Origin of the sequence: Paenarthrobacter aromaticivorans (assembly GCF_019038615.1) — a bacterium.
GTDB classification, from domain to species: Bacteria; Actinomycetota; Actinomycetes; order Actinomycetales; family Micrococcaceae; genus Arthrobacter; species Arthrobacter aromaticivorans.
In genome coordinates, this window is the sequence record NZ_JAHOPC010000001.1 from 1 (window position 1) to 56,353 (window position 56,353).

Consider the following 56,353-nt stretch of genomic DNA (forward strand, 5'->3'; position numbering starts at 1 on the left):
ACCATGACATGCGCCAGATGGTCATATCCGGTATTAGACCCAGTTTCCCAGGCTTATCCCAGAGTCAAGGGCAGGTTACTCACGTGTTACTCACCCGTTCGCCACTAATCCCCCCAGCAAGCTAGGGATCATCGTTCGACTTGCATGTGTTAAGCACGCCGCCAGCGTTCATCCTGAGCCAGGATCAAACTCTCCGTTGAAAACAAAAAATCAAACAGACACAACCACACCCACCGGAAATAACGGCAAGAACGCGGCTGCACAAAATTCGAAACCAGCTGAAAACCAGACCACCACACACGGGGGTGCGCAACGGCCCGGCCATAATTTCAACCAATCAAAAAACAATCGGCATCAACAAACTTGGCACACTATTGAGTTCTCAAACAACAGGTCACTATTCCAGAGCAGTACCAACCAAAACCCAAAGGGCCTCAGAATCGCTCCGGAGCAACTTTTCAAACTTACCGGCTGGATCTCTCGGAGTCAAATCGGCAAGCTTGACTTGATTTTTCCTTGCGGTTTCTTGTCAGCTTGGCGATCTCCACTCGGGGACCAGCGCGGGTACTAACTATACCCCTACTCCGCCGAGATGGCAAAGCCACTCAGAGAGGGCTCCGTGGGTATCTCAACGACACACCCAGACGGAGTCAGGGAGGGCCCGAAGCACTCCGCTCCGGCCCCTCCCTGCTCTTGAAGAAGTACTCGGGTCTTCAATCACAACCCGGCTCGTTGAAGAACTACTCGGCCAACGTGAACCACGACGCGCCAAGCGGCGGCAGTGTCACCGTCAATGCCGCCGGCTGGCCATCAGTCCCCGGCGAGTCAGCCTTCAGTGTTCCAGCGTTGATGACGCCTGAGCCACCGTAGGTCTCGGCATCGGTGTTGAGGACCTCAACCCACTCCCCTGCTTCCGGTACGCCCAGAATGTAATCGTTGTGCGGGCCACCGGAGAAGTTGACTGCGCACACCAACGGCTTGCCATCGTGGTCCCAGCGAATGAAGGTCAGCACGTTGTGGTCGGCGTCTCCACCGTTGATCCACTGGAAGCCGCCGGGTTCGTTGTCGCGTACATGCAGTGCAGGCGTTGACGCGTAGAGGCCGTTAAGGTCCCGGACCAGGAGCTGGAGTCCACGGTGGGCCGGGATGTCCGCCAGGAACCAGTCGAGTCCGTACTGCTCCGACCATTCGGCTTCCTGGCCGAATTCGGTACCCATGAAAATGAGCTGCTTACCGGGGTGTGCCCACTGGTAGGCGAAGAAGGCGCGGAGGTTGGCCAGTTGCTGCCAACGGTCACCGGGCATCTTGCGAAGCATTGATCCCTTGCCGTGCACTACTTCGTCATGGCTGATGGGCAGGAGGAAGTTCTCCGAGAAGGCGTAGACCATGGAGAACGTGATGGTGCCATGGTGCCAGCGGCGGTTGATGGGGTCTTCGGAGATGTATTTCAGGGAGTCGTGCATCCACCCCATGTTCCATTTGAGGCCAAAGCCGAGCCCGCCATGATTGGTGGGTGCCGTGACACCTGGGAACGCGGTGGATTCCTCAGCGATGGTGACGGCCCCGGGGTGCGTCTTGTAGACGGTCGCGTTGACCTCCTGCATGAAGGAAATTGCTTCGAGGTTCTCGCGGCCGCCGAACTTATTGGGTTGCCACTGTCCTTCCTCGCGCGAGTAGTCCAGGTAGATCATGGAGGCCACGGCGTCTACGCGGAGTCCGTCAATGTGGAATTCTTCGAGCCAATACAGTGCGTTGGCCACCAGGAAGTTCCGCACCTCGGTACGTCCGAAGTCGAAGATCAGGGTGCCCCAGTCCGGGTGTTCGCCCAGATTGGGATCCGAGTGCTCGTACAGAGCCTCGCCGTCAAAACGTGCCAGCGCCCAGGAGTCCTTGGGGAAGTGCGCCGGGACCCAGTCCAGCAGGACACCGATGCCTGCCTGGTGCAGGGAGTCCACGAGGAAACGGAACTCGTCCGGGTGCCCGAACCTGGATGTGGGCGCAAAGTAGGACGTGACCTGGTAGCCCCAGGAACCACCGAAGGGGTGTTCTGCCACGGGCATGAATTCCACGTGGGTGAAACCAAGCCATTTGACGTAGTCAACAAGTTCCTTGGCCAGTTCCTTATATCCCAGGCCAAGGCGCCAGGACCCGAGGTGAACTTCATAGACGCTCATGGGCGAGTTGTGCGGGTCCTTCTGGGCACGCGCGGCCATCCACTCCGCGTCCTTGAACCGGTAGCTGGAGTCGACAACACGCGAGGCCGTGAGCGGCGGAACTTCCGTACCAAAGGCCAACGGGTCCGCCTTCTCAACCCAGTGGCCACCGCGGGTAAGGATCTCGAATTTGTAGCACGCCCCTGCTACAACCCCAGGAATGAAGACTTCCCAGACACCGGACGAGCCGAGGGATCGCATAGCGTGGCTACGGCCATCCCAGCCGTTGAAATCACCCTTGACCCGCACCGCTTGGGCATTCGGGGCCCAGACAGCAAAGGAAACACCGTCCACGTCACTCAGCGAAGAACGGTAATGCTGGACGTGGGCGCCAAGGACGTCCCAGAGACGCTCGTGCCGGCCTTCGCCGATCAGGTGCAGATCCACCTCACCCACGGTAGGCAGGTAGTGGTAGGGGTCATCAATGGTGACGGGTTCGGCGTCGTACACCACTTCCAAACGGTAGTCCGGCACGTGGCCGTGTTGCAGCGGATCCAGGACAGCGGCCCAAATGCCGTTGGCCTCGTGTTCCATGGCAGTGCGTCCGGCCTCCGTCACCACCGTTACCGACTTGGCGAGGTGCTTCACGGTCCGGATAGTGACGTGGCCGTGATCGTCCAGGTGGGCGCCGAGCACGGAGTGTGGTGCGTGGTGGGCTCCAGCTGCCACGCGGGCCAAGGTCTCGGAGTCCACATGCAGGGGAACTCGGGGCCGTTCGGTGCGTGCAGAGCCTGTCATTTCATTACCTTCCGCTGTAGCTGCGGCGTGCTTGCCGCGGCTCGTGTTGTCGAGGATTTGCCGTGATGCGTTGACCGGAATGGACAGCCAGTCCGGCCGGTTCCGCAACTCATAGACCACCTCATATAAGGCCTTGTCCAGCCACAATGCCACAAACAGCGGCGAGCGGCGGTCAATGGTTCCCGGCATGACTTCGCTGTACCCCGCCAGGAACGCGGTGGAGCAGTCATCCGCCCATGTCGCGGGGACCTTGGCTTCCGCGTTCTCACGGACGGCGGCTCCTGCCGCGTAATCGAAGGAGCGGAGCATTCCCACAACGTCCCGCAAGGGGAGATCGGGAGTGTTGCGCTCACTAATGGTCCGGAGGGGCTCGCCTTCGAAGTCCAGGATGGCCCACCGGCCCGGTGCCCCATTCTTTCCGGGAACCTTGAGGATCTGGCCAAGGTGGAGGTCGCCGTGGACGCGCTGCAGCTGGCCCACATCGCGGGGATGGAGCGTGGCTAGCAGTTCTTCGAGGTTGCCCTCATAGGGCCCGACGGCGGACGCCGCTTCTGCCCATGACTGGCGGACACGCCGGGCCAGGGTCCCAATGATGTCGGCGCCCTGCGTCTGGCCATCCAGCGTGCCGAAAGTTTCCGCGAGCCTTGCGTGGACCGTCGCGGTTGCAGCACCGAGTTCGTGGGCCTCTTGGGTGAAATCGGCACCGGCGGCAGCGGCCTCGACAGCCAGCCTCCATGCATCCAGTCCCCCCAGCAGGAATTCATGGGCCACCGTGAGCTCGCCAGTGGCCGAGCCGCCTGGGCCCTGACCATCCCAGGAGCCGGTGATCCAACCCAACGTTGCGGGGACCTCGGTTGTCCCTGCTGCCGTCAGCGCAGCGCCCAACTCCACCTCGGGGTTCCTGCCGGCTGCCAACACACGGAAGATCTTCACGATTGCCGTTGAACCGCCGTCGTCAATGATGACGGACGTGTTGGACTGCTCGCCGGACAGTACGCGGACTGAGGTGGGTCCTTCCGGAAGGGCCACACGGCCCCTGGTGAGGTGTCCCGCGGCGAGGCCGTCATCCACGGTGTCCTCCCGGCGCATGAGATCCAGCCACGCCGTGATGAACTCGGTGTCGTACACGGCGTCGTAAACCAGTCGCAGTCCCAGTTCCGGATCCGTGATCTCCCCGAGCAAGGCTGCGGGAGCGTCCGGCAACGGCTGGCTTCTGAAGCTCAACGGCACCTGGACGACGTCGGTCCGCGGACCGCCGTCGGCCGTCCGGTACGTCACGGCGAGCAGTTCAACCTGCAATCCGGCGATACCTTCCGGGTATGGGAGTTTAAAACCGCCGACACGCTCCAGCGTAAAGTCGGGGCTCTTCACCGGGAACCAGCGTTTGGTGGGAAGCCAGCTCCGGAGAAGACTTTCGATCGAGGGGTTAAGTGTTCCCTTTTTCATCTCATCCTTTGGTCGACACCACGGGAATCGCCTGGGTAAATGGCGATGAGGGGTTGGAAAACGCCGAGCGCAGCCGCAGCCAGTAGAAGTTGTGGCTACCCAGCATGACTGTCAGTTGGCCGTTGTCCCCAACGGCCGGAAATGTTTGGCCACCGAAAATGTCCCGGAAGCCCCTGCCGGCATATTCCGGCAGATCCAGGATCGCGGCCACCGGGTGCTGCGAAAGGTTGAAGACGCACAGTATGGTTTCCGCGTCCTCGCCTTCAGGGTTGCCCGCCGGCAGTTCCCGGACATAGGCCAGAACTACCTCGTTGTCCGCTTCGATGTGGCGGAAACTTCCCAGGCCGAACACGGGGTGGTTCTTGCGCACGCTGAGGATCTGCCGGGTCCATCGCAGCAGGGAGCCTGAGTGCGCGGCCTCTGCTTCAACGTTGGCCATGCTGTAGTTGTAGACCAGGGACTGGATCACCGGCAGGTACAGCTTGCCGGGGTCCGCGCCTGAGAAACCCGCGTTCCTGTCCGGGTTCCATTGCATGGGGGTGCGGACGGCATCGCGGTCATCAAGCCAAATGTTGTCCCCCATGCCGATTTCGTCCCCGTAATAGAGGAAAGGGCTACCTGGCAGGGAGAGCAACAGCGCATTAATGAGCTCAATCTCGGCGCGGGAATTGTCCAGCAGCGGAGCCAGCCTCCGCCGGATACCAATGTTGGCGCGCATCCTGGGGTCCGGTGCGTACCAGCCAAGCATGGCGGCGCGGTCGTCCGCGCTGACCATCTCCAGCGTGAGTTCGTCGTGATTCCTCAGGAAGGTCCCCCACTGGGCACCCTTGGGAATCTCCGGAGTCTCCCGCAGGGTCTGGATGATCGGAGCTGCCTTCTGGTCCCGCAGGGCATAGTAGAGCCGGGGCATGATCGGGAAGTGGAAGGCCATGTGGCATTCCGGGGCTTCCTCGGTGCCGAAGTACTCCACCACCTCATGAGGTGGCTGGTTCGCCTCGGCGATGATCACGCGTCCGGGGTAGTTGGCATCCACCATCCGGCGCAGGTCTTGCAGGAAGGCGTGGGTCGCGGGCAGGTTCTCGCAGTTGGTGCCTTCCTCCTCGAAGAGGTACGGAACGGCGTCGGCGCGGAAGCCATCGATTCCCTGGTCGAGCCAGAACCGGATGACGTCATAGAGTGCCTCAATGACTTTGGGATTCTCAAAGTTCAGGTCCGGTTGGTGGCTGAAGAAGCGATGCCAGAAGAATTGGCGCCGGATGGGATCGAAGGTCCAGTTGGATTCCTCCGTGTCCACAAAGATGATGCGCGCATCCTGGTATTTCTCGTCCGTATCGCTCCAGACATAAAAATCGCCGTAAGGGCCCGTGGGGTCCTTCCGTGATTCCTGGAACCACGGGTGCTGGTCCGAGGTGTGGTTCAGCGGGAGGTCGATGATCACCCGGACGCCGCGGGCGTGCGCCTCCGCCACAAGGCGCTTGAAGTCGCTGATGGTGCCAAACTCGTCCAGCACCGAGGTGTAGTCGGCGATGTCATAGCCGCCGTCACGCAACGGGGAATGGAAGAACGGCGGCAACCAGAGGCAGTCAACGCCCAGCCATTGAAGGTAGTCCAGCTTCTCGATCAAGCCGTGGAAGTCACCGGAGCCATCCCCGTTGGCATCCGCAAAGGCCCGCACCAGTACTTCGTAGAAGACTGCCTTGCGGTACCAGTGCGGATCATGCTGGAGACCGGGGGCATTCAGCTCGAAGGTGTTCTTCGGAGTGAAGTACTGGCTCGGGTTTTGCGGAGAAAAACTCACTAAGGCTGCCTCCGGATGCTCAGGATGTGTGCTGGCTCCACGTGTGCGTCGAGCCTGACGTAGTTATGTTCACCCCACCACCAGCTTTGCCCGCTGATCAGGTCATCCACCAGGAACCGGCCGTCCTCGTTGAAGTCCGCAGGGTCCAGCTGCAGTGCCGCCAGGTCCAGGGAAACCGTGCTTTCGCGGGCGCTGTGCGGATCCACGTTAACAACGATGATCAACGTGTCCTTGGTGCCGTCCGGCAACGTCTTGTGCTTGGAGTAGACGATCGTTGCGTCATCGGTGCTGCTGTGCAGCGTAAGGTTCTGCAGGTCGCCCAGGGCAAGGTGGTCCTTGCGGATGGTGTTCAACCGAGTGATGTACGGAGCCAACGTACGGCCGGACGCGGCAGCGCCTTCCCAGTCCCTGGCCTTGTACTCGTACTTTTCGTTGTCGATGTACTCTTCTGCCCCCGGCCGTGCCACGTGTTCGTACAGCTCATAACCGGCGTACATGCCCCAGAGCGGGCTTGCCGTAGCGGCAAGGACAGCCCGGATGCGGAAGGCCGCGGGGCCGCCGTACTGGAGGTACTCCGTGAGGATGTCAGGGGTATTCACAAAGAAGTTGGGCCGGAAGAAAGCCGCGCTCTCGTGGCTGACCTCATGGAAATACTGCTCCAGTTCGGTCTTGGTGTTCCGCCACGTGAAGTAGGTGTACGACTGCTGGAACCCTGCCCTGCCCAATGCATGCATCATGGGTGGACGAGTGAAAGCCTCCGCCAGGAAAACTACCTCGGGATTCTTTTTGTTGATCTTTCCAATCAACCATTCCCAGAACCACACGGGCTTTGTATGCGGATTGTCCACGCGGAATATCTTCACGCCATGGCTGATCCACAACTGCACCACCCTGAGGATTTCCTTGGAAAGGCCCGCAGGATCGTTATCGAAGTTCAGGGGATATATATCCTGGTATTTCTTTGGCGGATTTTCGGCATAGGCGATGGACCCATCCACACGGGTGGTGAACCATTCCGGGTTGGACGTTACCCACGGGTGGTCAGGGGCTGCCTGCAACGCCAGGTCCAGTGCAACTTCGAGCCCCAACTCCCGGGCGTGGGCAACAAAAGCGTCAAAATCTTCAAAAGTGCCCAAATCCGGGTGGATGGCATCGTGGCCACCGTCCTTGGAACCAATAGCCCACGGCGAGCCCGGATCCTGCGGGCCTGGTGTCAGCGTGTTGTTGCGGCCTTTGCGGTGCTGGAAACCGATCGGGTGGATCGGGGGCAGGTAGATGACATCGAAGCCCATCTCCGCAACCGCCTCCAGGCGCTTGGCTGCGGTGCGGAAGTTGCCCGAAGTCCAGATACCCGTGGCGTGATCCAACACCGCGCCCTCGGAGCGGGGGAAAAACTCGTACCAGGAACCGCGGCCGGCGAGGTCCCGTTCCACCTGGAGCGGGAACGGCTCGGAAACGGTCACCAGCTCACGTATCGGAACGCGTCCGACGGCGGCCAGCACCTCCGGGCTGAAACCGGCACCAAGGCGCTCCTCGGCAGATTTGGTGGTGTCGGCAAGGACGACAGACGCAGCACGCAAGGTGCGCTTCTCCGCAGCGGTGCGACCGGCGTCGTCCTCGGCTGCCTCAGAAAGCAGGGCGGCGCCCTCGGCGAGCATCAACTCGACGTCAATGCCGGCGCCCACTTTCACTTCAGCGTTGTGGTGCCATGTTCCGTAGCGGTCATGCCAAGCCTCAATGACGAACGACCACGCGCCTGTGCCGGAGGGAGACAGCAAACCCTCCCAGCGGTCCAAGCCTTTCCAGCGCTCATCCTTGGCCGGTGCCATGCGGACCCGCTGGCGCTCCTTGCCCTTGGGATCGAGCAGGACGGCAGAGACGCCGAGCTGATCATGTCCTTCACGAAAGACGGTCGCGCCGATGGCGAGATCCTCACCCGGAAGGGCCTTCGCGGGGAAGCGGCCACCCTCAACCACCGGCTGGACAGCCGTGATGGGGAACCGGCCGAAGCGCAGTCCGGCGGTGATGTCCGTTTTCGTCTTGGATTTCAAAGCGGTCATGGTTCGCGAGGTATTCGTCACAACCACGACGTTAGCGACAAAAATCCAAGAATGCTAAGCACACGAGCCATCTTCGCGACTCAAGATGACTTTTACCTAAAAGAAACCCAAACCAGTTCCGACTGCCATGTGAGTCCGTTAGTGTGGCGCTCGTGAAGGCAATTCGAAGATTTACAGTCCGTACCGTCCTCCCTGAGCCCATCCGGCCGTTGGCCCGTTTGGCGACCAACTTGCGCTGGTCCTGGCACCGGCCCACCAGGGAACTTTTTGCGAGCCTTAACCCGGCTCTTTGGGAGGCCGCGCAGCATGACCCCATCGCCCTCCTGGGGTCCATCAGCAGGGAGCAGCTGCAGGACCTGGCCAACAACGGCGAAGTCGTTAACCGGGTACAGGAAGCAGCAGCCGATCTGGACCGTTACCTCAGTGAGCCGCGCTGGTACCAGGGCCTGGGTGAAGAAGCCCCGGCTTGCATCGCCTACTTCTCGCCGGAATTCGGCATTACCGAGGTTCTTCCCCAGTACTCCGGTGGCCTGGGCATCCTTGCCGGTGACCACCTCAAAGCCGCATCGGACCTCGGTGTCCCGTTGATCGGCGTCGGGCTCCTTTACCAGGCCGGCTACTTCAAGCAGTCCCTGTCCCGTGACGCCTGGCAGCAGGAAACGTATCCGGTGCTGGACCCGGACGGGCTGCCGTTGACGCTTCTGCGCCAGCCCTCCAAGGACGGCGTTCCCGGCAAACCGGTGCACATTTCGCTTCCGCTTCCCAACGGCCGCGAGCTTCACGCGCATGTGTGGCGTGCCGACGTCGGACGCGTTCCGCTGCTGCTGCTGGACTCCAACGTCCCCTCCAACGACGAAGCCGCGCGCGGCATCACCGACCGCCTGTACGGCGGTGGCGGCGATCACCGCCTCCAGCAGGAACTGCTGCTGGGCATGGGCGGCGTCAAAGCCCTGCGCGTCTACCAGGAACTGACGGGTACGCCCGCGCCGGAGGTCTTCCACACGAACGAAGGCCATGCAGGATTCCTGGGAATCGAACGCATCCAGGAAGCGATGTCTGACCCCAATGATCCCCTCACCTGGGACGAAGCCCTCGCAGCTGGACGTGCATCCACCGTCTTCACCACGCACACCCCCGTACCGGCAGGCATCGACCGTTTCGAGGCCCTCCAGATCAAGCACTTCTTCGAAGCCGGGCTCGCCCCCGCGGTGCCCGTGGACCGCATCCTGGAACTCGGCCGGGAAAACTACGACGGCGGTAACCCCTCCGTCTTCAACATGGCTGTCATGGGCCTGCGCCTCGCGCAGCGTGCCAACGGGGTAGCCAAGCTGCACGGCGTGGTTTCGCGGGAAATGTTCTCCGGTCTCTGGCCAGGATTCGACCACTCCGAAATCCCCATCACGTCCGTGACCAACGGCGTGCACGTTCCAACCTGGGTGGACCCAAAGATATCCTCCTTGGCACGGCAGCAGTTCGGTGCAGAAGCCGAAGCCCTGGGCCGTTGGGACCTCGCCTACAACGTCAGTGACGAGGACGTCTGGGGGCTCCGCAGGGAACTGCGCACCCAGCTCGTGGACGACGTCCGCCGCCGCTTGCGCGCCTCCTGGAAAACACGCGGTGCCGCCGACGCCGGGCTTGGCTGGACGGACAGCGTACTGGATCCGGACGTGCTGACCATCGGCTTCGCCCGAAGGGTGCCCACATACAAGCGGCTCACGCTCATGCTGCGCGACCCCGCGCGTCTGAAGGCCCTCCTGCTGAACCCCAAACACCCCATCCAGCTGGTCATCGCAGGCAAATCGCACCCGGCAGACGACGCCGGGAAGAAAATGATCCAGGACCTGGTCCGGTTCACCGACGACCCCGAGGTACGCCACCGGATCGTGTTCCTCCCGAACTACGACATCGCCATGGCCCGCACCCTCTTCCCCGGATGCGACGTCTGGCTCAACAACCCCCTGCGGCCACTGGAAGCCTGCGGCACATCCGGGATGAAGGCAGCCATCAACGGCTCGCTCAACCTCTCCGTCCTGGACGGCTGGTGGGACGAAATGTACGACGGCGAAAACGGGTGGGCGATCCCCACAGCCAACAACGGCGCATCCGCCGATGAACGCGACGACATTGAAGCTTCCGCACTCTACGAGCTGCTGGAAACCCAGGTGGCACCGCGCTTCTACGGGACCACCGTGGCCCAAGGCGCCGGCGCAGCAGGACCCTCCGAATCCAGCCGCGAGACCGTGCCCACCCACTGGGTGTCCATGATCAAGCACACCCTGGCAAACCTGGGCCCGGCAGTCTCAGCCGAACGCATGCTCCACGACTACGTCAACAACCTGTACTGCCCCGCAGCAGTAGCCGGGCGCCGGGCCACCGCCGAATCATTCAAGGAAGCCAAGGAACTCGCGGCCTGGACCTCCAAGGTCCGCAGCGCCTGGCCTGAGGTCGTAGTGGAACACGTCGACTCGGTTGGCGTGTCCGAAGAACCCCAGGTCGGCGACACCCTGCAGGTCAACGCGTACGTGGCCCTTCACAACCTGACCCCCGACGACGTCTCCGTGGAGGTCGCGTTCGGTCGTGCCGAGGAATCCGATGAGCTTGAGGACATCGTCGTAGCGGAACTGGACTCCCTGGAGAACCTCGGCGGCGGGCGCCACCTCTTCCACGGCGACCTCGTCATCAACCGTTCAGGATCCTTCGGCTACACCGTCCGCGTGTTCCCGAAGCACTCAGCGCTGGCTTCCAAAGCAGAACTGGGATTGATCGCGAACGCGTAAACCCAACCACACGACATCCGCCGGATGTCAGTCATCCTCCGCGTGCTGCTCCTTCGTCGCTTTGACGCACGCTTCCGGATAACTGACATCCGGCGTTTTGTTTGGACTCCTTAGCGGATGGCTTATGCAGTTCAGTTTTCGAAAACCGCGATCACTGCGAGGTCGCGGCCTGCATAGCGCTCGGCGTCTTGGAGGATTTCGCAGACCACGCCGAAGGAGCGGTCGGTTCGGTAGGCCGCTGGGACTTGCCAGATCATCGTGACAGGAGTGCCGTCGTCGTCGGACAGGGCATCAGCGAAGTCATGCAGGGAGTCATTGAGGGCGTCCAGATTCACGCCGTAGTACTCAGGGAAGTCCAGGACCTGGCCAAAGACCTCCAGGACGCCCGATTTCGTTGTTGCCGGCGGGACGAGGACGGTCCTGCGCCCGGCGTCTGCCACCTGGTCCTGAAGTTCTTCGATGGTCCAGGTGTCTGCGGAATAGATCTTCATGGGCTCCTACTTGCCTTCGACGATGAACTTGAACGAATCGTAATGGTCAGCGGTGTAGTACTTGGCCGTGTCCTTGCCAACAATGATCCGGCGGGCGCCGCGGTCCGACTCGCCAGGCGTAGGGACCGTGTATTCCTTGTAGAATCCGCTGGACTTCTTGGGCAGGAGTCCCTCGAAGTTACCGAAATTCACGCCGTCCCTGTCATAGGGATAAGGCCCGCCTTTCGCAATCAGGGCAAGCGTCCGTTGCGCTTCCCTGGGAAGCTGCGAGGCGTTGATCGTGGGCAGCGCAGAGGGGTTTGCCACGGACGGCGGGGTTGACGCGGAGCCAGGCTCCGCCGTCGTGGTTTGGGTGCTTGACGTTTCCTGGGTGGCGGTCAGCGGGCCGCCAACCATTGTGACCACAAGCGCGACGACGGCAATCACCAGGGCTGCGAAGGCCAGCAGCTTGCTGCTGCTCCGTTTCATGCGGGGAACTCCTAGGTGCGGTAAATGTTGATGGTGTTGGCCTGCAGGATATCCCGCTCGCCCGACGCCACCAGCGCACCCTTCCTGCGTTCATGCAGCACCGAGGTTGTGAACCGGAGTTCGAACATACGCTTGCCGATCCCCGTTTCACTGAGGATCTCGGGGAGCACCATCTTCACGTCCTGGTTGCTGCCGTTCACCACGATCAAGCCACGGATTTCGCTGTCCTCATGACCCATCAGGAGCTGAATGGAGCGCGCGTTGGGATCATTCCAACGCGCGGGCGTCATGCGCTTTCCCTTGTCGTCGAACCATTGCAGGCTGGAATCATTCGCGTGGGCGGGGAAGCTCTCGGGCTGATGGCGCAGGAACCACCGGCGAAGCCTGACAAGCTCCCTGGTGGTTTGGAACATTGCGTTGGCTTCCTGGGTCCTGCTCCAGTCCAGCCACGCCGTCGGGTTGTCCTGGCAATAGGCGTTGTTGTTGCCCTGCTGGGTCCGGCCCAGCTCATCGCCGGCGGTGATCATGGGGACGCCGAAGGACAACAATAGAGTGGCCATGAGGTTCCGAATGGACAGCGCGCGGGCCGCCACGATTTCCTCGTTCTCGCTGCGGCCTTCAAAACCATGGTTGTAGCTGCGGTTATCTCCATGGCCATCGCGGTTCTGCTCACCGTTGGCCTCGTTGTGCTTTCGGTCGTAGCTCACCAGGTCCTTGAGCGTGAAGCCGTCGTGTGCCGTGATGAAATTGACCGAGGCCAAGCGCGTGCGGCCGGACGGCGCGAACAGGCTCGCCGAACCCGCCATCAGCTCAGCCAGCGACGCGACTGAGCCGCCTTGGCCGCCGGCCTCAATCGCGGCACGGTCTGACAGCCAGAAGCGCCGGACGCCGTCGCGGAAATGATCGTTCCAATCAGACCATCCCTGCGGGAACCGCCCTGTCTGCCAACCGCCGTAACCCACGTCCCAAGGCTCGGCTATGAGCTTGACCTCTGACAGGACCGGATCCTCGGCAATGGCCCGCAGGAAGGGATGGTTGGGATCAAATTGGTTGCCGGCGTCCCGGCATAATGTCACGGCGAGGTCGAAGCGGAAGCCGTCCACGTGGAAGTCATTCACCCAATACCTCAGGGAATCCAAGGCAAGGTCCACCACCACGGGATCACTGAAATCCAGGGTGTTGCCGCACCCGGTGGTATCCAGATACCTTCCATGCGCATCGTGCCGGTAGTAGCGCTTCTCCGCGAGGCCGCGGAAACTCAGCGCAGGCCCGTCCGGTCCCGCTTCCGCGGTGTGGTTGTAGACCACGTCCAGGATGACCTCGATGCCAGCGGCGTGGAGCAGCTTAATCATGCCCTTGAGCTCGTCCTGCACAGCGTGGGGACCGGCGTTCCGCGCAGCCTCAGTGGCGTAGTCGGAGTGCGGGGCAAAGAAGGCCGCGGTGTTGTATCCCCAGTAGTTCGTCATGCCCAGATCCTGGAGGTGTGACTCGTCCAGGTGGAAGTGGATGGGCAGGAGTTCCACCGCAGTGATTCCAAGCTCAGTTAGATGCTGGATCATCACTGGGTGTGCCATCCCGGCATAGGTGCCGCGGAGGTGTTCCGGAATGTCCGGGTGAAGCATCGTCTGACCACGGACGTGGGCTTCGTAGATTACGGACGTACGCATCGGAGTCCGCGGCGGCGCGTCATCGCCCCAGTCGAAATCCGTTGCCATGTGGACGCTCGTTAGGAATTCGCCCCGCTGATCCACTGCGCGAGCATAGGGATCCAGCAACAGGGACTGTTCGCCGTCGTCCTCAATATCCACTGCCGGTACTGACATCGGCAGCCCGCCCTCAGGGGGAGCAGCGCGGAAACCGTACCGTGTGCCTGGCGGCATGCCGCTGACGATGCCAAAGTGCACACCATCCTCCAGATTGGGAAGGGTGTGAACCCGCCAACCATCCCCCGGGGCCTGGTAGGCGATTTCAACGCGTTCCAAGTCCGGAGCAAACACTGCAACGTTGACGTTGTCTGTCTGCTGGGTGACGTCATCAAAGAAGTCGGGCTGGGGCTTGCTCAGTCCGATGGGCCTGGGGCGCGAAGCATCCAGGGCGGCTGCTGGGTCCAAAATAGGCATAACCATTGCTTGCAAGTTTAGTTCCATACCTGATGAGTGCTGAGTCGACCGCACGTGTGACGGCGCGCACCACGTCAAATTTCCGGCAAGCACCGGCCGCGGCCGTCGTTCCGGGCCGCTCACGTGCTGGAACGCTTCAGCCCGGGCAACAGCACACTTGTATCGGCTCCCCCGAATGTGTCGCTGCGGCTGTGTGTTGGCGACAGCCTTGCCATACTGGGACTGACAGAACTGGAGGTTCAATCGTGCGCGTTGCACTCGCTCAAGTCATCACTGGCCGGGACCTGGCCGACAATCTGCGGCTTCTGGAAGAGTACGCCCGCCGTGCCAAGGAGGGCGGCGCAGAGCTTGTCGTTTTTCCCGAAGCAATGATGCGCGCGTTCGGTAACTCCCTCCTGGACATCGCCGAACCCCTCGATGGCCCTTGGGCGGGCCGGGTGCGCGAGCTCGCCGAGGAACTTCAGTTGGTGATCGTGGCTGGCATGTTCACGCCTGGCTCTGCTTCGGATTCCGGTGGGGGCCGCGTGCGCAACACTCTTCTTGCCACCGGACCCGGCGTGGAGACCAGCTACGACAAAATACACCTCTTTGACGCGTTCGGATTCGCAGAGTCGGACACGGTTGAGGCGGGAACAGACCCAGTGACGTTCGACGTCGGCGGCGTCACCTTTGGCCTGGCCACCTGCTACGACATCCGTTTCCCCGCATTGTTCACAGCCAACGCGTTGCGCGGAGCCGTGGTAAATATCGTGGCTGCATCGTGGGGAGCCGGACCGGGCAAGGCCGATCAATGGCAGCTCCTTTCCCGCGCCCGCGCGGTGGATACCACCACGTTCGTGCTTGCCTGCGGCCAAGGAGATCCTGCTACCCAGGGCATCGAAGCGAAAGGCACCGCGCCCACGGGCGTCGGGTACTCCGCCGTCGTGTCCCCCTTCGGGCAGGTCCTGGAAGCCCTCGACGGCGAACCCGGCCTCCTCTTCGCCGACCTCGACCCCGCCGTGGTGGAAGAAGCCCGCCAAAAGCTCCCGGTCCTGGCCAACCGCCGCGACTTCTGATCTTCTCTCACATCCTGCGGGTTTCGGGCGGATGTTCTCGCACATCATGTGGGTTTCGGGCCGATCTTCTCTCACATCCTGCGGGTTTCGGGCGGATCTTCTCTCACATCCCCTCCCAAAGCGCACCGGACCGCTCGAGCCGGAGCCGCCGTCGTCGTCATTCCAGAGAACAGCAAACGCTCCCCCACCAGCATGAAGTGAGAGAGCGTTTGCCGAAAACAGTCAGGATATGAGAAAGCATCGGCCAAAAACCGCCGGGAAGTGAAAGAGCATCCAAGGGCGCCGCTGGCGCCATCCGGAAGCGTGCGTCAAAGCGACGGAGGAGCAGCACACGGAGGATGGCGCTTGCGGCGCCTTACTGAGGATTACGCGGAACGCTGCCTCGACACTTCGTACAGCGAGATACCCACGGCCATGGATGCGTTGAGCGATTCCATGGCGGAGTCGATGGGAATCGAGACGATCTGGTCGCAGTTTTCGCGCACGAGCCGGCTAAGGCCCTTGCCTTCGGACCCGACCACGATGCAGACCGGCTCGGTCGCTACGGTGAGGTCGGGCAGCGAGACGTCGCCGTCGCCATCAAGTCCGAGGACGTAGATGCCCATGTTCTTGAACTGCTTGAGCGCGTTGTTCAGGTTGGACGCGCGGGCCACGGGTACGCGGACCGCTGCGCCGGCACTGGTCTTCCATGCCGATGCCGTGACGCCGACGGACCGGCGCTCGGGGACGATGACACCGTGGCCGCTGAACGCGGAGACGGAACGGATGATCGCACCGAGGTTGCGGGGATCGGTGATGCCGTCGAGTGCAACGAAGATCGGGGCGTTGGAGATATGCCCCTTCTTCCACTTGGCGATGGTGGTCTCTGCGAGGTCGTAGGCGTCCTCGTACTCGTACGGCGGGATCTGCAGCACCAGGCCCTGGTGAACGGCGTCCTCGGTCATGCGGTCCAGTTCGGGCTTGCCGGTTTCCAGAAGCGGGATGCCGCGTTCGGCTGCCAGTTTGAGGGACTCCTTGACGCGGTCGTCCATTTCGATGCGGATGGCAACGTGGAGGGCCTTGGCAGGGATGCCGGCGCGCAGCGCTTCCACAACCGAGTTGCGGCCGGTGACCAGCTCTTCAGTTGCGCGACCCTTGGGGCCGGAGCGAGCACCGGTACCCGGGCGTGCTGGACCGCGCTTGGCGGCCGAACGCTCCGAGAGCTGCTTGTTCTTGTATGCCTTGTGGTAGGTCCGGTCCTCGGCCTTAGGGGTGGGCCCCTTGCCTTCGAGGGCCTTGCGACCGTGGCCTCCGGTACCCGTGGAGGGGCCCTTCTTGCTCTTGCGGATTGCACCCGGGCGACCGTGGTTGGCCATTCTGTCCACCTTGCTTGAAATTAATGAGTCTGCATTCCAGTCTACTGACCCAATGCAATTCGGCGGCGGCGGCGGTTTGTCAGTCGCGTTTCAGGCTCCAGGTAGCGCCGTCCGCACCATCTTCGACGACGACTCCGGCGGCCGAGAGTGTGTCGCGGATGGCGTCGGACGCGGCCCAGTCCTTGTTGGCCCTGGCCGCGGCACGAGCCTCAAGCTGCGCTTCCACGAGGACCTCCAGGGCGGCGTGTTCGCGGCTTTGCACGGCCTCGGGGCGCTTCACGGAATCCAGGCCAAGGACATTCGTCATGGCGTGGACGCTGGAGAGAGCGTCTTTTACGGCGTCCAGATCACCGGCAGCCAAGGCGGTGTTGCCGGCCCGAACGGTCTCATGCAGAACGCCGAGCGCTTGCGGGACGTTGAGGTCATCGTCCATAGCGGCCACGAAGGCGGCCGGCATCGCAGCCTGCGCACCCTCGGTATAGCTCTTCGGCTCAGTGGCTTGCTGCCCCACCTTCGCGGCGGCCTTGGCTATGAAGCCATCAATGCGTTCGACGGCGGCGGCTGCTTCCTGCAGCGACGTAGGCCGATAGTCCAACACAGAACGGTAGTGGGCCTGCCCAAGGTAATAACGGACAACCCGGGGCGAGGCCAAATCAAGCATTTCGGCGGGACTCACCGTGTTACCGATCGACTTGGACATTTTTTCCCCCTCGTACGTGACCATGCCGTTGTGCATCCAGAAATTGGCGAATTCGTCCCCTGCAGCCTGGGACTGTGCCATCTCGTTTTCGTGGTGCGGGAACCGAAGGTCCAATCCCCCACCATGGATGTCGAATCGAGTACCCAGGTATTTAGTGACCATGGCGGAGCATTCCAGGTGCCACCCTGGACGTCCGGCTCCCCAAGGGGATTCCCATTTGGCGGTGACGGGTTCGCCGTCTTTGTAACCCTTCCACAGCGCGAAGTCGCGCGGATCCCGCTTGCCGCGGGGGTCGGCGTCGGGAGCGCCCTGCATGTCATCGATGTTCTGGCGCGTCAGCGAACCGTACTTGCTCCAGGAGCGGACATCGAAGTAGACATCTCCGGAGTCATCCAGCGCGGGATAGGCATGCCCGCGGTCGATCAGGCGCTGGATCAGGGCGTGCATTTCCGGGATGTGCCCGGTGGCGCGGGGCTCGTACGTCGGCCGCTGGACGCCGAGGGATTCGTAGGCGTTCTCGAATTCCTGCTCGTAGCGGTAAGCCAAGGCCCACCACTCCTCGTCTTTCCGCGCCGTCGGCTCGTCAGCCCAGTCCGGGCCAAAGGATTGCTCGGACTTGGCGAGGATTTTGTCATCGATGTCCGTGACGTTGCGCACCACCGTGACGCGGAGGCCACGGAACTCTAGCCAGCGCGTCAGTTGGTCAAACGCGATTGCGGACCTGACGTGCCCCACATGCGGCATCCCCTGAACAGTAGCCCCGCAGTAGTACACGCTGGCCTTGCCCTGTTCGAGGGGAACGAAGTCGCGGACTTCGGCGGAGGCGGTGTCATAGAAGCGCAGGGTCACCGCTCCAGATTAGCCGATGACGCGGCATGACTTGCCTACTTGCAGTATTCGCCGATTTTGTTGAAGTGCACGGTCAACTGCTGTTGCTGTTCCTGGGTGGTTGCCCCGAGCGAGGAAGCGGCGGCTTTGTCCATGATGGCGGCCATCTCCTTGATGGGATCGCCAATTTCCGGAGCCAGCTTGTCCGCGATCTCGTGATAGTGGGCAGCGATCTGCTTGGACTGCTGCTGTTGATTGCCATCGGGCTTGAAGGTGTCGTTGTTGAGGAACTCGCAACTGGCCTTCACATCCATCTTCGGCGTCGCTGCACAGCCACCGAGCAGGAGGGCCGCAGCCACACTCGCGGACAGCAGCACGGCGGAACGCACGACGCCGGAATGCACCTTAGTCATTCAGCCCGCCTTCAGTGGAACCCGGCTCGGTTGCGCCGGGCGCAGGGTAAACGAGGGCGGTGGCAACCGCAGAAATTCCTTCGCCTCGGCCAGTGAATCCCAAGCCATCGCTGGTGGTGGCCGTGACGCTGACGGGTGCGTTCGCGGCTTCACTCAGCACCCTTTGGGATTCTTCGCGGCGGGGTCCGAACTTGGGCCGGTTGGCTACGAACTGGACGGCGACATTGCCGATCTCGAACCCTGCGGCCCTGACAATCCGTGCGGCCTCACCGAGGAGCTTTACCCCGGAGGCGCCGGCGAATTCGGGACGGTCTGTGCCGAAGTGGGTACCAAGGTCACCGATACCACAGGCGGAAAACAGGGCATCGGCAGCTGCATGGGCGACGCAATCGCCGTCGGAATGTCCGGACAGCCCTCGTTCGCCTTCCCAAAAGAGGCCACCCAACCAAAGCGGCTGGGGATCGTCCTTCGGCGCGAACGCATGCACGTCGACGCCGATCCCTGTACGGGGCAGGACCAGGTGGGTGGGACGGCTTGCAGCTTGCTGAGACGCCATCAGCCTTCCACCCAGCGCATTCCGAGCGGGCCCTCGAGGAGGCCTTCAGCGATGATGAGATCCAGCGGAGTGGTGATCTTCAGCGACTGGCTGGCCCCGCGGACGGCGTGGACCGGAACGCCCAGAAGCTCAACCAGCATGGCGTCATCGGTGACTGCGGCGGCCTGTTTGTCATCAAAGAGCTCGGCGGCGTCGTGCGCGCGGCGCAACGTGGCGAGCTCGAAACCCTGTGGAGTCTGGACTGCCCTGAGCTGTTCCCGGGGCGCTGTCCCCGTGACAATTTCCGGGGCGATGGCAGAATCCGAAGCGCCGGTCTGGGCCACAGTCTTGATGGTGTCCACCACGGGCATGGCTGGAATGACGGCCTTGGCGCCGGAAGCCAAAGCGTCGGCGACGCGCTGGAACACGCGCTCGGGGGTGAGGGCACGGGCGGCATCATGTACGAGCACGGCTTCGGTGCCGTCCTCCAAAGCAGCCAGAGCGGCGCGGACGGAATCCGCACGGGTGGACCCGCCGTCGACGACTGTCACTTCCGGGCCACCGTCCACCAGTTCAACAGTGAAGTCAGCAATCAGTTGGCGGAGTTCCGCATCCCCCTTGGGTAGGGCAACGCAGATCTGGCGCGCGACGTCGGCAGCGACGACGCCACGCAGTGCGTGCATCAGGATGGTTTCGCCACCCAGCGGAACTTTGGCCTTTGGCATGCCGTAACCGAGGCGTTCGCCCGAACCGGCAGCAACCACGATCACCGCCGTAACAGCGCGCTTGGAAGGAATACTCATGGTGACAAGAGTACTTTGTGGCAAAAAGAAACCCGGCGGCGCTTTCGCACCACCGGGGATCAATTCTTAGGAAGCCAAGACCTCGTCAAGAACGCTTGCTGCCTTCTCTTCGTCTGTCTTCTCAGCCAGGGCCAGTTCTGAAATCAGAATCTGCCGCGCCTTGGCCAGCATGCGCTTCTCACCTGCGGAAAGGCCGCGATCGTGATCACGACGCCAAAGATCGCGAACGACCTCCGCCACCTTGATGACATCGCCCGAAGCAAGCTTCTCCAGGTTTGCCTTGTAACGACGCGACCAGTTGGTAGGCTCTTCCGTGAACTCGGCGCGGAGAACGTCAAATACGTGCTCCAAGCCTTCTTTGCCCACTACGTCCCGGACCCCAACAAGGTCAACGTTCTCTGCTGGAACTTCAATGGTCAGATCACCCTGAGCCACCTTGAGCTTGAGATACATCTTCTCTTCGCCCTTGATGGTGCGCATCTTGATTTCCTCAATTTTTGCTGCACCGTGGTGAGGGTAAACTACTGTCTCGCCGACCTCAAAAACCATGTGGACTTTCCCCTTTCCCGCAGACTAGTCTATCACGATTAAGGCATACGACTGGCACCCGACGGCCCGTCCTGCCGCGCCAATAAAGGGAAATAGGCCCCAAACGAGCTCGCGATACCCCTTGACGTGGGCCCGGAAAGATGCTTCAGCGAGGCAAGTTGCGCGTCGGACCTTCCCCGTCGCGTACGCCATAAAGCCTTCTCGAATCCTTGTTTCGGCTGGTTTGCCGATAGGCTATGGCTGAAAAGTTTCCAATGACTCTTGAGGAGTAGGTGTCGTGCGCAATTCTGCGATGAACACTGTCCAGCGCGGCAAGCTGGCAATTGCGGCGGCTGCAATCGGCGTCGGTCTTCTGTCCGTTACCGGCTGCGGCTTCGTCAACGCCCAGCAGACTTCCCACCAGTATTCAGCATCGGACGGGGTCAGAGCAGATCTCGGCCAGCTGGAGCTGCGCAACATGCTGATAGTCGCTTCCGGCGAGAACCAGCCCGGCCGCGTGATCGGCGCGGTGTTCAACAAGTCCAACTCGGATGCAACACTGACCATCAGTGGTGCAAACGGTTCCCAGACTGAGATTCCCGTTAAGGCAAACTCAGAGACGTACCTGAACAAAGAGGCTGACGCTGCGGTCCTTAGCACCGCTGGCACCAAGCCCGGCGGACTGAGCCCGGTAACCATTCGGAGTGGTTCTGATTCCGCTACCCTCAACGTTCCCGTAGTTGACGGCACGCTCCCGGAGTACAAGGAGTACCTGCCCTCTTCGAGCGCCACGCCGACGTCCACGGCAACCTCGACTGCCACGCCGACGGCCACCGAATCCGCAGCAGCCAGCCACTAGCGGGCGCGCTTCAAGTAAGACAACAAAGGAAGGGTTCCGCTGCGGCGGAACCCTTCCTTCGTCATTGTGGCTGATTGAAGCTTTACGGCTCGAACTTGTACCCCAGCCCACGCACGGTAACCAGGTACCTAGGAACCGACGGATCCGGCTCAATCTTGCTACGCAGGCGCTTTACGTGGACATCAAGCGTCTTGGTATCACCCACGTAGTCCGAACCCCACACGCGGTCAATCAGCTGGCCCCGGGTGAGCACACGTCCGGAATTGCGCAGCAGCATTTCAAGGAGTTCAAATTCCTTCAACGGCAGTGATACCTGCTCGCCGTTCACGCTCACCACGTGGCGTTCGATATCCATCCGGACCGGTCCGGCCTGCACGGTTGAGGTGATCAGCTCTTCAGGCTCACCCTGCCTGCGGAGCACTGCGCGCACACGCGCCACGAGTTCGCGGGAGGAGTACGGCTTGGTGACGTAATCGTCGGCACCCAGCTCCAAGCCAACCACTTTGTCGATCTCCGAGTCCTTGGCGGTCAACATGATGACCGGCACGCTGGAACGCTGGCGCAGTTGACGGCACACTTCCGTCCCCGGTGTTCCGGGCAGCTGGAGGTCCAGCAGGACGAGGTCGGCACCATTCCGGTCGAATTCCACCAAGGCGTCAGTGCCGTTATCCACTACCTCGACGTCGAAACCCTCTTTGCCCAAAAGGTAGGACAGGGGGTCGCTGAAGGACTCCTCGTCCTCCACTATCAAAATCCTGCTCAAGCGCTGGCTCCTTGCTCCTGGGCGCCGCCGGCGCCCACTTGTTTATTCGCGTGTTGCGGTTAATTCGCGTGATGCGGTTGCTGGGTGGTGTGCGGGCTTTCGACGGCGGCAACACCCGTCGCTGGTAGCTCCGCGGACCCGGCAGTGGATGCAGCATGACTCGGGAGGCCGGCGTCGTCGTCCTGGCCTTCCATCTCGGGCAACCGGATGGTGAACGTTGAGCCTTGACCAGGCTGGGACCACACAGTGACCTCGCCACCATGGTTGGACACAACGTGCTTGACGATGCTGAGGCCCAGGCCAGTGCCACCGGTATGCCGGGAGCGTGCAGCGTCCACCCGGTAGAAACGTTCGAAGACCCGTTCCTGGTCCTCCGGGGTCAGGCCCTCGCCCTGGTCCGTGACTGAGATAGCGACCACGCCCTCCCGGGTCCGGACTCCGACGCCTACCCGGGTGTTCTCCGGCGAGTAGCGGATGGCGTTGTCGATCAGGTTGCGAAGGGCGGTGACCAGCAGGTCCCTGTCACCGAACACCAGGGAGTCTGAATGGCCACCCACAACAATCTGGATGTTCTTGCTCTCTGCCGGGAGCTGCGAGCGGTCCACTGCCTCAGTAATCACAGTGTTGATGTCCACCGCGTGGCCTTGCTGGGCAACATTTGCGCCCTGAAGCCGGGAAAGCTCAATGATGTCCTGGACCAACGCTGCGAGGCGTCCGGATTCCTTATGCATGCGTTTGGCGAAGCGACGCACGGCTTCTTCGTCGTCAGGCGAGGCTTCCAATGCCTCGGCCAGGAGCGAAATTGCGCCCACCGGCGTCTTGAGTTCGTGGGAAACGTTGGCCACGAAGTCATTGCGGATCTCCTCGGTGCGGGTGATCTCGGTACGGTCGTCGGCGAGCAGCAGGATGTACTCCCAGCCGAGCATTGCTGCCCGCACCTGGACCACGATGGTGCCCTTGCCGAGAGGCCCCCGGGGAAGTTCGTACTGTTCCTCCAGAATCACGCCATCGCGGCGGACCTTTGCGGTCATGTCCAGGAGCTGCTTGTGAACCACGGTGTGGCCACGAACCAGGCCGTAGGCGTACGCTGCCGGACTCGCGCGGACCACGCCATCGATCGCATCGACCACCACAAATGCGCGCCCGACGACGGCAAGCACCTCCGCTGCACCTTCCGGAAGCAGGGGTTCGGTAACATCCAGGTCCACGATCCTGCGCTGCCGTTCGCTGATCCTGAAAGCGAGCATGCCAAAGACGCCCAGTGACAGGCCAACCAAGCCTGCAACGACACCTATAAGCAACGGATCCACGTGTCCAGCTTATGCTCTGGAATCACGCCAAAGTGTTGATCCGATGCCAAACGGGGGCGGTTCAACTAACGTTCATCTAAAGGTGCGCAACCGTTCACTGGCTCCTGACACAGTTACTGGTTGGACTCCCAATAGTTTTTGAAATCCGCACCCAGCATGGGACAGGATTTCCAAGGAAAGGACGCCTTAGTGCGCAAGGTTTTTCAGGAGGAGCTCACCCAGGTCGGTGACGACCTCGTCGAGATTTCCAAACTGGTTCACGAAGCAATCACGAAGGCCACTACGGCCTTCGAAGGCGCCGACGTCGATCTTGCCCAGGACGTCATCGCGGCAGACGCACGCATCGACTTCCTGCAGAACAGCCTCGACGAACGGGCCATCGACATCTTGGCTTTGCAAGGCCCCGTTGCCAGCGATCTGCGCATGATTGTTGGTTCGCTCCGTATGAGCGCATCGCTGGAGCGCATGGGTGACCTCGCCCGCCATGTGGCGCAGCTGGCCCGCCTCCGCTACCCCGCGACCGTCATCCCGACGTCCCTGACCCAGACCTTCAAGGCGATGGCGCAGCACGACATCGACATCACGGCCAAGGTCACCGAACTCCTCGAGACCCGCAACCTTGAGGTCGCGCGCGACATCCTCAAGATCAACATCGCCGTGGACGATCTCCACCTCAGCGTCTTCAAGGCGATCGCCTCCCCCGGCTGGAACGAGACTGCTTCCACCACGGTGGATGTGGCCCTGGCCAGCCGCTACTTCGAGCGCTTCGCTGACCACGGCGTCTCCGTGGCCCGCAAGGTCACATACCTCGTCACGGGCGAATGGCAGCCTGAGGGCTTCTAGCGGGTCCCCGCATAACCAACGACGGCGGCCGGTCACCTGAGAGGTGACCGGCCGCCGTCGTCAATTAAGACCGCTTACTAGCTGGTGCCGCGGGCGGGCTGCGTCTAAGGGAGGAACGACCGAGCAGCCGCCGCGGCAGTAGCGGAGAACTTACTTCTTACCCTGGTTCGCTACAGCCAGAATCGCATCTGCTGCTGCCTCGGGGTCCAGGTACGTGCCGCCCGGGTTGATCGGCTGGAAGTCTTCATCCAGTTCGTAGACCAGCGGGATGCCCGTGGGGATGTTCAGTCCTGCAATGGCGTCATCGCTGATGCCATCAAGGTGCTTGACCAGGGCGCGCAGGGAGTTGCCGTGCGCGGTCACCAGGACGGTCTTGCCGGCCTTGAGGTCTTCCTTGATGTCCGATTCCCAGTACGGGAGGAGGCGGATAAGGACGTCCTTGAGGCACTCAGTGCGCGGGAGGGCGTCGCCGAGGTCCTTGTAGCGGACGTCGTGCGCCTGCGAGAATTCGCTGTCATCGGACAGGGGCGGCGGCGGGGTGTCGTAGCTGCGGCGCCATTCCATGAACTGCTCTTCGCCGAATTCGGCGAGGGTCTGGGCTTTGTCCTTGCCCTGCAGCGCACCGTAGTGGCGCTCGTTGAGGCGCCAGTCGCGCTTGACCGGGATCCAGCCGCGGTCGGCCTTGTCCAAGGCCATGTTGGCGGTGTTGATGGCGCGCTTCAGGAGCGAGGTGTACAGGATGTCCGGGAGGATGTTGTTCTCAACCAGGAGTTCCCCACCGCGCACTGCTTCCGCGCGGCCTTGGTCGTTCAGGTCTACGTCCACCCAACCGGTGAACAGGTTCTTGGCGTTCCAGTCGCTGTGGCCGTGGCGCAGCAGAATCAGCTTGTAAGTCATGGTTTTCATCCTAGCCGAGGGGTCCTGTGCCTTGCCGGGCGTTACGTTTCTCAACGCGGGGTCATTTACGGCCCATAAAGCGGCTCCGCATGGGCCGTAAGTGACCCCGGGTTGCAGGATAAAGTGGGGGCCGTGGTGCAAAAAGCGGAACGGGTCAGTACTTCCCGAAGTCGAAGTGGGAAACCTGTTGGCAACGTCACCCGCGGCACAACCAATCCGAACCGTATGCGTCGCTTGGATCGGTGGCTCGCCGGGCCGCAGGCGTGGCGGCTGCGCGCCGCCGTCGACCCTTTGGTTGTAGACCTGGGCTATGGCGCCTCGCCAGCCACCGCCGTCGAACTTTTTGAACGGCTCCAGGCCGTCCGTTCGGATGTGCGCGTCTGCGGGATCGAAATTGAGCCTGACCGGGTTCGTACGGCCAAGGCGCTGGAACGCCCCGGGCTCAGCTTCCACGTAGGTGGCTTCGAAGTGCCCGTTCCCGGGGACCCCGTACTTGTGCGGGCCTTTAACGTTCTCCGCCAGTATGAGGAGGCGGACGTGGCCGGGATCTGGGGCCTGGTTCAGTCCCGCTTGGCTCCGGGCGGCCTGTTCATCGATGGCACCTGCGATGAGATCGGCCGATGCGTCACGTGGGTGGCCTTGGACCGGGACCGCCCCCTGAGCCTTAGTTTCTCGGTGCGGTTCGGCAGTTTTGAGCTGCCCTCGGAAGTGGCCGAGCGGCTGCCCAAGGCCCTTATCCACCGGAATGTGCCAGGCGAACCCATCCATGCATTCCTGCGGGCCATGGACAAGGCATGGCTGGAGGTCGCGCCGCTGGCATCGTTCGGCAACCGGCAGCGTTGGACGGGAATGTGCCGCTTACTGCGCGACGCCGGGTGGCCGCTTCAGGATGGTCCGTCGCGGTGGCGCCTGGGTGAAGTTACGGTGGCGTGGGACGCGGTGGCGCCGAAGTAGCGTTCTTTACCCACGCATTTTTCTACCAGGGTCCGTAGGGACCGACGTTGCGGTTGCCGCCGCTGCCTGCTTCGCGGACTGCTGGACGGACGTCCGCAAGGTATACGCAGGACGCGGTCACTGCAGCAATGCCGAACAGGCCCAGACCGCTACCACCGCTCAAGAGGGTCAATGCGCCGATGGCAAAAGCGACGCCGGTGAGGGCCAACCAGAACGTCTTGGTGCGCTTGGAGGCGGCAACAAACAGCGTCGGCCGGTGGCGCAGGCAATCCACAAAAGCCCACAGTTCAAGAACAACGGCCACCAAGCCAAGGATGAAGTAGACCGCGTTGGTGACAATCGCGATCAAGAATTTTCCGTCCACGCCCCTTAGCCTAACCGTCCAGCGACTTCAGTGCTTGCTCGAGATCGGACCAGAGGTCTTCCACATTCTCGATACCCACGCTCAAACGAACCAGGTTCTCCGGGACACTAACCGGTTCAGCCGTGTGCCGGCGTCGACGTTCGATCAGGGACTCAACGCCGCCCAAAGATGTTGCCGGGAGCCAGAGCTGAAGCGCACGGACCACTTCGTCGGCGGCCTGGGCGCCAGTGCGGGCTTCGTCTCCGGCGATTTGGATGCAAAGGATGGAACCAAACCCCTTCATCTGGTCCTTGGCGCGCTCATGCCCCGGATCCGAGGGGAGGCCCGGATAACGGATGGACTCTACCCTCGGATGAGTGCTGAGGCGCTCGGCGAGCACTGCCGCGGACGCCTGCGAACGCTCGATCCGCAAGGCGAGGGTGCGCAGTCCGCGCAGCGCAAGCCATGCCTCGAACGGGCCGGCGATGCCGCCGTGGATGATGCGATGGTGGAGGAGCGTGGCCCGCAGTTCCGCGTTGGAGGTCACCAAGGCGCCCAGGACGACGTCGGAATGGCCCGCCAGGTATTTGGTCACGGAGTGAAGCACGACGTCGGAGCCCAGGCTAAGCGGCTGCTGCACCAACGGCGTGGAGAAAGTATTGTCTGTGACCACGATCGCGCCCACAGCGTGGGCGGCGTCGGTAAGCGCCCGAACATCGGCAATGCCAAGCATGGGGTTGGTGGGGCTTTCCAGCCAGAGCATGTCCGCGGCTTTGCCATCTTCCGGACTGATCACGGCCTTCACGGCCTCCGTGTCCGTAATGTCCACGATTCGTAGGTCCAGGAAGCCCTTCTCAGCAAGTTCCGTCGCCATGACCAACGAGCCCGAGTAGCTATGAGACGGCATGACAACAACGCCACCGGCAGGTACCAAAGAGAGGGCCGAGCTGGCGGCAGCGAGCCCGGATGCGTACAGCAAGCCGGGCAGCGTCGCGCCTTCCAGCTTGCCCAGGGCGTCCTCGAACGGGTCCCAGGTGGGGTTGGCGTAGCGACCATAGCCGCGATCGCCGTCGCCAAGAGAACCAGTTCCAAAATATGTGGAGGACAGGACGATGGGCGGATTCACCGGCTCATCATGTTTACGCTCGGGGCGGCCCGCAGCCACCACAACGGTTTCCGGGGACAAATCGGCAGCACGCTGATCGGAAAGGCTCATGGTTTCAGGGTAGTCGTGGGCGAGCCTGTGGATGAAAGCCGTTACGGTTTGCGCCTGATCGGTAGGCTAGACAGGTGAGTATTCAGAGCCCCGGTCTTTTCATCGCGTTCGAAGGTGGCGATGGAGCCGGCAAGTCCACCCAGGCTGCCCGGCTCTGCGACGCCCTCGAATCGCGGGGCCTGTCCGTGGTGCGCACCCGCGAACCCGGCGGGACGCCCATTGGAGAAAAGCTGCGCTCCCTTGTCCTGGACCATGGCCACGGCACCATCGATGCCCGCACAGAGGCGCTGATGTTCGCGGCGGCCCGGGCAGCGCACGCCAGCCAAGTGATCCGCCCGGCGCTTGCAGCCGGTCGTGTGGTCATCACGGACCGCTACATTGACTCGTCCGTTGCCTATCAAGGTGCTGGCCGCGGGCTTGGGGCAGAGGGGGTTTTGTCCCTCAACGAATGGGCCACGGAAGGCCTGCATCCGGACCTGACTGTACTGCTCGACGTCGAGCCCTCCGACGGCCGCGAACGTCGCACCGCCGGCGCGGCTGCGGAGGACCGTTTGGAATCGGAACCGGACGCGTTCCACTCCACAATCCGCCGTGCCTTCCTTGACCTCGCTGCGGCGGCTCCCACAAGTTATTTGGTGCTCCCAGCCAAAGCCGAAATTGGGACGCTGGCCGCGCAGATCCTCGAACGGGTGGAATCCCTGCTGGTTGAGCGTGGGCTGGGCGAGCGTGTTTCCGGGAACCACCTATGAGTGTTTGGGACGACCTCCAAGGCCAGTCGCCGGTCGTTGCCCAGCTCAAGCAGGCAGCGCAGGGCGAAACCGGCCTCACTCATGCCTGGCTCTTCACCGGCCCTCCGGGATCGGGCCGTTCCAACGCTGCCAAGGCTTTCGCTGCCGCGCTGAACTGCGAGCAGGACGACGTCACTTTGCGTGGCTGCGGGGAGTGCGCCGCGTGCCACACGATCCTCGGCGAGACCCATTCGGATGTGACATTCGTACGGACCGAAAAAGTCACCATCACCATCGACGAAGCCCGCGAACTCGTCTCAAAGGCTGGCGACCGTCCCGCCACTGGCCGTTGGCGGATCATCATCGTTGAGGACGCGGACCGCATGGCGGAACGAACCACCAACGTCCTGTTGAAGGCGATCGAAGAACCGACTCCGCGTACCATCTGGATGCTGTGCGCCCCATCGCCGGCAGACGTACTGGTTACCATCCGATCGCGCTGCCGTCCCGTCAGCCTGCGGCTTCCGCCAGCCTCCGACGTCGCCGCACTGCTGGTAAGGCGTGACGGCATCGATCCTGAACTCGCGGACCGGGCTGCCCGTGCTGCGCAAAGCCACATCGGGATTGCCCGCCGGCTCGCCCGGGACGCGGACGCCCGCGAACGCCGTCTCGAAACGGTTCGCATCCCCTTGGGACTCCGGGGGGTTACGGCAGCGGTGATGATGGCCGAGAAGCTCGTCAAGATTGCCACCGATGAAGCCAACAGCTCCAATGATGAACGCGACGCGGCCGAGAAAATTGCGCTCCTGGCAAGCCTTGGCGCACCAGAGTCGGGCACGCTGCCACCGTCCATGCGGAGCCAGGTGAGGCAGCTTGAGGACGACCAAAAACGCCGTGCCAAGCGCTCCATCACGGACTCGCTGGACCGCACGCTGACCGATCTGTTGTCCTTCTACCGGGATGTCCTGATCATCCAATTGGGGAACGCCGTGGAGCTGGTCAACGTTGAGCTCAAGAGCGATCTTGAAGAATACGCCGCCCGCTCCACCCCGGAAGCGACCCTCGCCCGGATGGACGCGATCAACAAGGCCCGTGTCCGTATTACCACCACCAACGTGGCGCCGCTGTTGGCGGTCGAGTCCATGGCGACCAGCCTCATCCAGCAATAGGAGAATCCATGAAGTCCGCACCTCGCCGGCCCGCCGGTACCCCTATAAGGGACCGGTCTGTCCAGCCTGCTGCGGGCAGGAGTGCCAGGCGGCGCGGGTTCGCGGCCCTCTGCTTGGCCCTTGCCTCCCTGCTGGTGCTCAGTGCCTGCTCGTTGCCCTTCCTGCCGACACCTACGGCGAAGCCAAGCACCAGCACTGTTGACCCGTCCATTGCGGCCTCGGCGCCTAAAGGCCTCGAAAAGTACTACTCACAGGCCGTGAAATGGAGCTCGTGCGAGGACGGGTTCCAGTGTGCTGAGGTCAAGGTTCCCCTGGACTATGGCAAACCGGACTCCGCCGACATCACGCTGTCCGCCATCAAATTGCCCAGCACGGGCACCAAGAAGGGTTCCATCCTGGTCAATCCGGGAGGTCCGGGCGGCTCCGGCGTCGATTTCGTCAAGGATGCGGGAAACACGCACTTCACCGAGAAGCTCCGCGCCAACTACGACATGGTGGGCTTCGACCCCCGCGGCGTCAAGCGGTCCGCTCCGGTCACCTGCCTGTCTGATGCAGAACGCGACGCCGCTCGCGAGAAAGTATTCCGGAAGGACACGGACCAAGGCCTGGCTGCCGCCTTGGCCTTCAACAAGTCCCTGGCTGAGAAGTGCGTCGAGAAGACCGGACCCGTGCTGGAGCACATCGATACCGTCAGTGCTGCCAAAGACCTGGACGTCCTGCGCGCCGTCGTCAATGATGCCAAGCTCAATTACCTGGGCTATTCCTACGGTACTTTCCTGGGTTCCACCTACGCCTCGCTGTTCCCTGAGAACGTCGGGCACCTAGTCCTGGACGGTGCCGTGGACCCGTCCATCAGCAACGAGGAACTGACTGCGGGGCAGGCAAAAGCGTTTGAAAAGGCCCTCCGCACGTACGTCGACGACTGCCTTCGTCAAAAGGGGTGCCCCCTGAGTGGTTCCGTTGACAACGGAGTCCAGGAAATCAGGGATCTCATCAACGCAGTGGACCAGAACCCCCAAACAGCCAAGGACGGGAGGCTGGTGACCGGGACCGAGTTTGTCAACGGGCTCTTCCTCCCGCTCTATGACAACCAAAGCTGGCCCGCATTGACCCAGGCCCTGGACAGTGCCTTCTCCGGCGACGTGTCCCAGATGATGCGCATCGCCGATCTCGGGGCGGACCGCGAAGCCAACGGTACGTACAGTTCAAACTCGGCATTCGCGTTCCAGGCCATCAACTGCCTCGACTACCCAATGGTCAGCGATACCGCCGGAATGAGGGCTGAGGAAGTTCGCCTCAAGCAGGAATCTCCAACATTCGGCGCATTCTTCGCCTACGGCGGGGTGACCTGCAAGGACTGGCCGTACAAGAACACCCGCACGCCGGCCCCTGTGGACTACACCGGCTCCGCCCCCATCGTCGTCATCGGTACCACCGGCGACCCGGCCACCCCCCTGGAGTGGGCACAGTCGCTGCGCAAACAGCTGGAAAATGCTGCCCTGGTCACCTGGGAAGGTGAGGGGCACACAGCCTATGGCCGCTCGAACTCATGCGTCAGCACCGCCGTCGACGATTACTTTGTGGACGGCAAGCTGCCGCAGGACGGACTCCAGTGCTAAGTCTCCCGTGACGTGACGGGCCTGGATTCGTGTTTCTCCAGCAGGAGCGGGAGTTGCTTGATGGAATCCACGACGACGGTAGCACCCGCTGCGCGCAGCGTCGCCTCGGAGTGGGAGCCTGTGAGGACGCCGGCAATCAGGGATGCACCCGAGCGGACGCCTGAGAGCATGTCTGAGCTGGTATCTCCAATCACGGCCACCTCCCGCACGTCATCGAGGTCCAAGGCGAGCAACGCCGTCAGGATCATGTCCGGGTAGGGCCGGCCGCGGCCCGCATCTGCCGGACATAAACTAAGGTCCGCCAGCCCCATCCACCCCAGTGACTCGAGCACCATGTTCTGCGTATGGCGGCCGAAGCCCGTGGCAAGGCACACCTGGATGCCGGACTCCCGCATCCAGATAATGGCATCCTCCGCGCCAGGGATAGCCCGGATACCAGAGTCCTCGATCAACTCGTCATAAGCCCTCTCGAAGACCTTGTTTGCGCTCTCTGCCACCGCGGCGTCGCCGAAGAGGTCCCCAAAGACCGCCATTTTCGAGAAGCCCATGGTGTCACGCGCATAACCGAGCATGCTCTCGAAGCGCCTGCTGCCCGGTTTCACGCCGTGCTCCACCAACGCGCGGGACAGAGCCCGCTCCGTGCGGCCATCGTCGGTAATCGTGGTACCCACCATGTCCACCACGGCCAGCCGTAGCCGGTGGGGAGTGTTGTTCGTATCCCTGGTTATTGCGTCCTCGGTCATTGCGCGGCTCCTTCGGCTGGTTTTCGTGGCTCCATGTAACCGCCACCGTTGATTTCCCAGCTTCCGGCCGCCTGGAAAAGGCCGCCTGAACCCGGCCCGACATGCAGGTGAACATCCCCGCAACGGCCACCACTGCCCTCGTTTTGACCCGGGCGCGGTGCCTCTATTACAGTTATGTCTTGCGTGATCGCCCGGGAAACCGGCGATGAACGCGGTGCTTCCTTAGCTCAGTCGGTAGAGCGTTTCACTCGTAATGAAAAGGTCATCAGTTCGATTCTGATAGGAAGCTCGGTAGAGAACCCCTGGAAATCAAGGATTTCCAGGGGTTCTCTGTTTTTCTGACTAAAGCGATTACGTGTGCCTGCGTCCGAATTCCGGGCCTCTACTGTTTGCTGCTTCTCGCACGGTTGTTTGACTTGGCGCGGACGTGCATCCGTTCGCCCTGTCCGCCGAAGACGCTGAGGACTTCTGCGGGCTGGTCTCCGGTGCTGCCGAACCAATGAGGGACGTGCGTGTCGAACTCCGCCACTTCCCCGGGTTCGAGGATCAGGTCATGGTCGCCGAGAACAAGACGCATGCGTCCTGAGAGGACATAAAGCCATTCGTATCCTTCATGCGTCTTGGGTTCGGGGTGGATCTTCGTGGTGGGGATGACGATCTTCGCGGCCTGCATGCCACCAGGCTGGCGCGTAAGCGGAATGACGGTCCGCCCGTTCGAGCCGGCGGCTTTGAGGCGGACACGGGGGTCTCCGACGTCGGGGGCGCCGACAAGGTCATCCAGTGGCACGCGGTACGCCTGAGCGAGGGGCAGCAGCAGTTCCAGGCTGGGGCGCCGCTGCCCTGTCTCCAGCCGCGACAAAGTACTTTTCGAAATTCCGGTAGCGGCAGCGAGAGCTGTCAACGTAACGCCGCGCTGGGTGCGCAGTCGTTTCAGCCGTGGTCCAACCTGCTCAAGGGCGGCCGCGATCGCTGGTACTGAGTCGGTCACAGGGCTATCCAACGCTTAATTCCCAGAAACGCCTAATTCCCGGAAACAGCAACGTTTGTTGTCGCAGCGCAGGATGCCGGACAGCCTTGAGCCATGACTGAATTTGACGTAGTGATAGTGGGCGGCGGAGCGGCCGGACTCTCGGCGGCCCTGGTGTTGTCACGGGCCCGCCGGAAAGTCCTCCTAGTGGACTCCGGCGCCCCCCGGAACGCGCCGGCCCCGCACATGCACGGCTTCCTGTCCCGTGATGGTATGCCGCCGGCCGGGCTGCTCGAAGTGGGCAGGGACGAAGTGAAAGGTTACGGGGGCGAGATCCGTGCCGGTGACGTGACCGAGCTGGTGCCGTCGGGCGGATCGGGGTTCTGGGTTCTGCTCTCGGACGGCCAGCGGGTTTCGGCGCGCCGCCTGCTGATCGCCACCGGCCTGCGTGACGAACTGCCGGACATTCCCGGTCTTGCGGCCCGATGGGCCCGGGACGTCCTGCATTGCCCGTACTGCCACGGCTTCGAGGTCCGCGACCGACAGCTTGGCGTGCTCGGCGGTTCTGCTGAATCCGTTCGGTATGTGCAGACTGTGCGGCAGTGGACGACGGACGTCGTGTTCTTCACCCCGCCCGGATCCCTAACACCGCTGCAGCGCTCCGAGCTCGTGGCCCGCGCGATCGGGATCGTCGAAGGCACCGTGAAGCAAGTCCTCGTCGAGAACGACCAGCTCAGCGGAGTGGAAATGGACGACGGACGGATTATTCGCCGGCAGGCCCTGTTCGTCCCTCCCCGCTTCGTCCCTTACAACGACCTCCTAGCCAGGATCGGCTGCGAAATGGATGATTCCGGGTGGGTGGTCCGCGACGGCACAGGGCTCACCACCATTCCCGGGGTATGGGTTGCAGGTAATGTAGCGAACCCCCGCGCCCAAGTCATAACCGCAGCAGGCGAAGGATCCACTTCAGCAATAGCCATCAACGCCGACCTGATAGAAGAGGACACCCGAAATGCTGTCCGCGCCTTCAGCCTGGGCTACTGATCCAAACCCCATCACCAGATGCCCAATGAATACCAAAGGAGCCTTCATGTCCGATCAAGCAACAACCCAGCGCCCCACCCAGACCCCGCCGCCAACCCAACATCAGCTCGCCCTCATGATCTGGCTGGCGGTGTTTCCCACACTGACCGTCATCAACCTCGTAGTCGGCGACTGGCTAGTAACCCTGCATCCCGTACTGCGCACCTTCCTTCTGGCTACCGTTGCCGTGCCGATCGTGATCTATGGACTGATGCCGCACCTCCACCGGCTTCGCGCCATCCTGCTGGCCCGTCTGGTCCGCAACTGAACCCGGGGCCATCACTGCGCACTGTCATGGGAGGGTCCGCCGTGCCTGAAACATCGGGCGAGCGCCCCCGGATTCTGGCGCGCGGGATGGATGTTGGTTCTCCGCGTCATCTTCTTTCCCCGTCATCGTAGCGTTCTGCTTCCTCGGCGGCGGTACATTCGAAATCAAGGACCGGCTCATCCCGGTCGACGCCCTCGCAACCGGATTCTGACAGGATTGCCATGGAGAACAAGAAAATCTTCGCCCGGCCGGGCGGATCGCCTTATGATCCGAACCCGGTCAACGTCCGCCAGTTCGAGGAGCAGTATGGGCCCGGAGGTGTCCCCGGAGGATACTCGATGGCGGCCGTCACGCCGCTCCAGGACCCGACAACCATCAGGGGGGCGGCCTGCTTCCTTACGCTCCTAAGCGGTGGGATGCTTGCCCTGGGCGTCTACTGCCTCACCCTTCCTGACGAAGTGGGGACGGGTATCTGGAGCATAATCCTTGGGCTCGCCTCCTCCGTCATGGTCTGGTGGGCTTTCGTTATCGCCAGCCGCCGACGGCGGTGGTTGCAGGCGCAGAAGGCCCGGCAGGCCTGGAGCGCCGAATAGTGAACGAGCTCATCGGGATTGGCGTGGGACTCGGATGCGTACTGGTGATCATGGCAGTGGTGTTCGGATTGAACACCGTCTGGCAACGCAGGCACCGCCGGACCAGGCCGCCGCGGCACCAAGGAGAGCCCCAGTCTCAGCGGGGCCGGGTTTACAAATACCCGCCGCCCACCAACCATAACAAGGATCAGTCGAGCGGCTGGCCCTGATTGCATGCTCCGCGAGAAGTGCAAGGATCCAGCGCTGAGCCTTCACCGGCCGGGCCGGACGACGCGCGCCGCACTGATGAGACCTCCCTCGAGATGGCCCGCATCAGGGAACGAAGCCCATCCAGGCCGTGTGGCGCCTGCCGGGCGCCGTAGCCTTTGCTGACTCATGTGTCATCAGGACCGGGGCATTCCCTCGGCAACGGCGAGCGGCAACACATGAACCGGCACCTGTTGGTGCCACTGGGTTGCGCGCTCGTAGGCGTTGGCGATCGCCAGGACTGTGGCATCGGCGTGTTGCTGTCCCATGATGTGCAGACCGACAGGTTGGCCGTTGGCAAAGCCGCAGGGCACACTGACCGCCGGCATCCCAGTGAGGTTGGCCGCCGAGAGCATCCGCAACGCAGCCGCAAGGGAATCCTCGCCCGGGGATGCTGTGAGTTCAGAAGACATGGAGCTGGCAAAAGGGGCGATCGCCGGCAGGGTGGGCGAAACCAGTGCCTGGACCCGGGCCTGCGCCATGACCCTTGGTATAAACGACCGGAGGTAATGCCTTACCTGCCAAGCCAGCTCAATATCTCCCTCCGAGGCCAACGCTCCCGTTTCAATCATGATTCGGGTGGCGGGCAAGTATCGCTCAGCGGAGGTTCCTAGCCGCGCGCGGTGATGGACTACCGCTTCGGAGAGTGAAATCGCAACACTGGCATGCAGTGCGAGATCAAGTTCGGGAAGCGGGAGCTCCACGATCTCGAACCCAAGGTCCGCGAGTACGCGCAGCGCCTTTTCCACAGCCTCCACGACGCCGTCCGCGACTCCCCATTGTGTCCAAATGGCGCGATCAACCCCAAGTCTTGCAGGCCCGGAGAGTTTCCGGATTTGCGCCGACACGGGTCCTCCGAGCAAGGAAATCCCCTTCGGCTCCGCCATCCCATCAAGAAGCGCCGCGCAGTCTTCAACGCTCCGGGCAATGGGGCCCACGTGGTCCATGGTGTGGGACACGTGAACGACCCCTGAAGAAGACACGACGCCGTAGCTTGGCTTCAGCCCTACCAAACCGTTGATGGCAGCCGGGTTCCGTACCGAGCCGCCTGTATCGGTGCCCAAAGCGCCGGGAATCGATCCAACGGCCACCGCTACGCCCGATCCAACGCTGGAGCCTCCCGCGTATCGGTCAGGGCTCCATGGGTTTCGTGACGGCGGTGTCCCCTGCCCGAATGCGAACTCGTGTGTTTGAAGCTTTCCAAGGATCACGGCACCATTGGCCCGGAGCTGGCGTACGGCTCCGGCGTCTTCTTCCGCGATAATCCCGCGAAGACTCTCTGAGCCCCCTTCGGTTGGCATGCCTCGGACATTGATGACGTCTTTCACTCCCAGAGGGATGCCGTGGAGGGCGCCCGCGAACTGACCCTTCGCTGCCAGCTCGTCGGCGGTGCGGGCCGCTTCCCGCCCCGCGCTCTCATCCACATGCGCCCAGGCGTGAGCGTACCCCTCTGTGGCCTGGAGGCGATCCAACACGGAGTCGAGCAGTTCAACTGCCGAAAGCTCCCGTCGTCGAAGGAGGCCCGCCGCCTCGGCGATGCCCATTTTCCATTCTTGGTTCACTGCGGCACCTCCTGCCCTGCTGTGGTTTTCTGTTCGTCGACGCGTAGTTGCTGTTCAAAGTCAGCCTTCAGTGAATCCATCCCTGCGCGAAAGTCGCGATACGCTTTTTCCAGCGCGGGCAGGTCCTGCTGCGCAATCGCATCGCCCACTAATCCACGGATGACAGTGAGTTGTTCCCTGTTCAAAGGTGGGACCCTATTCAATGGTGGGACTCCGTCCACGTTTTCGCTCATCGATGCGCCTTTGGCGTGAGTTTCCCATCGCGGACCACACAGACGCCGTCCACCAGGACCAGCCGCACATCGCGGAGTTCATCGGCACTGGCCACAACCACGTCCGCCATGCGACCGGCCTCAAGCCGCCCACGTCCGGGCGCGATGCCGGGAATGAGGTCGGCCGGGGCCGAGGTAGCCATGGCAACGGCGCCTGCCAACGGGCGGTGTCCACGCACGGCTATGTCTTGAATGGCCGAGATCAACTCATCATGGTCTCCGTCATGCCCATAATCCGTGCCGATGACCGAGATCAGTTCTGGTTCCCGAAGCAGGATGTCCCAGTGCTCGCGTGTCTTCACGGTGTGCCGGCGGTGGAGGAGATCGAACACGGATGCCTCGGCGGGCCACCCCATCTTCCTTCCCAGAACAGCCAGCTCGCGGGCCTCATCGGGAGTATGGGACGGATGGTTTGCGTGCGCGGCTATGACTGTCGCCCCACTCCCGTCAAGCTCAAGCATCATCTGACGCAGAACCTTGGCGGTCGCGGACGCGCTGTGGACAATTGCCGGCACGCCGAACGTTGACGCTGCCCGAATGCCTTCCCTGATCCCTTCGATAGCCGGAACAAAGGATGGCATGACCGAGTCCGTCACGAGTTTCGCAAGCTGGGTTGCAGTGAAGGCCTCAGTAAGCCCGGCCTCCTTGGCAGCTTCCGCCAAGGCATTTACGTTGAATGCCGCGACATCGATGAACCGGCCCAACACCGCTTCTTTGATGCGCCGGGCCTGGTCGATGGTGATGCGGATCCCGGAGGCCTTGTGGATGGCAGCCGGTATGTAGACCAGATCCTGGCCTCCTCCACCGAGCGTTTGGCCGCCGCCCAGTTCTCCAATGGCGACAGCACCGTCGTCGAGCATCTGTTCGACGCTCAGTTCCCGGGAGACGGCAGTGAGACCGTGCCCGTCAGCCATGGCAGCCGCTTGCACGCAGTGCGGCAGATGGGTGGTGGCGCCCCGGACGTGCACCGAGTGCCGGCGGTCGGCTTCGCGCACTTCGTCCATGGAAGCGAAACCACACAGGTTAAGGACCGTCGTGGTGCCCGACAGGAGATGCCTGTCCAAGTTGCCCATCCAACGCTCCTCGGGCAGCGCCGGTGCTGCGCTCGGGAACAACGGGCCGGGCGTCACTCCGTGGGTGTGCACGTTGATGAGGCCGGGCATGACGACGCACCCGGAAGCATCAATGACCTCTCCAGCGAAACTCAGGGTCATGTCCCAGTGGTCGAGCACATCTGCGATGCGGCCATCCCGAACCACGACCGCTCCGGCGGGCAGGACGGTTTCGCCGGAGCCCGTAACAACGGTGCCTCCGCGAATGAGCGTAGACATTCGCGCCCCTCTCGGCTAGTTTCATCATATCGAAGTTTGCTTCACTATAGCCGCAACGATGCGGCGTCGGAACCCCCGGACGGAGAACGATGGTGGCAAGGGCAGGGACGGAGCGGGATTTCATCGGGTACGGCGAAACCCCGCCTGATTTCCGCTGGCCGGGCGGTGCGCGAGTGGCAGTTTCCTTGGTGATCAACGTCGAGGAAGGCGCGGAGCGCAGCATCGCCCGAGGCGACGGTGCCAATGACCTCGGAGCCCATTGGATCCCCGCCAGTGCGTCGGCCGCCCGGAACCTGACGCTGGAATCCGCCTTCGAATACGGCTCGCGCGCAGGCATTTGGCGCTTGTTGCGGCTCCTCAGGAAACACGACGTCCGGGCCACAGCCTTCTGCTGCGCGGCGGCGCTGCAACTCAATCCTCCTGTTGCCGCGGCCCTGGTGCGCGACGGGCATGAAATAGCCGATCATGGTCACCAGTGGGACACGCACACCGACCTCGACGACGACGCAGAGGCCCGCCTCATCCGCACCTCCCGCGACGCGATCGAGGCGAGCACGGGACACTCCCCCACCAGCTGGTATTCCCGGGATGGACTCAAACCGGGGACGCGCACAGTGCTCGCCGGGAACGGATTCTCGTACGAGTCGAACAGCTTCAATGACGACCTGCCGCATCGGGGATCCGGATCCTCCAACCCGGATCTCCCCGTGCTGCCCTACGCCGGCGACACCAATGATTCCGGCCTCTTCAAGCAATTTCCCACTGCCGCAGCATTCGGAAACCACCTGATCGCCGCCCTTGAGCTGCTCGCTGATGATCCCCGCGGCGGCCCTTCAGTTATGAGCGTCGGGCTGCACCCCAGGCTGATCGGAAGGCCTGCGTATATTGGCGCGCTCGACCACTTCATTGCCCATGCGCGCAAGAACGGGGCGTGGATTGCCACGCGCGAAGAGATTGTGAACGCCTGGATTCAGATCACGACGCCGGAGCAGCCGACGGCGGCCGGCTCAGCGTAGGCGTAGGCGTAGGGCCACCTTATGGGCGGACGGGAAGAGTGAATGCCCGGCCGACAATACGATGCCGGCTGCTAATTGGCGGCGAGCAGCGCTCCCCATCCTTGGATTGGACGAGCGACGCCGGCTATGCGGAGGATGTGCCACAGCGTGGCAATCGCACTGTCCACCACAGGAATGCCGAACTCCTGTTCCAAGCCAGCCACCAAGTAGCCGGAACGCAGGTTGGTGCCAACGCACACCACTGCGTCAACGGCGTTCCCGAATGCGGGGCGAATCATGGCCTCGATCTCGCGGGCTCCCAAAAGGGCTATCTGCGGATTCGTCATCGACGCCTCCGGAACCGACATGGTCTGCACATCGACTCCGTGGTTGGCATACTCCTGCCTAATCCGGTGGGCGATGTCATGGGGACCAGGAAAAACGAGCCCGATTCGAGTGGCTGACAAGACCTTCACGGCCTCTACGACAGCCACGGACGCGGTGGTCGCCGGCGCGCCGCAGACGGCCTCCAGCTCGGCGCAAAGACCCCTATCGCGAGTGATTCCCGTCCAGGACCCTGACGTGCCGTGGAACGCGATGGCCTGCAGATGAGCGTCGTTCAACAAAGCCGGCGCCTCACCGAGAACGCCTAGATCCACGGCGTCATCGAGGCTTGGCGGCAAGCGGAACCGGCTGTAGTGGACTCCCAGGTCCGGCTGACCCGCCAGTATCGCGGCGGTGAGGGTTTCCGCATTCGAGTTGCTCGACGGGACAAGAATCCCCAGCCGCGTCGCCGGTCCGGGAACGCCCACGCCTAGTGGGCCTTGCCTAGGGACGGCGGTGTTGAGATTGCAAGCATCACGGCGGCCGAGTTCGTTTTGTTGCTCCACCAGTGCGGCAAGGAAGCATCATAGGTGAGGCTGTCTCCGGCCTCCAGCACGAAGTCCTGACCCCCAATGGTTGCCACCAGGTTGCCTGCTTGGAGGATGACGCACTCTTCGCCTTCGTGCGAGTGCGGAACGTGTGCGCCCTCAAAGTTCGCCGGAATGGTCATGCTGATGACACCCAGCTTCCGCTCCGAATCGGGGACGATGAGTTCCATGATGATCCCCTGCGACGGGATTTCGATGCGGCGCCGGTCTGCGCGCCGAACCAACATATGGTCCTGGCCCTCGTTGGGGTCAGTGAACATGCTGGCCAACGGCAGGTCAAGGGAGTTCGCAAGGCGAAGGAGGGTGGCAAAGGACGGATTGCCGATGCCGCGCTCGATCTGGCTGATGAGACCGGCGCTAACACCTGCGCGTTCAGCAAGCTCTTCCACGGTAAACCGGCCGAGACGCTGCTGTTTGATCATGACCCCGAGATGTGAAATCCAGAAGTCGCGTTCTTGTGGCTCGGCTACTTCGGTGCTTGCCGTTTCGGTGCTTTCCACGCCGACTCCTTCACTAGCCCTCGGATTTCCGTCAGTATATCGAAGATGATTTCGAGTGGGCATCTTTTTTGGTGCTGCAAATTCGACGGGCGCGCCGCCCGGGCCATTGGCGCTCATGCGGCACGCGAACCGGCATAGTTTGTCAGAAGCGAGGCGACTTCCTTCTCCCAATAGACCGCACAGCGATCGGCACCGCGGTCGAATACGCTTGCCGCCTTGGTCAAACCGGGGGCCGGTAGTCCGATACTGCTGCCTGCGCCTGATACCACGTCAACTACCCGCTGCGTGGCTTCCTGCAAGGCTTCGGGCCGCTCATCTCCGTGCCGTAGGAGGTCTGCTGCCAGGTCGGTGGGTCCCACCCAGCCGCCGCCAAAAGCATCACTGTAAACGAATTCTTTGACCCGCTCCACGGCTTCTGCCGTCTCGAACAACACTGTGAGCAGAGGAGATAACGAATAATCCATGCCAAAGGCCGAAGCGGGCGTGACCTGTCGCGGACGGGATCCCCCGGGGGCATATCGGGTGGCTTCAAATGCACGTTCAAGCTGGTCTACTGTCCGCACTTGAGGCAGCACAATCTCTTCAACGCCGGTATTGGCGAAGGCCAGGAGCGTGTTGGGGTCCAAGTCAGGCACCCGCACCGCAACCTTCACGCCGGAGCCTGCCAGCCGCTGGACCACATCGCCGCAGTCCCGGATTGTGATCCCGGTTTGCTCTGCATCGAGGACCACGAAATCCACTCCGGTACGGGCGAGCAGGGCAAGCAACGTCGGGGTGGGATCTGCAGTGATGATGCCAACGCTGCGCCCAACGGCGGCAGCCGGTTCCTTGATCATGGGGATTCTTTCTGAGAATGGAGGAAATGGAACAGCGCAGGGCACCCGGGCGCAGGGGAAGTTATTCGTCCGGAACGAACTGCCAGTCGGCAGGTTTGCTGACTCCGACGATGAGCTCCACGTGCTCCTTGCCATCGTTGGTGATCCCGTGTGTGGTGCCACGCGGGATGTAGATAGCGTCGCCTGGTTTTGCCCGGTATGTGGTGTCTCCGAGGTGGACGATCGGCGTTCCACCCAGGACCACATAGAACTCGGATGCGTCCGGGTGGTGGTGGCACAAGTGGTGTTGGCCCGGCAGGATCCTTCCCCAGCTGACGCAGAGGTCATCAGACCCGCTAAGGTCCCTGGAGATGAGTGTACTGACCAGTCCTTGGTCACGCTGTCCGTTGAGCCCCACCTTATCCAAGGCCGTGAAGCCTTGCTCATGGACGTTGTGCACCAGTCGATCAAGTCTGACTGGGGCTGTGCCCGCCTCGCCCGGACGCATCACGCCGCACCTTCGAATGCTGCTTGGGCCTTGATGCCTTCGGACTGTACAGGCGGGTGCTCCTTCCACCACCGCGCGATTTCCTCACGCGTAGCGAACCAGACGCCGGTTTGGGCAAGGGCGTATTCAAGGAACCGGCGCACTCCGTGGGCAACGCTGGGCCTCCCACCGATGCGCAAATGCAGCCCTACCGACATCATTTTCGGTACCGTCTCGCCTTCGATGAGAAGGCAATCGAGGGTGTCCTTCAAAACGTTGAAGAAGTCTTCCCCGGTACCCAGGCTGCCGTTACCCCAGAAGCGAGCATCGTTAGTGTCTCCGGAGTAAGGCACCACCAAGTGGGGGTGCGAGCCCGCCTGGACGTAATACGGAAGGTCGTCGGCGTAGGAATTCGAGTCGTAGAGCACGCCCTCCTCGGCCAGAATCGTCCGCGTGTTCTCAGTGATGCCTTCCCGCACATACCAGCCGACCGGCCTCACACCGGAAACTGCCTCGACGGCGGCCAAGGACTTGCGGATCTCCCTGCGTTCTTCGTCCGGTTCCATTCCCACGGTTCCGCGCCACTTGTATCCGTGGGCGCAGATCTCGTGCCCGTCCCGCACAATCGCACGGGCCGCCTCAGGATTCCGCTCCAGTGCTGCTCCACAAGCCATGACCGTGGCCTGCAGGTTGTATTCCCGGAGCATCCCAAGGTAGCGCCAGATGCCTACACGGCTGCCGTACTCAAAGAAGGACTCCTTCATGAGACTCCGCCGCGACGGGTCGGCTGACCAGCCGCCAAAGATCGAGACATCCTCGTCGAGTTCGTCACCGGCCTCAATGGAGCTCTCGGCGCCTTCCTCATAGTTCAACACCAAGGAGACAGCCACTTTGGCGCCATGCGGCCAAGTGACAACAGGAGGGTTCTCCCCATATCCAATCAGGTCCCGCATTGTCTCTCTCCTTGCTGTTGGTTGGCATCCATCGCAGCATCCTTCTCGGATTCCTGCTGACCCCGGATCACTGGAATGGCTAGTACGTTTCTCTGGCAATCGCGGCATGCATTTTCATTATATTGATGAGTCTTCACTTTACAATCGTGACCCTTCATAAACTTTCCGGTGCGCCGCCAGAGACGTCTTGAGCATGCTGTCGACGTCGTCAATGACGTTTCCATGCGCGGGGGCGATCAGCCGGGCCGGGTGGCTCGCCAAAGTGTCTTCGATTGCCTGGAAGGCTAAGCTGACGTCGACAAATTTGGTCCAGTACAGTGCACGGCCCGTCCCGTACGCCGCCTGTTCGACGGAAGGGGGTGCCGGCATTTCACTGGAGAGCAACCGGCACTGCCCTGGCAAATGCACGGGCTCATCGTCCTCATCCGGCGCCGGAATGTCATGGATGTAGGAGAAGCCGTCGGAAACGAACATGATCCTGGCACCGGAGTCATACCCCCAGAGCGTATTCTCCAGGTCCCGGATGTAGGCCGGAAGGAACCGGAATTCCCTGCCGCCCAAGTCCAAAGACTCTCCGGCAGCCTTGGCCATGAGGCGGTCCGCATACTCGGGAAAATGCAGTGCATAATCGCGGACGTCACCCACTACCACTGCCGACGGGTAACGGGCCAGAAGGAACGGAAGGTTTCCTGCGTGCGGGATTTCCGGATGCGTCGGGAAGACGTAGTCGAGCGTCCGTCCTCCGAGAGCACGCTCCAGCTGTGCCAGCACAGTGCCCCGGTGGGCCGGATCCCCCGTGTCCACCAGAATGGAAGCTTTCGATCCGATCACAAGGTAGGAAGACACGTGGTAGTGGACTTCCTGGCCTTCGGCACTGGCTGACAGGCATCCGCCGAGCCAGTATGCACCTTCACCAATGACGCGGCCAGTAGCGGTCTCCCCGCCCGGAATATTGAAACTCATTGAATGCCCACCCTCCTGATCGCAGCGGCAAGGGCCTCGGCCGCAGCAAGGGATTCCGCTCGGCCAACAATGGGCTCGCCATAGCTGGGCCCGATGGCATTGACGTGTAGCCGGCCAACGATTTCTTCAACGTCCCGCGCAATGTCATGCGTATCAGCCATGGCAAACCACCGGAACTTATGGAGGCCTGCACTGGCATTCGACGCGCCATAAGAGCCGTGGGTGAAGGAATCCGAGGTCAACAGTGCCCCACATTCGGGGTCGAAGATCCACAAGGTCGGCAGGAGCCGCATCAGGGGCGAGACAAACTGCAGTGTCAGGCCGTCCATGACCTCAACATCAAGTGATGTCCCCGGGGTGACCATGATGCGCCGCGGGACAGCTGTGGTCCTTGGCACGGTGATGCCGCCGGTGTACCAGACAGATTCGACGTCGAACCGGGCCTCGATCGCCGGAAGGTTCAGGCAGCATTCCATTTCCGTTCGCGTCAGTACGACGGCGAGCCGTTCGCCTGGTTCAAGAAGGGCGTCCAGTTGCCGAATGATTTCCGCCTCGTGAAGCCGGATGCCGGTGTCCACCAGCACTGAACCTTTGCTTCCCTTGATGAGGTAGCAATTGACGGGCTGGGTGACGTGCACGCCAGGCGGACACCAACTGACATGCTCGTCCAGGAGGATGTCAGCTCCCAGACGGTGAACGCGGCTACCGATGAGGCTATGGGCGTCGTTGGCGACGACTGCCGCTTGGGCTGTGTGTGACTTCAACGCCTTCTCCTCTCTCAGTCCCCGGAGGATGGCCTAGGCGGCCTTGGCCGAGTCCCAAACCGCAATGGCCTCATCCAAGCTGCAGACATCGTGGCGGGCCTTCATCACCGTCAATGCGGCGTCATGGACCACGGTGTCGTACGCGCCCACTGCGTCCTCCAGCAAGACCGCATAGAAGTCGTTGTGGACGGCATCACGCAGCGTCGCCTCGACGCATCCACCGGTTGAAACTCCCACGAGTGCCACGGATTCGATGCCCTGGCTGCGCAGGAGGAGCGCCAATTCAGTGCCCACAAACGCGCTGGGCCGGCGCTTGGTAATAACTACCTCCCCCTCCTCAGGCCGGCACTCTGCGCAGAACTCCGTGGCCGGATCGCCCTTGAGGCTGAGCCTGCCCAGGTCAATGGGCCGGCCATTGGCAGCCGTGTACAAAGCCCGCAACCAGGCGGGAGGTGAGCTGGCGCCGTCGGGCAGGTTTTCCACGCGGATGTGGAAGATCGGCACGCCATTCTTCCGGGCTGATTCGATGGCCCGTCCGCAGCGCTTCGCGACCGCCGGCATCATGCTGAGGTCGTGGCCGGAGTCACCAATTGCGCCACCGGCATACACTGCGCCTTCCTGCATGTCGATCACCACAAGGGCCGTCGTGGCCGGATCGAGCAATTCCTGAAGGGTATCGCGGACCTGCTTGCCGCAGATTTCAATCATGGGGGACTTCCTTCTGTGAGGTGGTGCCGGCCGGGTTCGACGACGATCGGCCGGCACCATGTGAGGCTGCGTGGACGCTAGCGGCCGAGCGAGTTGAAGTAGATCTGGCCGTTGGTCAGGGGCACTGCCCCCGACAACCCGGTCTTGGTGACCAGCACGCCCTTCGTTTCAACGAGCGAGAGGATCGCGGCGCCGTCATCTACCAGCCCGGCCATCTTCTTGAGAAGGTCGGTGCGCTTGTCCGCCTGGTTGTCCGGCGTCGCGGCGAGTTCCGCGCGGGCCTTGTCGAATTCCGGGTTGGACCATCCCGTGCTGTTGCTCGGGGCCCCGGTTCCGTAGAACGCGTAGCTGTAGAAGGCAGGATCTGCGATCACAATCGGCTCGGAGTACAACACTGCCTGGTAACGGCCTTCGATCAGTGCCGTGGAGAAGTCGGTGGAGCTGGCGACGTTCTGCAACTGGACGTCAATGCCCACCTCCTTGAGCATGGACTGGATCAGGACAGCAGACTTTGCGGCCACGGGACCCGGACGGGTGGCGCTGTAGCTCAGGGTCAGTGGGAAGCCATTACCATAGCCGGCCTCCGTCAGCAGTTTCTTAGCCTGGTCCTTGTCGAACTTATAGATGGCCGAATCTTCCACCATGGGGAAGATGGATCCTGCCGGTTCGCCGAAGCCAGCGTAGGCACCTTTCACCAAAGCCTCACGGTCGATGGCCATGGACAAGGCGTGGCGAACCTTGGGGTCAGCCAGCGGACCTGTCTTGGTATTGATCATCATGGTGTCGCGGGTTTGGCTGGGGCAGTTCAGGACAGTCACGCCCGGGGCCTTTTCCAGGGACTTGTACTGGTCGTAGTCGAAGCCGTTGGCCACCTGCACTTCGCCGGTCTCCACGAGCTGGCTGCGCGTTGCGGTACTTTGGACAGCTTTGACGACCACACGCTTCACAGATCCACGCGTGCCCTCCCATTTGGGATCCGCCGTCACTGTCAACGAGGCGCCCGGCGTGAATTCTTCGAGCTTCCAGCCGCTGTAGTCGGCGAGGTTTTTCGAAAGCCAGGCATTCGCCGTCGGATCGTCAGCAGTGGCGTGCTTCTTCGCCTCGGTGCTGTCGTGGATGTAGAACAGGTTGTTCTGCAGGGATTCTTCGGTGTAGGACGTCAGGCCAGTGGTGTTCAACTGGATGGTCTGGTCGTCAATCACCTTGACCAGATCGTCCACATTGAACCCGCTGCTCTTCAGCGTGCCCTTCATGACGGGTTGCCGCTTCATGCCGATATCCAGACTCCATCGGACGTCTTCGGCCGATAGAGTGTTGCCGAACTGGCTGGTGAGTTTGCGGAGTTTGACCACGACGCCGGCCCCGTCCGGGCTCGGCTGGGCGCTTTCGGCCAGGCGGCCGGTAACCTCCGTGGACGGCTCAGGGCAGGTCTTGCCATCGCTGGCTGCGGATTTGTACTCGAGTAATTGCGAACCGAGGCCGCTGAGGACGACGTGAGAGGCACTGCCTCCCCAGGGCGCCGGCGTCAGGCTGTCCGGGAGGGCTCCAACAGCAACAACAACGTTGTCGATTGATTGGCTGGCTGCCGGCTGCGGGGTGGACCCGCCGCAGGCGACAAGGGACGTGGTGAGGGCGACAGCAGCGCCCCCGGTGAGCAAACGCAGACTTTTCATGGTGTGACTCCGTTTATTGGGGGGAAGCTACGACTGTGCGGTCTCGTAGCGGTAGGCCCGCTTGTGGCCAGCCCTGATAATGGGCTCCACGTCGCGGATGTTGCTGATGAAATTGCCGTGGGTTGGGGCCACGGATTTAACGCCAATTTCATCAATAAGATGAAGAACGCGATCGTAGACTGCGTCCGCGTCGTTGGCGAAGCGGGCCCAATAGAGTGCGCTGCCGGTGAAGAACGCAGCATTCTCGACGGCGATGGGCACCGAAAGTTCGCTGGTGGTGAGTCCGCATTCGCCCGGGAGATGTACCGGGTCTTCATCGTCGAGCTCGGGGCGGTGCATGTAGCAGAAGCCATCGGCAGTGAAAAGCACGCCGGCTTCGGGAGCGAACCCCCATTGAGTGTTTGGCAGGTCCCGGATAAGGGCTTCCACCACAACAAACTCCTGACCACCCAGGTCAATCCGGTCTCCAGGCACCTTTGCGTGGAGGTTGGGAACGATCTGAGGGTAGAACAGATGGTAGTCCCGGATATCGCCCACTACTTGGATGCTTGGGTACTTCTCCACAAGCCGCGGAAGATTTCCTGTGTGTGGAAGCTCGGGGTGCGTGGGAAAAACGTAGGTCAGTTCGCCGCCACCCAGCAATTCGTCGAGCGTGCGGGAAATGATGGGCCAACTGGAGGGGTTACCGGTGTCCACCAGTATGGACGAGTGCCCGCCCTGGACAAGGTACGTGGAATTGTGGCCGTGGATCACACGGTCGGCCAGGTGGAAAGGCAGGCAGGAACTCATCCAGGTGACGCCCTTCGCAACGCTGCGAGGGAGGTCGCTGCTCATAGTTTCTACGAGTTGTTCTTCCATGATGGTCTCCTAAACCAACTGCGGGGTAAGGGCGTCGAGCATGAAATCCAGGTGACGCCGCACGACGTCGCGTCCCTTCAAGACGCAACCGCGGGAGGGTGCCACGATCTCGGGGTCCAGGGAGTCGAACTTGTCCTGGAGCCATTCCCTCAAGGGCCCACATGTGGAGCGCGGAATCCACTCGTACTTCGCGTAGAGGTGGCCGGCCACCTGTTCCACTGTTGTGGTGTCTTCGACTGTGGAGTCGATGACGCGCTGGCCGTCGGGACGCTCCATGACGCCATGGGTGAAAGTGTCCGAAGTAAACAATGTGCCTGTTTCCTCGTCCCATCCCCAGAAGGTGGGGAGGAGCCGCAGCAGGGGAGATTCGACACTGAGTACGCGTCCAGGACCTATCTCGATCTCGGCGGCCCGCGCCATCGAATCGCCTTCCTCCGTCCGCTGCGCGTCAATCTGGTGACGGCGGCCGCGGAGCGCCAGCCGGCTCACGTCATCGAAAGCGTCGAAGGGATTGATGACCCCTCCAGTGAACAGCCGCTCGATGTCGAACCTGCCCGCTATGGGCTCAAGGTTGGACACGCAGTCCATCTCGCTTCTGGTGAAGAAGATGGAGACTCCCCCGCCTTCGCCGATCAGCGTTGCCAGGTCCTCCAGGATCTCTTCCCGATGGACAGCCAATCCGGAATCGATGAGGAGTCTTGAGGAGCCCTCGCTCAAGAGGTAGGCGTTGGAGGGCTGGAATCCTGTTGCACCCTGCGGAACCCAACTTACGCGGCCGTCGAGCGGGATTGACCCCCCGAGGACCGTCAACTTGTCTGCATGCAATGAAGTGAACATATCTTCAATCTATTGAATATCGAGGGTTTGTCAAGGATTTTCTTCCAGAGAGGGCCTCAACCCTGTTGCACGACCGGCTCTGCAACAGGCCGCAGCTTGGAAGGACGCTTCACGCCACGGATCACGTTGTTGCGCGTTCGCGGATCCATCAGCGTGATGAGGGCATCCAGCAACACGTAGCCCAAGAGGCTAGTGGCACCCATAATGAGGACGAATCCCTGAATAACGGGCACATCGCCCTTGAGAACGCCATCCAGCGACCATCCGCCCACCCCTGGCCAGGAGAACACGCTTTCGATGATGGCCGCGCCGCTGAGTGCAGCGGCAAACAGCAGGACCATGTACGTCATCAAAGCCCCGCGAACATCACTGAGCGCATACCGGAAAACTTGCAAGGGCCTCAGTCCGCATGCCCTGGCAAATTCAATCTGGGGTGAATTCAGCACTTGGAGCAGGCCTGTCCGAACGGTCTTTCCGAACGGGGCCGCGAAGAACAAGCCCATGGTGATAATGGGGAGCACAGCCCGGCTCAAGATGGATTGCATCGTTCCCCAATGTCCGGCTATCACCGCATCCAAGGCAAGTGATCCCGTGACCCTGGGCGGTGGAATATCCGAGCTGGACAGCATGCCCAGCGGCGCAGGGGCCAAATGGAGTTGTTGGTAGAAAATGAAGAGGAGAAGGAGAGCCAGGACAAACTCGGGCATTGCCATGAGGACCGAGACACCTGCCGTGAAAGCCCTGTCCGCGCCCCGCCCATATCGGTAGGCCGCCCATGTGCCCATCCCCATCCCAATGAGCAGCGCCAGGAGGAGCCCGGGCACCAAGTAGACCAAGGTGTTGGGCAGCCGCGTCCAGATCTCGCTTGATACCGGGCTTCCCGTGAAGAACGAGTTTCCGAGGTCACCGCTCAAAGTGCGGCCGATGTAATCCAGGTAGCGTTCCCAGAACGGCTTATCCAGTCCTAATTGAGCATTGATCCGGGCGATATCGGTGGGCGTGGCGTACTCGCCCAAGAGAGCAATTGCAGGGTTTCCCGGAAGCAAGGACACCAAGCCAAAACTCAAGGTAATGAGTCCCAGGAGAAGCAGGAAGGCAATGACGATTCGGGACAGAATGTAGCGGATCATACCGTGGCCGCCCTTTCTCCTGGAGTGTACGGAATGGGTGGCATTGCCGCAGCCATCAGGGCCTGGGTGTAAGCCTGTTGCGGATTGGAAAGGACATCGTCCGTGGATCCCGTTTCAACGAATTTCCCGCGGTGCATGACTGCAACGCTTGAACAGAAGTGCCTTACCGTCTCAATGTCGTGTGAGACGAACACGTAGGTCAAACCCCTCGCAAGCTGAAGCTCTGCAAGCATGCGAAGGATGGACGCCCTGATGGTCAGGTCAAGAGACGAGGTGGGCTCGTCAAGGACCACCAGCGTGGGATCCGTGACGAGGCAGCGGGCAATTCCCACCCTTTGCTGTTGGCCCCCGCTGAGGTTTGCGGGCCTGCGGTTCAGGAACTCCCGGGAGAGGCCCACTTCTTCCAGCGTCGCCGTTACCTTGCTAAGCCGTTCCGCCCGGGAACCGTACGTCTTCGCGACAATGAGGGGTTCCTCAACGATCTGCCGGATAGTCAGGCGTGGATTCAGGGATGCGAAAGGCTCTTGGAAGACAATCTGCCAGCGCCGGCGCCGTTTCCGCAGCTGCGCTTTCGACAATTGCCGGATGTCCTCCCCTTCCAGCATGATTGTGCCGGAATCTGCCTCAATGAGCCTGAGGATCAGACGGCCAAGTGTGGACTTGCCCGAGCCGCTTTCACCAATAATCCCCAAGGTCTCACCGCGCTCCACAGAGAGCGAGACACCATCAACGGCCGTCACCGGCAGCCCCTGCGGGCTTCGGAACGTCTTCCTGACGTCCTTCAATTCAATGATGGGCATGATCAGATGCTCCTGGATTCGGAGAGTTCAGTAGGATGCGTAACACCGGCCACTTTTGGCTGGCTCGTGTCCGAAACGACTGTGCGTGATGCGGCAGCGCGCGGGACGGCTGCGTCCGAGACGGCCGTGTCCGAAACGGCTGCGTCCGGGCGTCCCTTCCCGGACGGACCGGCTTTCGGCTGTACTACGGAATTAAGCAGCGAAACAGTGTAGGGGTCCTGCGGCCGGACAAACACTTCGGATACTGGCCCGTGCTCAACGATGCTGCCCTGGTACATCACCAGTACGCGGTCACAGTAGTTAGCCACGACACCAAGATCATGCGTGACAATGAGCATGGAACGGCCGCTCTCTTTCGTCAGCCTGGACAATGTGTCCATCACTTGGCGCTGCACCGTGAGGTCCAGCGCCGTCGTCGGTTCATCCGCGATTACCAAACGGGGGTTCAGGTACAAAGCCATGGCGATGACCACACGCTGGGCCATTCCGCCGCTGAGCTCGTGGGCATAGCCGCGCATCACGCGTTCTGGATCGTTGACGCCGGAGGAAGCCAACAGGTCCAGCGCCCGGCCACGCGAGCCGGCGTCGACTTTGACTCCGTGCGCCTTGGCTATATTCGCGAACTGCTTTTCTATGCGCAGTACAGGGTTCAAGGCGCTAAAGGGATTCTGCGCCACGAAGCCGATCTCCTTGCCGCGGACGCGACGGATCTGCCGCTCCGGCAAGCGAATGAGATCCTCACCGTGGAATTCGGCAGTGCCCTCCATGACACGTCCAGGCGGCATGAGGAGTTTAATGACCGAGCGCACCACAGTGGACTTACCCGATCCTGATTCGCCCACCACACCGACGATCTCGTTGGCGCCGACGTCGAAGGAGATACTGTGCAGGGCACGCGTCACGCCACTGCGGGAGTGGAACTCGGTCACCAAGTCCCGTACGTGAAGTCCTGTCATCATCGCGCCCGTTCCACTCGCTCGATTTTGGTTTCGATTGCCCCTGCGATCACGTTGAGTGAACCGATGGCCAGGAGCATTGCCAGCGTCGGGAATGCTGCAGCCCACCATTCACCACGGATAAGCATGCTCACTCCGTCATTGATCATGGCTCCCCACGTGGGGGTGGGCGGCTTGACGCCCACTCCAAGGAAATTCAGTGCCGCAATAGTTCCAAGGGCGTTGGCCGCGGTAAGCGTTGCCTGCACCAGGACCACGCCATACGCGTTCCGGAAGATGTGGTTGAAGGCGATCCGGATGGGCGAGCAACCAATCGCCGCCGCAGCCTCCACGTAGCGGGCCGAACGAAGGGCCATGGCGGACGCCCGCGAGAGTCGAACAAAACGCGGTGCTGCCACGATCGCTATGGCGAGAACGACGTCGGCGGCCCCGCCGCCCATGAGCTTAATGGCGACGACGGCGATCACGATGATGGGCAAGGCCGCGAAGGCGTCAATGATGCGCATAATAACGTCGCCCAACCTGCCGCTCGTGGCAAACAATCCCAGCGGAACGCCCACCACAAGCGACAACGCTGTCGCTGCGAGGGCCACGGGAAGGTCCAGCTTGGCGGCCTCAATGGTACGGGAGAAAATGTCCATCCCGTTTCCATCTGTGCCGAACCAGTGCGTTCCATTGGGTGCGATGGCGATCGCGTCAGTGTCCGGACGCAGTGGATCATGCGGGAGCGGGGCGAACATTGCCATGAGGGGCAGGCCAACGATGATGGCCACCGCAATGGCGACCAGGACCGCACTGGATTGGTTGATCAGAAGGGTCTGGCCCCGGCGCGCCCACCCCGCAACGCGGAGGCCCGGCGACGTCCGCGGGAGTCCTTGAATACTCATGGGACCTCCTTCGCGGAGTTGTCCGTGTTGTTGGGAGCGAAGTAGGAGGTGGTCATGGTGGCATCGAACCCACTCGCAATGTATTGAAGATCGTCCTGATGCAGGACCGGTGGCTGTTGCATGTTCAGCTCCTGTTCGGACCTTGTCGGGCAGGTGCCTCATATCAAAGTCTCATCACTTTATTGAATTTGACTGTAGCTGTAAGTGTGACGAATTGCACTCTTTTCCTGAAAATCGTGGATTCTGCAGGGATCGCGATGGGGTCCGCGCGCATTTTATGGTCCGACGGCGAGCCCTCCCGCCTGACGGCACGGGCGTCATAGGGGCCCCGCAACCCATTGACACCATGATGAAGTGACTTCAATATAGTGAGCAAGAGCCGATTGTGTTGAAGTTGGCGTGCTGTCGAGTCCAGCAGCCACAGACCAGATGAGGAACGAAACCCACTATGTCGAACTTTCAAGAATCAGCAGTAGCCATCAAACAGTCTGCCCACGGTCAGCCCGTGAAGTACTTGCTCCACGACGGCGAACTCGTCGACTACGCTGACGCCCGCCTCCATGTGCTGAGCACCTCGCTGAAATATGGCGTCGGAGTTTTTGAGGGTTTCCGTGCGTACTGGAGCGAAGACGAGCAACAGCTTTATGCCTTCAGGGTGGCGGACCACATGAAGCGGCTGATCGATTCCATGAGGGTAGTGGAGATCGATGGACCGCAGGACGTGCGTGAACTCGGCGATCAATTGTTGGGGCTCATCCGAGCCAACGATCTGCGCGGCAACCTCCACATGCGGGCCCAGGTGTTTGTTGACTCCAAGGATGGCAAACCGGAGGACACCGGCCCCTCCACCGTATTCATGGCAGCCATTCCCATGGGCAACTATTTCGGGGGCACTGGCTTGAATGTCCAGATCAGCAGCTGGGCCCGGTTGTCCGACCGGTCCATGCCACCGAGGATAAAGTCGATTGCCAACTACCAAAACGGTCGGCTGGCGTTGTTGGAGGCCAAACGGAACGGCTACGACGCTGCCCTGCTGCTTACGGAGAGCGGACACGTCGCCGAAGGCGCCGGTTACAACGTCTTCATGGTGCGCCAAGGAAAGCTGTGCACTCCCCCGGTGACAGACAGCATCCTGGAGGGAATCACACGGGACAGCGTGCTGCATCTCGCGCGCACCGAACTAGGACTCGACGTCGATATCCGCCCGATAGACCGCACCGAGCTCTACTCCGCCGAAGAAGTGTTCGTGTGCGGCAGCGCTGCAGAGGTCAACCACGTTGCATCAGTGGACCGCACCACCATCGGTCAGGGAACGGCCGGGGACATCACCCGCAGTCTTCAGGAACTCTATCGGCAGGCCGTCGTAGGACGCGTTGCCGAAGACCAGGGGTGGGCTACACCCGTCTACCCGTCCTGAGAGGAGGCCACGAATGGAGAATATTCAAACGTTGCCCACCGTCCCCCGCATAGGCTACGAGAACGCTTCCCCGTCCTTTGACGCGAACGCCCGTCCCCTCCTCACCGTCAATCAGGGCGAGCACTTCTGGCTGGACGCACGAAGCCTGCTCACTGGAGGCCTCTTCGAAGAGACAGGTGAGTACGAGAAATTGTCTATTCCCGTCACTGGCCCCGTTGCCGTCCGCGGCGTGAGTCCGGGTGATGCCATTCGGGTCGACGTCCACGAAATCCGAATCGCCAACCGTGGAGCGATGGTCACCCTTCCAGGACGAGGCGGCTTCACACGCGGCCTCGGCCGGGCCGGCCACGTGGTGGAGATCGTTGAGGATCAGGTGGTGTTCAGCGACGGGATCACTATTCCCGTCCGGCCCATGGTGGGGAAGATTGGTGTGGCACCTGTCGGTGCCGGCCCGAATTCCAGCACCGTGGGAATTCATGGAGGCAACATGGACTGCAAGGACGTGACGGCTGGTGCCGCCGTCGTCATATCTGCCCAAGTGGCCGAAGCGATGCTGTACGCCGGTGACCTGCACGCAGCCCAAGGCGACGGCGAATGCTCGCTGACCGCCGTCGAAGTGGAAGGCAGCGTCCGGCTGTCATGCACGGTTGTCCCCCGCGAAACCAGTCCCGACTCTGGTATCAAGCGGCCAGTGGTCCTCAGCGGCGGTTCAGTCATCACCATGGGCGACGGCGAGACGCTCGACGAGGCTGCGAGGCTCGCGTTGGACGACATGCTGGAGATGCTCCAGGCGGACAGGAAATGGTCGCGGGAGAGGACTGCAATGCTCCTTAGCGCGGCCGCGGACGTTTCCGTCTCGCAGCTCGTCAATGCCCGTGTCTCAGCCAAAGTAACCCTGGCCTCGCGCTATTTCAGCGTCGAACCCTTCTCCCTTGATGCTTCCGACACTATGAATGTGCAGGTTTCAGATGTTTGATCTCCTTCTGACCAACGGATTGGTCGTGACGCCCTCCGGTGCCAGCAAGCTGGATATCGGTATTTCCGATGGCAAGATCGTCTCGCTCCGCGCACCGGGCGCGGGCGCACCCGACGAAGCCCGGGAGGTGGTGGACCTTAAGGGTCAGCTTGTGGTGCCCGGCGGCGTGGACCCCCACGTCCACACGAATTCCGTCCTTCCAACCGCTGCCGAGAGCGGCATCATGTGCTTCGGACCGGACCGCGTCAGCGAGGGCGCCATTTACGGCGGGACCACCACGCTTGTTGATTTCGCACACTGGAAGCCCGGTGACGAGCTGTCCGAGTCGTTCGCACGGAAGTCGGCCGAGTGGTCAGGATCCACGTACACGGACTACGCGCTCCACGGTACGTTCAAGGAACCTGAAATCCCCTTCGAAGTTTTGGAGCAGATTCCAGACGCCGTGGCAGGCGGGCATGGCAGCTACAAGGTGTGGATGACGAATACGACGCCCACCCGCCCGAAACAGAAAACTGACCTGGGCAACATGTGGGGGTTGATGGAGCAAACGGCTGCCGCCGGCGCGATGCTTGCCGTGCACGCCGAGGACGACGACATCGTCATGTACTCCTACAAGAAGTTGCAGCGCGAGGGCAAGACCGGCATCGAATACATGCATCACGCACACAACAACCTCTCAGAGAAACTCTCCTTTCAGCGCGCGATTACCCTTGCCCAGCACGTAGGTGCACCCATCTATCTGATGCACGTCAGTGCACGCGAAGGCGTCGACGCCATCCGCGAGGCCCGCGGACGTGGCCAGGCTGTATACGGCGAGATCCTTCCGCACTACGCCTATTTCACAGCCGACGACTACCGGCAGAAGAACGGCGCAATTTACCACACGTACCCGTCGCTGAAGTCCGAGGATGACCGTGACTCGATGTGGGAATCGCTGCTCAATGGCTCGCTCAGCACCTTGGCCACCGATGGAGTGTGCACCGATCTGGACGTGAAAACGCGTGGCAAGACCATATTCGACGCCACCGGTGGTCACGCCGGAGTGGAAATGCGAATGGCCGTGGCGTACACCGAAGGCGTGGCAAAGCGTGGCCTGGACCTGACGCGTTTCGTCGATATAACGTCTGCGAATGCGGCGAAGATCCTTGGCCTTTATCCACAGAAGGGCGTCATCTCGATCGGCAGCGACGCTGACCTGGCAGTACTGGATACCAGTGCGGAGCGGAAAATTACTGCCTCGGATCTTCACGAGGCAGACTACACACCCTGGGAGGGCTACAAAGTCGCTGCGTGGCCGAGCATGACCGTGCTTCGCGGAACAATCATGGTGAAGGACCGGAAGCTGCTCATGGGCCCCGGCGGTTCGCTGCTCAAACAACGAGTATCCAGCGACGTGCTCAACCGGCCGGCTTGCTGAGACTGAATTTGAGGTGCCCACGCGACCAGGCGAGTACCGCCGTCGGGCGTTAACGGCGAGTGCCCCACCCCAAGTAAAGGACATTTGGGTGTGGGGCACCTAAGTTAGGCTTCGGGACTAAGTCAGGCCACGCGACTAGGCGAAGTCGGAAACTGCCGGGTCCGGGCCGATGCGGCCTTCGGCACCGCGGT

The 56,353-nt window shown here is 62.0% G+C and carries 54 protein-coding genes, 1 tRNA gene and 1 rRNA gene (1 of these 56 cut by a window edge); 16 read left to right on the forward strand and 40 right to left on the reverse strand.

The features are described 5' to 3' along the window. The 4 genes from KSW38_RS00005 to KSW38_RS00020 all read right to left on the reverse strand — a co-directional run. Positions 1–200: ribosomal RNA gene (locus KSW38_RS00005) — 16S ribosomal RNA — on the reverse strand; the annotation flags it as partial. Positions 201–740: 540 nt separating this feature from the next. Beyond that, positions 741–4,397: a 1,4-alpha-glucan branching enzyme gene (locus KSW38_RS00010; RefSeq protein WP_216921178.1), complete on the reverse strand. Its 3,657-nt coding sequence runs from the start codon at positions 4,395–4,397 to the stop codon at positions 741–743. 1 nt (position 4,398) lies between these two features. Next, entirely contained in the window at positions 4,399–6,195 is a 1,797-nt protein-coding gene (gene treS, locus KSW38_RS00015; RefSeq protein WP_216921180.1) for a maltose alpha-D-glucosyltransferase, read from the reverse strand. Beyond that, positions 6,195–8,255 (reverse strand): alpha-1,4-glucan--maltose-1-phosphate maltosyltransferase, encoded by a 2,061-nt coding sequence (locus KSW38_RS00020; protein WP_254185979.1) that lies wholly within the window; start codon positions 8,253–8,255, stop codon positions 6,195–6,197. The genes treS and KSW38_RS00020 overlap by 1 nt, the downstream gene beginning before the upstream one ends. Before the next feature lie 152 nt (positions 8,256–8,407). Between KSW38_RS00020 and glgP the strand changes: the two genes are divergently transcribed. Beyond that, positions 8,408–11,032, forward strand: coding sequence for an alpha-glucan family phosphorylase (glgP, locus tag KSW38_RS00025; protein WP_216921182.1), 2,625 nt, complete (start codon positions 8,408–8,410; stop codon positions 11,030–11,032). A gap of 131 nt (positions 11,033–11,163) precedes the next feature. Here glgP and KSW38_RS00030 read toward each other — a convergent pair whose 3' ends face one another. Genes KSW38_RS00030 through glgX form a run of 3 tightly spaced genes read right to left on the reverse strand, consistent with a single transcriptional unit; the run spans position 11,164 to position 14,117 of the window. Further along, a complete protein-coding gene (locus KSW38_RS00030; RefSeq protein WP_216921185.1) occupies positions 11,164–11,523 on the reverse strand; it encodes a barstar family protein in 360 nt (119 codons plus the stop codon). A 6-nt stretch (positions 11,524–11,529) separates the two neighbouring features. Beyond that, a complete protein-coding gene (locus KSW38_RS00035) occupies positions 11,530–11,991 on the reverse strand; it encodes a guanyl-specific ribonuclease (RefSeq protein WP_216921188.1) in 462 nt (153 codons plus the stop codon). 11 nt (positions 11,992–12,002) lie between these two features. Then, positions 12,003–14,117 (reverse strand): glycogen debranching protein GlgX, encoded by a 2,115-nt coding sequence (gene glgX, locus KSW38_RS00040; protein ID WP_216921191.1) that lies wholly within the window; start codon positions 14,115–14,117, stop codon positions 12,003–12,005. A gap of 239 nt (positions 14,118–14,356) precedes the next feature. Here glgX and KSW38_RS00045 point away from each other — a divergent pair, with 239 nt between their 5' ends. After that, positions 14,357–15,166 (forward strand): carbon-nitrogen hydrolase family protein, encoded by an 810-nt coding sequence (locus tag KSW38_RS00045; protein WP_216921194.1) that lies wholly within the window; start codon positions 14,357–14,359, stop codon positions 15,164–15,166. 365 nt (positions 15,167–15,531) lie between these two features. Here the strand turns inward: KSW38_RS00045 and rlmB are convergent, their stop codons facing one another. From rlmB to KSW38_RS00075, 6 genes are all read right to left on the reverse strand, one after another. Continuing rightward, complete coding sequence (rlmB, locus tag KSW38_RS00050) at positions 15,532–16,521, reverse strand: 23S rRNA (guanosine(2251)-2'-O)-methyltransferase RlmB (protein ID WP_216921202.1); 990 nt, start codon at positions 16,519–16,521, stop codon at positions 15,532–15,534. Positions 16,522–16,600: 79 nt separating this feature from the next. Beyond that, positions 16,601–18,070 carry a cysteine--tRNA ligase gene (gene cysS, locus KSW38_RS00055; protein ID WP_216921204.1) on the reverse strand — a complete coding sequence of 490 codons (1,470 nt, stop codon included), beginning with the start codon at positions 18,068–18,070 and terminating at the stop codon, positions 16,601–16,603. Positions 18,071–18,105: 35 nt separating this feature from the next. Next, a complete protein-coding gene (locus KSW38_RS00060) occupies positions 18,106–18,462 on the reverse strand; it encodes a hypothetical protein (RefSeq protein ID WP_216921207.1) in 357 nt (118 codons plus the stop codon). Next, on the reverse strand, positions 18,455–19,018 hold the full coding sequence (ispF, locus tag KSW38_RS00065) for a 2-C-methyl-D-erythritol 2,4-cyclodiphosphate synthase (RefSeq protein WP_216921226.1): 564 nt from the start codon (positions 19,016–19,018) through the stop codon (positions 18,455–18,457). Before ispF ends, KSW38_RS00060 begins: the two co-directional genes overlap by 8 nt. Continuing rightward, entirely contained in the window at positions 19,018–19,800 is a 783-nt protein-coding gene (ispD, locus tag KSW38_RS00070) for a 2-C-methyl-D-erythritol 4-phosphate cytidylyltransferase (RefSeq protein ID WP_216921229.1), read from the reverse strand. The genes ispF and ispD overlap by 1 nt, the downstream gene beginning before the upstream one ends. A 66-nt stretch (positions 19,801–19,866) precedes the next feature. Continuing rightward, positions 19,867–20,349 (reverse strand): CarD family transcriptional regulator, encoded by a 483-nt coding sequence (locus tag KSW38_RS00075; protein WP_011690592.1) that lies wholly within the window; start codon positions 20,347–20,349, stop codon positions 19,867–19,869. Positions 20,350–20,641: 292 nt separating this feature from the next. Here KSW38_RS00075 and KSW38_RS00080 point away from each other — a divergent pair, with 292 nt between their 5' ends. Continuing rightward, on the forward strand, positions 20,642–21,187 hold the full coding sequence (locus KSW38_RS00080) for a hypothetical protein (protein ID WP_216922765.1): 546 nt from the start codon (positions 20,642–20,644) through the stop codon (positions 21,185–21,187). Between the two features lie 82 nt (positions 21,188–21,269). Here the strand turns inward: KSW38_RS00080 and KSW38_RS00085 are convergent, their stop codons facing one another. Together KSW38_RS00085 and KSW38_RS00090 are read right to left on the reverse strand one after the other, a co-directional pair. Beyond that, positions 21,270–21,950, reverse strand: coding sequence for a response regulator transcription factor (locus KSW38_RS00085; protein WP_216921232.1), 681 nt, complete (start codon positions 21,948–21,950; stop codon positions 21,270–21,272). A 59-nt stretch (positions 21,951–22,009) separates the two neighbouring features. Continuing rightward, positions 22,010–23,251 carry a sensor histidine kinase gene (locus tag KSW38_RS00090; protein ID WP_254185983.1) on the reverse strand — a complete coding sequence of 414 codons (1,242 nt, stop codon included), beginning with the start codon at positions 23,249–23,251 and terminating at the stop codon, positions 22,010–22,012. 198 nt (positions 23,252–23,449) lie between these two features. Here KSW38_RS00090 and phoU point away from each other — a divergent pair, with 198 nt between their 5' ends. Then, entirely contained in the window at positions 23,450–24,103 is a 654-nt protein-coding gene (gene phoU, locus KSW38_RS00095; RefSeq protein ID WP_216921234.1) for a phosphate signaling complex protein PhoU, read from the forward strand. A 150-nt stretch (positions 24,104–24,253) separates the two neighbouring features. On the opposite strand, the gene KSW38_RS00100 is transcribed toward phoU, so the two are convergent. Continuing rightward, complete coding sequence (locus tag KSW38_RS00100) at positions 24,254–25,000, reverse strand: phosphoglyceromutase (RefSeq protein ID WP_216921237.1); 747 nt, start codon at positions 24,998–25,000, stop codon at positions 24,254–24,256. A gap of 132 nt (positions 25,001–25,132) precedes the next feature. Here KSW38_RS00100 and KSW38_RS00105 point away from each other — a divergent pair, with 132 nt between their 5' ends. Beyond that, on the forward strand, positions 25,133–25,954 hold the full coding sequence (locus KSW38_RS00105) for a class I SAM-dependent methyltransferase (RefSeq protein ID WP_216921240.1): 822 nt from the start codon (positions 25,133–25,135) through the stop codon (positions 25,952–25,954). Between the two features lie 22 nt (positions 25,955–25,976). Here the strand turns inward: KSW38_RS00105 and KSW38_RS00110 are convergent, their stop codons facing one another. Both KSW38_RS00110 and KSW38_RS00115 read right to left on the reverse strand, forming a co-directional pair. Then, a complete protein-coding gene (locus KSW38_RS00110; protein ID WP_216921243.1) occupies positions 25,977–26,318 on the reverse strand; it encodes a DUF2516 family protein in 342 nt (113 codons plus the stop codon). Positions 26,319–26,328: 10 nt separating this feature from the next. Then, entirely contained in the window at positions 26,329–27,513 is a 1,185-nt protein-coding gene (locus KSW38_RS00115) for a trans-sulfuration enzyme family protein (RefSeq protein WP_216921246.1), read from the reverse strand. A gap of 74 nt (positions 27,514–27,587) precedes the next feature. On the opposite strand from KSW38_RS00115, the gene tmk reads away from it, so the two are divergent. From tmk to KSW38_RS00130, 3 genes are read left to right on the forward strand one after another with little or no spacing between them, the layout of a single operon-like run. Continuing rightward, positions 27,588–28,262 carry a dTMP kinase gene (gene tmk, locus KSW38_RS00120; RefSeq protein WP_216921249.1) on the forward strand — a complete coding sequence of 225 codons (675 nt, stop codon included), beginning with the start codon at positions 27,588–27,590 and terminating at the stop codon, positions 28,260–28,262. Then, positions 28,259–29,410: a DNA polymerase III subunit delta' gene (locus KSW38_RS00125; RefSeq protein ID WP_216921252.1), complete on the forward strand. Its 1,152-nt coding sequence runs from the start codon at positions 28,259–28,261 to the stop codon at positions 29,408–29,410. The genes tmk and KSW38_RS00125 overlap by 4 nt, the downstream gene beginning before the upstream one ends. A gap of 8 nt (positions 29,411–29,418) precedes the next feature. Further along, positions 29,419–31,029, forward strand: a complete 1,611-nt coding sequence (locus KSW38_RS00130; RefSeq protein ID WP_216921256.1) for an alpha/beta hydrolase — start codon at positions 29,419–29,421, stop codon at positions 31,027–31,029. Here the strand turns inward: KSW38_RS00130 and KSW38_RS00135 are convergent. Beyond that, positions 31,026–31,772: an HAD family hydrolase gene (locus KSW38_RS00135; protein WP_216921259.1), complete on the reverse strand. Its 747-nt coding sequence runs from the start codon at positions 31,770–31,772 to the stop codon at positions 31,026–31,028. The genes KSW38_RS00130 and KSW38_RS00135 overlap by 4 nt on opposite strands. Before the next feature lie 216 nt (positions 31,773–31,988). Between KSW38_RS00135 and KSW38_RS00140 the strand changes: the two genes are divergently transcribed. Continuing rightward, positions 31,989–32,061 (forward strand) — tRNA-Thr (locus KSW38_RS00140). A 93-nt stretch (positions 32,062–32,154) separates the two neighbouring features. On the opposite strand, the gene KSW38_RS00145 is transcribed toward KSW38_RS00140, so the two are convergent. Next, entirely contained in the window at positions 32,155–32,760 is a 606-nt protein-coding gene (locus KSW38_RS00145; RefSeq protein WP_216921261.1) for a helix-turn-helix domain-containing protein, read from the reverse strand. Positions 32,761–32,853: 93 nt separating this feature from the next. On the opposite strand from KSW38_RS00145, the gene KSW38_RS00150 reads away from it, so the two are divergent. The 3 genes from KSW38_RS00150 to KSW38_RS00160 all read left to right on the forward strand — a co-directional run bounded on the left by KSW38_RS00150 (position 32,854) and on the right by KSW38_RS00160 (position 34,683). Continuing rightward, entirely contained in the window at positions 32,854–33,783 is a 930-nt protein-coding gene (locus tag KSW38_RS00150) for an NAD(P)/FAD-dependent oxidoreductase (RefSeq protein ID WP_216921264.1), read from the forward strand. Between the two features lie 46 nt (positions 33,784–33,829). After that, complete coding sequence (locus tag KSW38_RS00155; RefSeq protein ID WP_216921266.1) at positions 33,830–34,090, forward strand: putative antibiotic biosynthesis monooxygenase; 261 nt, start codon at positions 33,830–33,832, stop codon at positions 34,088–34,090. A gap of 221 nt (positions 34,091–34,311) precedes the next feature. Then, on the forward strand, positions 34,312–34,683 hold the full coding sequence (locus tag KSW38_RS00160) for a hypothetical protein (RefSeq protein WP_216921269.1): 372 nt from the start codon (positions 34,312–34,314) through the stop codon (positions 34,681–34,683). Between the two features lie 383 nt (positions 34,684–35,066). Here the strand turns inward: KSW38_RS00160 and KSW38_RS00165 are convergent, their stop codons facing one another. Genes KSW38_RS00165 through KSW38_RS00175 form a run of 3 tightly spaced genes read right to left on the reverse strand, consistent with a single transcriptional unit; the run spans position 35,067 to position 38,094 of the window. Beyond that, the gene (locus KSW38_RS00165) at positions 35,067–36,491 is read right to left on the reverse strand and encodes an amidase (RefSeq protein ID WP_216921272.1); all 1,425 of its coding nucleotides are present in this window, start codon (positions 36,489–36,491) and stop codon (positions 35,067–35,069) included. Next, entirely contained in the window at positions 36,488–36,676 is a 189-nt protein-coding gene (locus KSW38_RS00170) for a hypothetical protein (protein WP_216921273.1), read from the reverse strand. Before KSW38_RS00170 ends, KSW38_RS00165 begins: the two co-directional genes overlap by 4 nt. Positions 36,677–36,720: 44 nt before the next feature. Beyond that, positions 36,721–38,094: an amidohydrolase family protein gene (locus KSW38_RS00175; protein WP_216921274.1), complete on the reverse strand. Its 1,374-nt coding sequence runs from the start codon at positions 38,092–38,094 to the stop codon at positions 36,721–36,723. A gap of 89 nt (positions 38,095–38,183) precedes the next feature. Here KSW38_RS00175 and KSW38_RS00180 point away from each other — a divergent pair, with 89 nt between their 5' ends. Then, positions 38,184–39,110, forward strand: a complete 927-nt coding sequence (locus KSW38_RS00180; protein ID WP_216921275.1) for a polysaccharide deacetylase family protein — start codon at positions 38,184–38,186, stop codon at positions 39,108–39,110. A gap of 71 nt (positions 39,111–39,181) precedes the next feature. On the opposite strand, the gene KSW38_RS00185 is transcribed toward KSW38_RS00180, so the two are convergent. The 16 genes from KSW38_RS00185 to KSW38_RS23600 form a co-directional block, all read right to left on the reverse strand. Further along, positions 39,182–39,901 carry a maleate cis-trans isomerase family protein gene (locus KSW38_RS00185; protein ID WP_216921276.1) on the reverse strand — a complete coding sequence of 240 codons (720 nt, stop codon included), beginning with the start codon at positions 39,899–39,901 and terminating at the stop codon, positions 39,182–39,184. A gap of 2 nt (positions 39,902–39,903) precedes the next feature. Beyond that, positions 39,904–40,521 carry a cupin domain-containing protein gene (locus tag KSW38_RS00190; RefSeq protein WP_216921277.1) on the reverse strand — a complete coding sequence of 206 codons (618 nt, stop codon included), beginning with the start codon at positions 40,519–40,521 and terminating at the stop codon, positions 39,904–39,906. A 113-nt stretch (positions 40,522–40,634) separates the two neighbouring features. Then, positions 40,635–41,357: an aldolase/citrate lyase family protein gene (locus tag KSW38_RS00195; RefSeq protein WP_216921278.1), complete on the reverse strand. Its 723-nt coding sequence runs from the start codon at positions 41,355–41,357 to the stop codon at positions 40,635–40,637. Between the two features lie 61 nt (positions 41,358–41,418). Then, a complete protein-coding gene (locus tag KSW38_RS00200; protein ID WP_216921280.1) occupies positions 41,419–41,796 on the reverse strand; it encodes a cupin domain-containing protein in 378 nt (125 codons plus the stop codon). A gap of 47 nt (positions 41,797–41,843) precedes the next feature. Next, the gene (locus KSW38_RS00205; RefSeq protein WP_216921282.1) at positions 41,844–42,776 is read right to left on the reverse strand and encodes a polysaccharide deacetylase family protein; all 933 of its coding nucleotides are present in this window, start codon (positions 42,774–42,776) and stop codon (positions 41,844–41,846) included. A gap of 138 nt (positions 42,777–42,914) precedes the next feature. Then, the gene (locus tag KSW38_RS00210; protein ID WP_216921284.1) at positions 42,915–43,739 is read right to left on the reverse strand and encodes an MBL fold metallo-hydrolase; all 825 of its coding nucleotides are present in this window, start codon (positions 43,737–43,739) and stop codon (positions 42,915–42,917) included. Beyond that, on the reverse strand, positions 43,736–44,503 hold the full coding sequence (locus KSW38_RS00215) for an MBL fold metallo-hydrolase (RefSeq protein WP_216921286.1): 768 nt from the start codon (positions 44,501–44,503) through the stop codon (positions 43,736–43,738). Before KSW38_RS00215 ends, KSW38_RS00210 begins: the two co-directional genes overlap by 4 nt. 33 nt (positions 44,504–44,536) lie before the next feature. Next, positions 44,537–45,211 carry a cysteine hydrolase family protein gene (locus KSW38_RS00220; protein WP_216921287.1) on the reverse strand — a complete coding sequence of 225 codons (675 nt, stop codon included), beginning with the start codon at positions 45,209–45,211 and terminating at the stop codon, positions 44,537–44,539. Positions 45,212–45,288: 77 nt separating this feature from the next. After that, positions 45,289–46,884: an ABC transporter substrate-binding protein gene (locus KSW38_RS00225; RefSeq protein WP_216921288.1), complete on the reverse strand. Its 1,596-nt coding sequence runs from the start codon at positions 46,882–46,884 to the stop codon at positions 45,289–45,291. 27 nt (positions 46,885–46,911) lie between these two features. Continuing rightward, complete coding sequence (locus KSW38_RS00230; protein ID WP_216921289.1) at positions 46,912–47,742, reverse strand: MBL fold metallo-hydrolase; 831 nt, start codon at positions 47,740–47,742, stop codon at positions 46,912–46,914. A 9-nt stretch (positions 47,743–47,751) separates the two neighbouring features. After that, a complete protein-coding gene (locus KSW38_RS00235; RefSeq protein ID WP_216921290.1) occupies positions 47,752–48,579 on the reverse strand; it encodes an MBL fold metallo-hydrolase in 828 nt (275 codons plus the stop codon). A 56-nt stretch (positions 48,580–48,635) separates the two neighbouring features. Next, a complete protein-coding gene (locus KSW38_RS00240) occupies positions 48,636–49,709 on the reverse strand; it encodes an ABC transporter permease (RefSeq protein WP_216921291.1) in 1,074 nt (357 codons plus the stop codon). Next, positions 49,706–50,509, reverse strand: a complete 804-nt coding sequence (locus KSW38_RS00245) for an ATP-binding cassette domain-containing protein (protein ID WP_216921292.1) — start codon at positions 50,507–50,509, stop codon at positions 49,706–49,708. The genes KSW38_RS00240 and KSW38_RS00245 overlap by 4 nt, the downstream gene beginning before the upstream one ends. A gap of 2 nt (positions 50,510–50,511) precedes the next feature. Continuing rightward, positions 50,512–51,468, reverse strand: a complete 957-nt coding sequence (locus KSW38_RS00250) for an ABC transporter ATP-binding protein (RefSeq protein WP_216921293.1) — start codon at positions 51,466–51,468, stop codon at positions 50,512–50,514. Next, the gene (locus KSW38_RS00255) at positions 51,465–52,352 is read right to left on the reverse strand and encodes an ABC transporter permease (RefSeq protein ID WP_216921294.1); all 888 of its coding nucleotides are present in this window, start codon (positions 52,350–52,352) and stop codon (positions 51,465–51,467) included. Before KSW38_RS00255 ends, KSW38_RS00250 begins: the two co-directional genes overlap by 4 nt. Continuing rightward, a complete protein-coding gene (locus KSW38_RS23600) occupies positions 52,349–52,474 on the reverse strand; it encodes a hypothetical protein (RefSeq protein WP_256449671.1) in 126 nt (41 codons plus the stop codon). Before KSW38_RS23600 ends, KSW38_RS00255 begins: the two co-directional genes overlap by 4 nt. A gap of 326 nt (positions 52,475–52,800) precedes the next feature. Here KSW38_RS23600 and KSW38_RS00260 point away from each other — a divergent pair, with 326 nt between their 5' ends. Genes KSW38_RS00260 through KSW38_RS00270 form a run of 3 tightly spaced genes read left to right on the forward strand, consistent with a single transcriptional unit; the run spans position 52,801 to position 56,162 of the window. Continuing rightward, a complete protein-coding gene (locus KSW38_RS00260; RefSeq protein ID WP_216921295.1) occupies positions 52,801–53,769 on the forward strand; it encodes a branched-chain amino acid transaminase in 969 nt (322 codons plus the stop codon). A 13-nt stretch (positions 53,770–53,782) separates the two neighbouring features. Further along, entirely contained in the window at positions 53,783–54,745 is a 963-nt protein-coding gene (locus KSW38_RS00265) for an acetamidase/formamidase family protein (protein ID WP_216921298.1), read from the forward strand. Further along, a complete protein-coding gene (locus KSW38_RS00270) occupies positions 54,738–56,162 on the forward strand; it encodes an amidohydrolase family protein (protein ID WP_216921301.1) in 1,425 nt (474 codons plus the stop codon). The genes KSW38_RS00265 and KSW38_RS00270 overlap by 8 nt, the downstream gene beginning before the upstream one ends. Positions 56,163–56,297: 135 nt before the next feature. Here KSW38_RS00270 and KSW38_RS00275 read toward each other — a convergent pair whose 3' ends face one another. Further along, positions 56,298–56,353: the 3' end of an aldo/keto reductase gene (locus KSW38_RS00275; RefSeq protein ID WP_216921305.1), read on the reverse strand. 784 nt of this gene lie beyond the right edge of the window; 56 of the gene's 840 nt are visible here — the last part of the coding sequence; its start codon lies off the right edge, out of view; its stop codon occupies positions 56,298–56,300.

What these genes read in the sequence shown, in the direction of transcription:
- glgX (WP_216921191.1), bottom strand. Translation starts at nt 14,117, where the DNA reads ATGGTTATGCCTATTTTGGACCCAGCAGCCGCCCTGGATGCTTCGCGC.
- KSW38_RS00245 (WP_216921292.1), bottom strand. Translation starts at nt 50,509, where the DNA reads ATGCCCATCATTGAATTGAAGGACGTCAGGAAGACGTTCCGAAGCCCG.
- KSW38_RS00220 (WP_216921287.1), bottom strand. Translation starts at nt 45,211, where the DNA reads ATGATTGAAATCTGCGGCAAGCAGGTCCGCGATACCCTTCAGGAATTG.
- KSW38_RS00100 (WP_216921237.1), bottom strand. Translation starts at nt 25,000, where the DNA reads ATGACTTACAAGCTGATTCTGCTGCGCCACGGCCACAGCGACTGGAAC.
- KSW38_RS00250 (WP_216921293.1), bottom strand. Translation starts at nt 51,468, where the DNA reads ATGATGACAGGACTTCACGTACGGGACTTGGTGACCGAGTTCCACTCC.
- KSW38_RS00060 (WP_216921207.1), bottom strand. Translation starts at nt 18,462, where the DNA reads ATGACTAAGGTGCATTCCGGCGTCGTGCGTTCCGCCGTGCTGCTGTCC.
- KSW38_RS00115 (WP_216921246.1), bottom strand. Translation starts at nt 27,513, where the DNA reads ATGAGCCTTTCCGATCAGCGTGCTGCCGATTTGTCCCCGGAAACCGTT.
- KSW38_RS00010 (WP_216921178.1), bottom strand. Translation starts at nt 4,397, where the DNA reads ATGAAAAAGGGAACACTTAACCCCTCGATCGAAAGTCTTCTCCGGAGC.
- KSW38_RS00030 (WP_216921185.1), bottom strand. Translation starts at nt 11,523, where the DNA reads ATGAAGATCTATTCCGCAGACACCTGGACCATCGAAGAACTTCAGGAC.
- KSW38_RS00125 (WP_216921252.1), top strand. Translation starts at nt 28,259, where the DNA reads ATGAGTGTTTGGGACGACCTCCAAGGCCAGTCGCCGGTCGTTGCCCAG.
- KSW38_RS00225 (WP_216921288.1), bottom strand. Translation starts at nt 46,884, where the DNA reads ATGAAAAGTCTGCGTTTGCTCACCGGGGGCGCTGCTGTCGCCCTCACC.
- KSW38_RS00230 (WP_216921289.1), bottom strand. Translation starts at nt 47,742, where the DNA reads ATGGAAGAACAACTCGTAGAAACTATGAGCAGCGACCTCCCTCGCAGC.
- KSW38_RS00180 (WP_216921275.1), top strand. Translation starts at nt 38,184, where the DNA reads ATGGTGGCAAGGGCAGGGACGGAGCGGGATTTCATCGGGTACGGCGAA.
- KSW38_RS00235 (WP_216921290.1), bottom strand. Translation starts at nt 48,579, where the DNA reads ATGTTCACTTCATTGCATGCAGACAAGTTGACGGTCCTCGGGGGGTCA.
- KSW38_RS00035 (WP_216921188.1), bottom strand. Translation starts at nt 11,991, where the DNA reads ATGAAACGGAGCAGCAGCAAGCTGCTGGCCTTCGCAGCCCTGGTGATT.
- KSW38_RS00205 (WP_216921282.1), bottom strand. Translation starts at nt 42,776, where the DNA reads ATGCGGGACCTGATTGGATATGGGGAGAACCCTCCTGTTGTCACTTGG.
- KSW38_RS00175 (WP_216921274.1), bottom strand. Translation starts at nt 38,094, where the DNA reads ATGTCTACGCTCATTCGCGGAGGCACCGTTGTTACGGGCTCCGGCGAA.
- KSW38_RS00240 (WP_216921291.1), bottom strand. Translation starts at nt 49,709, where the DNA reads ATGATCCGCTACATTCTGTCCCGAATCGTCATTGCCTTCCTGCTTCTC.
- KSW38_RS00195 (WP_216921278.1), bottom strand. Translation starts at nt 41,357, where the DNA reads ATGATCAAGGAACCGGCTGCCGCCGTTGGGCGCAGCGTTGGCATCATC.
- KSW38_RS00265 (WP_216921298.1), top strand. Translation starts at nt 53,783, where the DNA reads ATGGAGAATATTCAAACGTTGCCCACCGTCCCCCGCATAGGCTACGAG.
- KSW38_RS00160 (WP_216921269.1), top strand. Translation starts at nt 34,312, where the DNA reads ATGGAGAACAAGAAAATCTTCGCCCGGCCGGGCGGATCGCCTTATGAT.
- KSW38_RS00020 (WP_254185979.1), bottom strand. Translation starts at nt 8,255, where the DNA reads ATGACCGCTTTGAAATCCAAGACGAAAACGGACATCACCGCCGGACTG.
- KSW38_RS00150 (WP_216921264.1), top strand. Translation starts at nt 32,854, where the DNA reads ATGACTGAATTTGACGTAGTGATAGTGGGCGGCGGAGCGGCCGGACTC.
- KSW38_RS00210 (WP_216921284.1), bottom strand. Translation starts at nt 43,739, where the DNA reads ATGAGTTTCAATATTCCGGGCGGGGAGACCGCTACTGGCCGCGTCATT.
- KSW38_RS00270 (WP_216921301.1), top strand. Translation starts at nt 54,738, where the DNA reads ATGTTTGATCTCCTTCTGACCAACGGATTGGTCGTGACGCCCTCCGGT.
- ispD (WP_216921229.1), bottom strand. Translation starts at nt 19,800, where the DNA reads ATGAGTATTCCTTCCAAGCGCGCTGTTACGGCGGTGATCGTGGTTGCT.
- KSW38_RS00080 (WP_216922765.1), top strand. Translation starts at nt 20,642, where the DNA reads ATGAACACTGTCCAGCGCGGCAAGCTGGCAATTGCGGCGGCTGCAATC.
- rlmB (WP_216921202.1), bottom strand. Translation starts at nt 16,521, where the DNA reads ATGGCCAACCACGGTCGCCCGGGTGCAATCCGCAAGAGCAAGAAGGGC.
- KSW38_RS00130 (WP_216921256.1), top strand. Translation starts at nt 29,419, where the DNA reads ATGAAGTCCGCACCTCGCCGGCCCGCCGGTACCCCTATAAGGGACCGG.
- KSW38_RS00255 (WP_216921294.1), bottom strand. Translation starts at nt 52,352, where the DNA reads ATGAGTATTCAAGGACTCCCGCGGACGTCGCCGGGCCTCCGCGTTGCG.
- ispF (WP_216921226.1), bottom strand. Translation starts at nt 19,018, where the DNA reads ATGGCGTCTCAGCAAGCTGCAAGCCGTCCCACCCACCTGGTCCTGCCC.
- KSW38_RS00260 (WP_216921295.1), top strand. Translation starts at nt 52,801, where the DNA reads ATGTCGAACTTTCAAGAATCAGCAGTAGCCATCAAACAGTCTGCCCAC.
- KSW38_RS00075 (WP_011690592.1), bottom strand. Translation starts at nt 20,349, where the DNA reads ATGGTTTTTGAGGTCGGCGAGACAGTAGTTTACCCTCACCACGGTGCA.
- KSW38_RS00155 (WP_216921266.1), top strand. Translation starts at nt 33,830, where the DNA reads ATGTCCGATCAAGCAACAACCCAGCGCCCCACCCAGACCCCGCCGCCA.
- KSW38_RS23600 (WP_256449671.1), bottom strand. Translation starts at nt 52,474, where the DNA reads ATGCAACAGCCACCGGTCCTGCATCAGGACGATCTTCAATACATTGCG.
- KSW38_RS00135 (WP_216921259.1), bottom strand. Translation starts at nt 31,772, where the DNA reads ATGACCGAGGACGCAATAACCAGGGATACGAACAACACTCCCCACCGG.